The sequence below is a fragment of the Ruegeria sp. BG6 genome (assembly GCF_056538465.1).
In genome coordinates, this window is sequence record NZ_JBQFTB010000009.1 from 114,623 (window position 1) to 172,293 (window position 57,671).

General features: G+C 56.0%; 53 protein-coding genes and 1 pseudogene (2 of these 54 running past the window's edge). 21 read left to right on the plus strand and 33 right to left on the minus strand.

Annotated elements, in window-relative coordinates; genetic code table 11:
• The 11 genes from ACR0JW_RS16165 to ACR0JW_RS16215 all read right to left on the minus strand — a co-directional run.
• A protein-coding gene (locus ACR0JW_RS16165; RefSeq protein ID WP_480714187.1) for a universal stress protein crosses the window boundary here: on the minus strand, positions 1-150 show its start. Its footprint begins 696 nt before the window's first position; only the first 150 of its 846 coding nucleotides appear in the window; the start codon lies at positions 148-150; its stop codon lies beyond the left edge, outside the window.
• Positions 151-243: 93 nt separating this feature from the next.
• The gene (locus ACR0JW_RS16170) at positions 244-714 is read right to left on the minus strand and encodes a SnoaL-like domain-containing protein (RefSeq protein ID WP_480714188.1); all 471 of its coding nucleotides are present in this window, start codon (positions 712-714) and stop codon (positions 244-246) included.
• Between the two features lie 275 nt (positions 715-989).
• Entirely contained in the window at positions 990-2,264 is a 1,275-nt protein-coding gene (locus tag ACR0JW_RS16175) for an amidohydrolase family protein (RefSeq protein WP_480714189.1), read from the minus strand.
• Positions 2,264-3,208 (minus strand): ABC transporter permease, encoded by a 945-nt coding sequence (locus ACR0JW_RS16180; RefSeq protein ID WP_170680496.1) that lies wholly within the window; start codon positions 3,206-3,208, stop codon positions 2,264-2,266. Before ACR0JW_RS16180 ends, ACR0JW_RS16175 begins: the two co-directional genes overlap by 1 nt.
• The gene (locus ACR0JW_RS16185; protein WP_170680498.1) at positions 3,208-4,257 is read right to left on the minus strand and encodes an ABC transporter permease; all 1,050 of its coding nucleotides are present in this window, start codon (positions 4,255-4,257) and stop codon (positions 3,208-3,210) included. The genes ACR0JW_RS16180 and ACR0JW_RS16185 overlap by 1 nt, the downstream gene beginning before the upstream one ends.
• On the minus strand, positions 4,247-5,785 hold the full coding sequence (locus tag ACR0JW_RS16190) for an ABC transporter ATP-binding protein (protein WP_170680501.1): 1,539 nt from the start codon (positions 5,783-5,785) through the stop codon (positions 4,247-4,249). Before ACR0JW_RS16190 ends, ACR0JW_RS16185 begins: the two co-directional genes overlap by 11 nt.
• On the minus strand, positions 5,785-6,807 hold the full coding sequence (locus ACR0JW_RS16195) for a BMP family protein (protein WP_170680503.1): 1,023 nt from the start codon (positions 6,805-6,807) through the stop codon (positions 5,785-5,787). The genes ACR0JW_RS16190 and ACR0JW_RS16195 overlap by 1 nt, the downstream gene beginning before the upstream one ends.
• A 201-nt stretch (positions 6,808-7,008) precedes the next feature.
• Positions 7,009-7,461 carry a GNAT family N-acetyltransferase gene (locus ACR0JW_RS16200; protein WP_170680506.1) on the minus strand — a complete coding sequence of 151 codons (453 nt, stop codon included), beginning with the start codon at positions 7,459-7,461 and terminating at the stop codon, positions 7,009-7,011.
• Between the two features lie 53 nt (positions 7,462-7,514).
• On the minus strand, positions 7,515-9,581 hold the full coding sequence (locus ACR0JW_RS16205) for an oxidoreductase (RefSeq protein ID WP_170680507.1): 2,067 nt from the start codon (positions 9,579-9,581) through the stop codon (positions 7,515-7,517).
• Positions 9,582-9,656: 75 nt separating this feature from the next.
• Positions 9,657-10,325 carry a TetR family transcriptional regulator C-terminal domain-containing protein gene (locus ACR0JW_RS16210; protein WP_480714190.1) on the minus strand — a complete coding sequence of 223 codons (669 nt, stop codon included), beginning with the start codon at positions 10,323-10,325 and terminating at the stop codon, positions 9,657-9,659.
• Positions 10,326-10,494: 169 nt separating this feature from the next.
• A complete protein-coding gene (locus tag ACR0JW_RS16215; protein ID WP_480714191.1) occupies positions 10,495-10,824 on the minus strand; it encodes a DUF6614 family protein in 330 nt (109 codons plus the stop codon).
• A gap of 80 nt (positions 10,825-10,904) precedes the next feature.
• Here ACR0JW_RS16215 and ACR0JW_RS16220 point away from each other — a divergent pair, with 80 nt between their 5' ends.
• Positions 10,905-12,197 carry an NAD(P)/FAD-dependent oxidoreductase gene (locus ACR0JW_RS16220; protein WP_480714192.1) on the plus strand — a complete coding sequence of 431 codons (1,293 nt, stop codon included), beginning with the start codon at positions 10,905-10,907 and terminating at the stop codon, positions 12,195-12,197.
• An 18-nt stretch (positions 12,198-12,215) separates the two neighbouring features.
• Here the strand turns inward: ACR0JW_RS16220 and ACR0JW_RS16225 are convergent, their stop codons facing one another.
• Positions 12,216-13,517 carry an MATE family efflux transporter gene (locus ACR0JW_RS16225; RefSeq protein ID WP_480714193.1) on the minus strand — a complete coding sequence of 434 codons (1,302 nt, stop codon included), beginning with the start codon at positions 13,515-13,517 and terminating at the stop codon, positions 12,216-12,218.
• A gap of 79 nt (positions 13,518-13,596) precedes the next feature.
• Positions 13,597-14,235: a TetR family transcriptional regulator C-terminal domain-containing protein gene (locus ACR0JW_RS16230; protein WP_170614546.1), complete on the minus strand. Its 639-nt coding sequence runs from the start codon at positions 14,233-14,235 to the stop codon at positions 13,597-13,599.
• Between the two features lie 129 nt (positions 14,236-14,364).
• On the opposite strand from ACR0JW_RS16230, the gene ACR0JW_RS16235 reads away from it, so the two are divergent.
• Genes ACR0JW_RS16235 through ACR0JW_RS16250 form a run of 4 tightly spaced genes read left to right on the plus strand, consistent with a single transcriptional unit; the run spans position 14,365 to position 20,105 of the window.
• On the plus strand, positions 14,365-16,011 hold the full coding sequence (locus ACR0JW_RS16235) for a phytoene desaturase family protein (protein WP_480714194.1): 1,647 nt from the start codon (positions 14,365-14,367) through the stop codon (positions 16,009-16,011).
• Complete coding sequence (locus ACR0JW_RS16240; RefSeq protein WP_170680523.1) at positions 16,008-17,540, plus strand: phytoene desaturase family protein; 1,533 nt, start codon at positions 16,008-16,010, stop codon at positions 17,538-17,540. The genes ACR0JW_RS16235 and ACR0JW_RS16240 overlap by 4 nt, the downstream gene beginning before the upstream one ends.
• Positions 17,537-18,712 carry an aminomethyl transferase family protein gene (locus tag ACR0JW_RS16245; RefSeq protein ID WP_480714195.1) on the plus strand — a complete coding sequence of 392 codons (1,176 nt, stop codon included), beginning with the start codon at positions 17,537-17,539 and terminating at the stop codon, positions 18,710-18,712. Before ACR0JW_RS16240 ends, ACR0JW_RS16245 begins: the two co-directional genes overlap by 4 nt.
• 13 nt (positions 18,713-18,725) lie before the next feature.
• Positions 18,726-20,105: an aminotransferase gene (locus ACR0JW_RS16250; protein WP_170680529.1), complete on the plus strand. Its 1,380-nt coding sequence runs from the start codon at positions 18,726-18,728 to the stop codon at positions 20,103-20,105.
• 33 nt (positions 20,106-20,138) lie between these two features.
• Here the strand turns inward: ACR0JW_RS16250 and ACR0JW_RS16255 are convergent, their stop codons facing one another.
• Positions 20,139-20,918 (minus strand): methyltransferase domain-containing protein, encoded by a 780-nt coding sequence (locus ACR0JW_RS16255; RefSeq protein ID WP_170680531.1) that lies wholly within the window; start codon positions 20,916-20,918, stop codon positions 20,139-20,141.
• A gap of 188 nt (positions 20,919-21,106) precedes the next feature.
• Between ACR0JW_RS16255 and ACR0JW_RS16260 the strand changes: the two genes are divergently transcribed.
• Positions 21,107-23,566 carry a GcvT family protein gene (locus ACR0JW_RS16260; protein ID WP_480714196.1) on the plus strand — a complete coding sequence of 820 codons (2,460 nt, stop codon included), beginning with the start codon at positions 21,107-21,109 and terminating at the stop codon, positions 23,564-23,566.
• A gap of 24 nt (positions 23,567-23,590) precedes the next feature.
• Here ACR0JW_RS16260 and ACR0JW_RS16265 read toward each other — a convergent pair whose 3' ends face one another.
• The 5 genes from ACR0JW_RS16265 to ACR0JW_RS16285 form a co-directional block, all read right to left on the minus strand.
• Entirely contained in the window at positions 23,591-24,154 is a 564-nt protein-coding gene (locus tag ACR0JW_RS16265; protein WP_480714197.1) for a TetR/AcrR family transcriptional regulator, read from the minus strand.
• A 70-nt stretch (positions 24,155-24,224) separates the two neighbouring features.
• The gene (locus tag ACR0JW_RS16270) at positions 24,225-25,067 is read right to left on the minus strand and encodes an ABC transporter permease subunit (protein ID WP_170614538.1); all 843 of its coding nucleotides are present in this window, start codon (positions 25,065-25,067) and stop codon (positions 24,225-24,227) included.
• Complete coding sequence (locus ACR0JW_RS16275) at positions 25,068-25,976, minus strand: ABC transporter permease subunit (RefSeq protein WP_480489611.1); 909 nt, start codon at positions 25,974-25,976, stop codon at positions 25,068-25,070.
• A 50-nt stretch (positions 25,977-26,026) separates the two neighbouring features.
• On the minus strand, positions 26,027-27,109 hold the full coding sequence (locus ACR0JW_RS16280) for an ABC transporter ATP-binding protein (RefSeq protein WP_480714198.1): 1,083 nt from the start codon (positions 27,107-27,109) through the stop codon (positions 26,027-26,029).
• Between the two features lie 146 nt (positions 27,110-27,255).
• Complete coding sequence (locus ACR0JW_RS16285; RefSeq protein WP_480714199.1) at positions 27,256-28,473, minus strand: extracellular solute-binding protein; 1,218 nt, start codon at positions 28,471-28,473, stop codon at positions 27,256-27,258.
• 268 nt (positions 28,474-28,741) lie between these two features.
• On the opposite strand from ACR0JW_RS16285, the gene ACR0JW_RS16290 reads away from it, so the two are divergent.
• From ACR0JW_RS16290 to ACR0JW_RS16300, 3 genes are all read left to right on the plus strand, one after another.
• Positions 28,742-30,043: an aromatic ring-hydroxylating oxygenase subunit alpha gene (locus ACR0JW_RS16290; RefSeq protein ID WP_480714200.1), complete on the plus strand. Its 1,302-nt coding sequence runs from the start codon at positions 28,742-28,744 to the stop codon at positions 30,041-30,043.
• Positions 30,044-30,058: 15 nt separating this feature from the next.
• Positions 30,059-30,301: a hypothetical protein gene (locus ACR0JW_RS16295; protein WP_170680544.1), complete on the plus strand. Its 243-nt coding sequence runs from the start codon at positions 30,059-30,061 to the stop codon at positions 30,299-30,301.
• Between the two features lie 127 nt (positions 30,302-30,428).
• Complete coding sequence (locus ACR0JW_RS16300; RefSeq protein WP_170680547.1) at positions 30,429-31,694, plus strand: NAD(P)/FAD-dependent oxidoreductase; 1,266 nt, start codon at positions 30,429-30,431, stop codon at positions 31,692-31,694.
• A 108-nt stretch (positions 31,695-31,802) separates the two neighbouring features.
• Here the strand turns inward: ACR0JW_RS16300 and ACR0JW_RS16305 are convergent, their stop codons facing one another.
• On the minus strand, positions 31,803-32,597 hold the full coding sequence (locus ACR0JW_RS16305) for a helix-turn-helix transcriptional regulator (protein ID WP_170680549.1): 795 nt from the start codon (positions 32,595-32,597) through the stop codon (positions 31,803-31,805).
• A 117-nt stretch (positions 32,598-32,714) separates the two neighbouring features.
• Between ACR0JW_RS16305 and ACR0JW_RS16310 the strand changes: the two genes are divergently transcribed.
• Genes ACR0JW_RS16310 through ACR0JW_RS16335 form a run of 6 tightly spaced genes read left to right on the plus strand, consistent with a single transcriptional unit; the run spans position 32,715 to position 38,331 of the window.
• Positions 32,715-33,845: an ABC transporter ATP-binding protein gene (locus tag ACR0JW_RS16310; protein WP_170680551.1), complete on the plus strand. Its 1,131-nt coding sequence runs from the start codon at positions 32,715-32,717 to the stop codon at positions 33,843-33,845.
• 31 nt (positions 33,846-33,876) lie between these two features.
• Positions 33,877-35,040 (plus strand): extracellular solute-binding protein, encoded by a 1,164-nt coding sequence (locus ACR0JW_RS16315; protein ID WP_170680554.1) that lies wholly within the window; start codon positions 33,877-33,879, stop codon positions 35,038-35,040.
• Positions 35,041-35,067: 27 nt separating this feature from the next.
• Positions 35,068-35,919: an ABC transporter permease gene (locus ACR0JW_RS16320; protein WP_170680556.1), complete on the plus strand. Its 852-nt coding sequence runs from the start codon at positions 35,068-35,070 to the stop codon at positions 35,917-35,919.
• Positions 35,920-35,928: 9 nt separating this feature from the next.
• Positions 35,929-36,744, plus strand: coding sequence for an ABC transporter permease (locus ACR0JW_RS16325; RefSeq protein WP_170614528.1), 816 nt, complete (start codon positions 35,929-35,931; stop codon positions 36,742-36,744).
• 35 nt (positions 36,745-36,779) lie between these two features.
• Complete coding sequence (locus tag ACR0JW_RS16330) at positions 36,780-37,538, plus strand: SDR family NAD(P)-dependent oxidoreductase (RefSeq protein WP_480714209.1); 759 nt, start codon at positions 36,780-36,782, stop codon at positions 37,536-37,538.
• 16 nt (positions 37,539-37,554) lie between these two features.
• Positions 37,555-38,331, plus strand: coding sequence for an SDR family oxidoreductase (locus tag ACR0JW_RS16335; protein ID WP_170680558.1), 777 nt, complete (start codon positions 37,555-37,557; stop codon positions 38,329-38,331).
• Positions 38,332-38,550: 219 nt separating this feature from the next.
• Here the strand turns inward: ACR0JW_RS16335 and ACR0JW_RS16340 are convergent, their stop codons facing one another.
• The 7 genes from ACR0JW_RS16340 to ACR0JW_RS16370 all read right to left on the minus strand — a co-directional run bounded on the left by ACR0JW_RS16340 (position 38,551) and on the right by ACR0JW_RS16370 (position 46,784).
• Positions 38,551-39,771 (minus strand): aminopeptidase P family protein, encoded by a 1,221-nt coding sequence (locus ACR0JW_RS16340; RefSeq protein ID WP_170614526.1) that lies wholly within the window; start codon positions 39,769-39,771, stop codon positions 38,551-38,553.
• A gap of 162 nt (positions 39,772-39,933) precedes the next feature.
• Entirely contained in the window at positions 39,934-41,145 is a 1,212-nt protein-coding gene (locus tag ACR0JW_RS16345; RefSeq protein WP_170614525.1) for an ABC transporter permease, read from the minus strand.
• A 5-nt stretch (positions 41,146-41,150) separates the two neighbouring features.
• Positions 41,151-42,425 carry an ABC transporter permease gene (locus ACR0JW_RS16350; protein ID WP_480714201.1) on the minus strand — a complete coding sequence of 425 codons (1,275 nt, stop codon included), beginning with the start codon at positions 42,423-42,425 and terminating at the stop codon, positions 41,151-41,153.
• Between the two features lie 74 nt (positions 42,426-42,499).
• On the minus strand, positions 42,500-43,591 hold the full coding sequence (locus ACR0JW_RS16355) for an extracellular solute-binding protein (RefSeq protein ID WP_170680562.1): 1,092 nt from the start codon (positions 43,589-43,591) through the stop codon (positions 42,500-42,502).
• Positions 43,592-43,694: 103 nt separating this feature from the next.
• A complete protein-coding gene (locus tag ACR0JW_RS16360) occupies positions 43,695-44,783 on the minus strand; it encodes an ABC transporter ATP-binding protein (protein WP_170680565.1) in 1,089 nt (362 codons plus the stop codon).
• A gap of 148 nt (positions 44,784-44,931) precedes the next feature.
• Positions 44,932-45,642: an aspartate racemase/maleate isomerase family protein gene (locus ACR0JW_RS16365; RefSeq protein ID WP_170680568.1), complete on the minus strand. Its 711-nt coding sequence runs from the start codon at positions 45,640-45,642 to the stop codon at positions 44,932-44,934.
• A complete protein-coding gene (locus tag ACR0JW_RS16370) occupies positions 45,639-46,784 on the minus strand; it encodes a M24 family metallopeptidase (protein ID WP_170680569.1) in 1,146 nt (381 codons plus the stop codon). The genes ACR0JW_RS16365 and ACR0JW_RS16370 overlap by 4 nt, the downstream gene beginning before the upstream one ends.
• A 192-nt stretch (positions 46,785-46,976) precedes the next feature.
• On the opposite strand from ACR0JW_RS16370, the gene ACR0JW_RS16375 reads away from it, so the two are divergent.
• Positions 46,977-48,161: a M24 family metallopeptidase gene (locus tag ACR0JW_RS16375; protein WP_170680571.1), complete on the plus strand. Its 1,185-nt coding sequence runs from the start codon at positions 46,977-46,979 to the stop codon at positions 48,159-48,161.
• Between the two features lie 33 nt (positions 48,162-48,194).
• On the opposite strand, the gene ACR0JW_RS16380 is transcribed toward ACR0JW_RS16375, so the two are convergent.
• The gene (locus ACR0JW_RS16380; protein ID WP_170680573.1) at positions 48,195-49,037 is read right to left on the minus strand and encodes a LysR family transcriptional regulator; all 843 of its coding nucleotides are present in this window, start codon (positions 49,035-49,037) and stop codon (positions 48,195-48,197) included.
• A gap of 106 nt (positions 49,038-49,143) precedes the next feature.
• Between ACR0JW_RS16380 and ACR0JW_RS16385 the strand changes: the two genes are divergently transcribed.
• Genes ACR0JW_RS16385 through ACR0JW_RS16405 form a run of 5 tightly spaced genes read left to right on the plus strand, consistent with a single transcriptional unit; the run spans position 49,144 to position 53,943 of the window.
• Positions 49,144-49,743, plus strand: coding sequence for an amino acid synthesis family protein (locus tag ACR0JW_RS16385; protein WP_170614517.1), 600 nt, complete (start codon positions 49,144-49,146; stop codon positions 49,741-49,743).
• Positions 49,715-50,503, plus strand: coding sequence for an alpha/beta fold hydrolase (locus ACR0JW_RS16390; RefSeq protein WP_170680574.1), 789 nt, complete (start codon positions 49,715-49,717; stop codon positions 50,501-50,503). The genes ACR0JW_RS16385 and ACR0JW_RS16390 overlap by 29 nt, the downstream gene beginning before the upstream one ends.
• Positions 50,500-51,417 (plus strand): flavin reductase family protein, encoded by a 918-nt coding sequence (locus ACR0JW_RS16395; protein ID WP_170680576.1) that lies wholly within the window; start codon positions 50,500-50,502, stop codon positions 51,415-51,417. The genes ACR0JW_RS16390 and ACR0JW_RS16395 overlap by 4 nt, the downstream gene beginning before the upstream one ends.
• Positions 51,418-51,420: 3 nt before the next feature.
• Positions 51,421-52,455: an LLM class flavin-dependent oxidoreductase gene (locus ACR0JW_RS16400; RefSeq protein ID WP_170680768.1), complete on the plus strand. Its 1,035-nt coding sequence runs from the start codon at positions 51,421-51,423 to the stop codon at positions 52,453-52,455.
• A 9-nt stretch (positions 52,456-52,464) separates the two neighbouring features.
• Positions 52,465-53,943 (plus strand): aldehyde dehydrogenase, encoded by a 1,479-nt coding sequence (locus ACR0JW_RS16405; RefSeq protein WP_170680578.1) that lies wholly within the window; start codon positions 52,465-52,467, stop codon positions 53,941-53,943.
• A 310-nt stretch (positions 53,944-54,253) separates the two neighbouring features.
• On the opposite strand, the pseudogene ACR0JW_RS16410 reads toward ACR0JW_RS16405, so the two are convergent.
• The 5 genes and pseudogenes from ACR0JW_RS16410 to ACR0JW_RS16430 all read right to left on the minus strand — a co-directional run.
• Positions 54,254-54,960: pseudogene (locus ACR0JW_RS16410) on the minus strand (IS6 family transposase).
• A 94-nt stretch (positions 54,961-55,054) separates the two neighbouring features.
• Entirely contained in the window at positions 55,055-56,062 is a 1,008-nt protein-coding gene (locus tag ACR0JW_RS16415; protein WP_170680580.1) for a LacI family DNA-binding transcriptional regulator, read from the minus strand.
• A 5-nt stretch (positions 56,063-56,067) separates the two neighbouring features.
• Positions 56,068-57,237, minus strand: a complete 1,170-nt coding sequence (locus ACR0JW_RS16420) for a dihydrodipicolinate synthase family protein (RefSeq protein WP_480714202.1) — start codon at positions 57,235-57,237, stop codon at positions 56,068-56,070.
• 4 nt (positions 57,238-57,241) lie between these two features.
• A complete protein-coding gene (locus tag ACR0JW_RS16425; RefSeq protein ID WP_170680582.1) occupies positions 57,242-57,550 on the minus strand; it encodes a Dabb family protein in 309 nt (102 codons plus the stop codon).
• A gap of 2 nt (positions 57,551-57,552) precedes the next feature.
• Positions 57,553-57,671, minus strand: partial view of a GMC family oxidoreductase N-terminal domain-containing protein gene (locus ACR0JW_RS16430; protein ID WP_170824825.1) — the end only. It continues 1,468 nt past the right edge of the window; only the last 119 of its 1,587 coding nucleotides appear in the window; its start codon lies off the right edge, out of view; its stop codon occupies positions 57,553-57,555.

Consider the following 57,671-nt stretch of genomic DNA (forward strand, 5'->3'; position numbering starts at 1 on the left):
TCCGTACTTCAAGTAAGGCAGGTTCGGTAGCGCCGCGATCAGAAGGCAAGTCAAATTGCCGCGCTGACGTTGGGCAGCATCGGCGCATTCAAGTATCGATACATCGCTAGTATCCGCGCCAATGAAATACGTCGAAGTTCTGCGTTGCATACCGGATCTCCCTCCAAGATGTCACTGCGGGCAGGAAACTCGCCGAGCGCACAAACCCAACAAAAGCAGCCACTTAGATGATGTTTGTTCTTCCTACTTCGGCAACATGAAGAACTCTTCCAGTACGATCTTGCCTTCTGCCACCGAATAGACGGCGATCTCGCTCAGGGTCATACGTTTTCCTGTGGCCTTCTGCGTTACTTCGGCACTAAATCGCACTGCAAAGCGGTTGGGTGGATGCACATAGGGTCCGTCTAAATCGAGTTCGTGGAACTCATGCGCTGCCAGCCAATCCTCTCTCTTTCCCTTGATGGCGTCCCGACCCTTTGTGATGCGAAACTGCCGAACCGGCGGCACAACCGCCTCAATCGACTGGGCGTTTTCGGCGTACATTTCGTCAACACTAATAAGCCCCCTGCGATCACGCATGGCCTGAACGAATGCTCTTCCAATTTGGACTAAGTCTTCCATGGGAACCCCCTTTGTTATCGCCGATTGTATCACTTCTGACACTTGCCAATATTGACAAAGATCAATGAGGTCAGAGACCCGGTTCGCCAGCATTTCCTGCGGTCCGCCTTGGTAAACGGGTCAAGGCACACCCAGCTATTTCATGATTTTCAGCTGCGGTTCATCAATCCAGATAGTGGTTTCAAACTGGATTCATGCAAATACCGCGTTTCCATTTTTTTATTTTATTGACAGGAGCTTGTACGCAAAACAGAACGCAGACTAGACCGGGCCAAAGTTCGTCCAGGCCAATTGTAAAATCATTGAGTGAGGCTACGAAAGACCCCGACCCTTCAAAGAAAAATCATGACGAGACCGTCACAGAAACCCTAGTGCCGCCTACGCACGCATTTCGGCCGATCAGGAAGGGCGAGACGGCTATCGTTACGCTGCTTTCTGGAAACCACATTTCCCTTTGAGATCACCGCCAAGCGATCAGGTCTCAGGCGGACAGCTTCAATGGGGTCCCCGGCGTCCAGAACCAACAGCGAGGCCATGGCGCCCTCGTAAAGGCCATAGTCTTCAAGTCCGAGGATTGCAGCATTTTCAACCGTGACCATGTCAAAACACCGCCTCATATCTTCTGGAGACGACATCTGAGCGACGTGCAACCCCATGAAAGCAACGTCAAGCATGTCTGCGGTTCCCAGCGAATACCAGGGGTCGCGCACACAATCCTGCCCCCAGCCAACTCGGATACCTTCAGCCTGCATTTCCTTCACCCGGGTCAGCCCGCGCCGTTTCGGGAAAGTGTCATGCCGACCCTGAAGCATAATGTTGATCAGTGGGTTCGGAATGGCGCTGATTTCGGCCTCGGCGATCAGAGGAAGCAGCTTTGAGACATAGTAGTTGTCCATGGAATGCATTGAGGTCAGGTGAGACCCTGCCACCCGCCCCTGCAATCCCAGTCGCGTCGTTTCATAGGCCAATGTTTCGATATGCCGAGAATGAGGATCGTCGGTTTCGTCACAATGCATGTCGACCGGCAGGCCCCGTTCAGCGGCGATTTCGCACAAGATGCGGACCGAGGCAGCACCATCCGCCATGGTCCTCTCAAAATGTGGGATACCGCCGACGACATCGACCCCCATGTCGAGCGCCCGCATTGTATTGGCATGGGCTGTGGGGTCACGCAGCAGACCGTCTTGCGGAAAGGCGACAAGCTGAAGGTCCAGGTAAGGCCGAACGACTTCGCGCACATGCAACATCGCCTCGACGCCCTTCAGGCCGTCATCGCAGGTGTCCACATGGCTCCGGATCGCAAGCAGGCCCATAGAGACCGCCCAGTCGCAGTATGAAAGCGCACGGTCGACCATTTCATCGACCGTTGTCACCTGCTTGAGTTCGCCCCAAAGGCCGATCCCCTCCAGCAGCGTACCCGATGCGTTTATCCGAGGGATGCCATAGCTAAGCGTTGCATCCAAATGAAAATGGGGGTCGACAAAAGGCGGCGAGACCAGGTCGCCGGTCGCGTCGATGATTGCACCAGCCTCGGCGCCGTCCAACTGCCCCATTGCCGTGATACGGTCGCCTGTGATTCCGATATCGGCGACGTTTCCGTCGGGCAGCCGCCCGCCCTTCACAAGAATATCGAAGCTTGCCATCAGCGTTCTCCGCGGTTGTAGGGTATCATCAGCGCCGCTGGCACTTCGGCACGACGCGACATCAGGATCAATGCAAGGATCGAAAGGATGTAAGGGATCATCAAGAAGATCTGGTAGGGAACGAGGGCCCCCAGCCCCGTCTGCTGCAGGCGGATTTGCAGGGCATCGAAGGCAGCGAAAAGTAGCGCACCCAACAATGCCTTGCCTGGCCGCCAAGCACCGAAAACCACCAATGCGATACAGATCCAGCCGCGCCCGTTGACCATCTCAAAGAAAAAGCTGTCAAAGGCCGACATGGTGAGGAACGCGCCCCCGACAGCCATCAGACCAGACCCCATGATGACCGCCCCCATTCTAAGCGCGGTTACAGACAGACCCTGAGCCTCAACTGCTGACGGGTTTTCTCCGGCTGCCCTAAGGGCCAGTCCCAGCGGCGTCCGGTACAGTACGAATGCAGTTACGCCAACGATCACAAAGGCCAGATAGGTTAACGGGGTTTGGTTGAACAACGCCTGCCCCAGAACGGGTATCTTCGACAGTACCGGAACCTCAAGTGGTTGAAAGGGTTTGATCCGCGGGGGGCTTGAGACTTCTGGCAGGGCCAGGCGATACGCATAATAGGCGGCTGATGTCGCCAGAAGCGTAATCCCAAGCCCCACGACATGCTGCGACAACCCAAACGGCACTGTGAGCGTTGCATGCAGAAGCCCGAAAAGCATACCTGCCAGCATAGCAATGAAAACACCGGCCCACAGTCCGGTACCGGCATAGACCGCCATCCAACCGGCAAAAGCGCCGGCCACCATGATCCCTTCGATCCCGAGGTTCAGAACCCCCGCGCGTTCGCAGATCAACTCTCCCATCGTCGCAAAGATCAACGGAGAAGCAATGCGCACAGCGGCTGCCCAAAAACTGGCAGAGAGGAGGATTTCGAAGATCTCCATCAGCCCCTCACGATCCTGAACCGCGTCAGCAAGATGGCGAGGACCATGAACAAAAGTGCGGTCGCCAATAGAAGGTCTGCGATATAGGTGGGAACGCTCGCGGCGCGGCTCATACCGTCGGCACCGACGAACACGCCGGCTACGAAAATCGCCGAAAGCACGACGCCAAGAGGGTGAAGTAGCGCAAGCATGGCGACGATAATGCCCGTGTAGCCAAAGCCCGGACTCAGATCCAGCGTAAGGGACCCCTTGAGCCCCGCGACTTCCGAAAAACCGGCCAGAGCCGCAAGCCCGCCCGAAAGAAACGCGGTTTTCAAGAGCACAAGATTCACAGGGATACCCGCAAAACGGGCAGCCGTCGGGTTCTGACCCACAGCCCGGATTTCGTAGCCAAGCGTGGTGCGGGTCTCAATCACCCAGACGACCACAGCACAGATCAGTGCCAGCGCAAAGCCCCAGTGCAGACGTAGCCCTTCAACAATCCGAGGAAGGCGCGCTTCTGCATCCAACCTGGGCGATTTCGGCCACCCCATCCCCATGGGATCCTTGAGCGGTCCCTCCAGCAGAAGCGAGATGAAAAGAAGCACGATGAAGTTGAGCAGCAATGTCGTCACCACTTCATCAACGCCGAAGCGCGTCTTGAGAATGACCGGGCCCAGCAGCATCAGCGCCCCTCCCAGCATCGAGGCGAGACCGACCAGTATCAGTGGTTGCGGCCCCGGCAGGCCCAACGCCGACGTCCCGAAGAGGACTGTCACAAGCGCGCCAATGTAAAGCTGTGCTTCCGCCCCGATGTTCCACAACTTTGCGCGAAAGGCGACGGCTACCGCCAGACCTGTAAAGATCAAAGGTGTCGCCCGGTTCAGGGTCTCAAGCGCGGCAAACTTCGAACCTGCGGCTCCTTTCAGTATCAGTCCCAACGTGGCGAAAGGATTGGCCCCTGCAAGTAGAACGAGAAACGATACCACAACGATCGAAAGCCCCAGTGCCACCGCTGGAAATCCCACGGATCGGGCGAGGGACGGGTTGGAAATCGGTTCAAGCCGCACGTTCAAACCCCTCCCCGGCCATCCACCGCCCAAGCTCGGCGGGGGTTATCGTTCCACGGGGGAACTCAGGCGAGAGCCGGCCGTCGGACATCACCCGGATCACATCCGCAAGCCCCATGATTTCGTCCAAGTCTTCCGAGATCAGCAGGATCGCCGCGCCCGCATCTCTGGCTGCTATCAGACGCTCCTGAACGTAGGTTACGGCCCCGATATCAAGCCCTCTCACGGGCTGGTTGGCGAGGATGATTTCCGGATCGGATTCAAGAACCCGCCCGAGGATGAGTTTCTGCATATTGCCGCCCGAAAGCAGACGAATTCGCGTATCCGGACCGGGACAACGCACATCGTATCGCGCGATCACCTTCTTGGCGAAGGCTTGCGCGGCAGCCCAGCGCATCCAACCTGCTCGGCTGATCCCCGGGTTCCTGTAGCTTTCAAGGATGGCATTTTCGGTCAACGAGAAATCTGCAATGCTGCCAGTGCTGTGGCGGTCCTCTGGAATACGCCCGATCCGGGCCGCAAGGGACGCGCGAGGAGACCAGGGTGGCGCCTTTTCCTGACCAAGCCACATCTCTCCGCTCTCTGGCCTGGCTTCGCCCGATAGCAAATCGGCCAGTGCGCCCTGCCCGTTTCCGGACACACCGGCAAGGCCCATTATCTGGCCTGCACGCAGATCCAGATCGATGTTTCGAAGGCCGGTTCGGTGCCCAGGCGGATGCGCAGAGACACCGCGCAAGCTTAGGAGAACGGCACCGGGCTTGGCCTCGGATGGAACGGGTTGGGTAATCTCTTCCCCGACCATAAGCTCAGCAAGGGCATGAGGCGTCGTTTCATCTGTGCGCGTTTCCCCGACCAGCTTGCCATGGCGCAGCACAAGAACCCGGTCCGAGATTGCCATAACCTCGTGCAGCTTATGGGAAATAAAGATGACGGAAAGGCCCTGATCGACAGCCCGGCGCAGCGTCTCGAACAGAGCGTCAGCTTCCTGTGGTGTCAGCACCGCTGTCGGCTCATCCAAAATCAAGATGCGGGCATCGCGATACAGTGCCTTCAGGATTTCCACGCGCTGCCGCTCGCCGACCGACAACTGCCCTGTCTTGGCCGATGGGTCGACGGCCAGCCCGAATTCTTCGGCCAGTTTCATCACGCGAGACTGCGCCTTCTGGCGGCCACGGCCCAACGACCAAAGGGAAGAAGTGCCCAGAAGGATATTTTCGAGAACAGTAAGGTTATTGGCAAGCGTGAAATGCTGGTGAACCATGCCGACACCGGCCCGCAGCGCTGCACCGGTTGCACCGGCAGGCAGGACTTGACCAAACACCTCCACGGTTCCTTCGTCCGCAGTATAGTGCCCGAACAGGATGTTCATAAGCGTTGTCTTGCCAGCGCCGTTCTCACCAAGAAGCGCGATGACCTCGCCCCGGTGAAGCGTCACGTCAACCGAGTCATTGGCCGTTAAATTGCCAAATCGCTTGGTGATGCCATTGAGGCGCAGGACAACCTCCTGCGCCGAACTATCGTTGGGCATCAGGAGGACACAGGCTCTGAATCGTCCACTTCCACAACATAAGTACCCGCCCGAATTGCAGCCTCTCGTTCAGCAACAAGCGCCATCGCATCGGCAGGCACCTTGCCTTCGAATGTGCCCAGAGGCGCGAGCGAGCAGCCGCCTTCCTTCATGTAGGAATAAAGCCCGTAATTGGCCGCCGTAAAGCTGCCGTCGGCGACCGCCGCGAGAGCCGCTTGCATCGTAGGCTCAAAATGCCAGAGCGCCGAGGCAACCACCGTATCCGGATAGTCCGCCTGAGTGTCGATGACATTGCCGATTGCCAGAACACCGCGCTCCTGCGCCGCATCGGAAACGCCGAAGCGTTCGGCATACATAACGTCTGCACCGTTTTCGATCATCGCAAAAGCCGTCTCTTTCGCTTTGGGCGGATCGAACCACGAGCCGATGAACGAAACCTGGAAGGTCGCGTCGGGTTTCATTTCGCGCACGCCAGCCATGAACGCGTGCATGAGCCGATTGACCTCTGGTATCGGGAAACCGCCAACCATTCCGATATTGCCCGACTCGCTCATGGCGCCGGCGATGATACCGGTAAGATAGGCAGCGTCCTGAATATAGTTGTCAAAAACGGCCAGATTGGGATGGGCCGGATCGTCAAGGAAAGACGACCCCAACAGGAACGCGGTATCGGGGTAATCCAGAACCACCTCCCGTGCTTCTGCCTCGACCCCGAAAATCTCGCCCACGATCAGCTTGGCGCCGCCTTCGGCGTATTCCCGCATGACCCGGGTATAGTCGGTATTGGCCGTGTTCTCGGTAAAGGCATAAGTTATCTGGCCCGCATCTTTCGCCGCTTCCGCCGCAATATGGATGCGGCTGACCCATTGCTGTTCAACTGGAACGGTGTAAATGCCCGCAACGCTCAAAGGCTCTTGCGCAATGAGGCGTTTGGGAAATGTCGCGAGGCTGGCTGCGGCGCTCGCGCCCAAAAGCAGGCTCCGACGATCAATTCCAGAGTAAAGCAGTTCGGCGCGTTTCATGACATATTCCCCCTATCGACTTTGTTGTCAGCCGACAGTAGCAAGAACGCCGTGTAACGCAAAGAAAACGTGCCGAATATTGGGCGGACGAACTCGGCACTGGTCTTGAATCAAGCAAATGCGCTGGGTTTGATCATGAATAGAAGCTTTGAAAGGCACCCGCCCTCCTCAGCCCAAGGCCTTCAGAAAAGACGCTGCTGATTATTCGTCTTTTTCGTAGAGAATGAATGGCGTTCGTTTTGCCACTTTGTCGTATAGCATTCGGCCCTTGTAGTTGAACTCCTGAGTGGTCCAGTAAGTTGTTGGAACACCATGCTGCTTTGCGGTTTGAAAAACAGCCTCGATCAGAGCGCGGCCGACACCCTTTCCACGGACGTCGGGTTCAGCAAACAGATCCATCAGATAGCAGGTATCCTCGACCGACCACATAAACCTGTGAAACAGGTAATGTGCCAATCCAACCGGTTGTCCGTCCAGTTCAGCAATGAGGCAGTTGTATTCACCTGTATCTGTCGACAACAGCCTGCTGAAAGAAATCTCGTAGACTTCTTCCGGGACGGTGGTCTCGTAGAACTCCAGATAGGCAGTCCACAAGCGGCGCCACTCTTCCTTGTCTTTCGACTCAAGCGGGCGGATAACCAAACCATCTGGCATGACAGATTTCTCCTGCATTTTAAGGTGTTTATCGAGGTGACCGCACCGAGCGGTCAAATGAGTTGTTGCCCGACATCGACACGATCGTGTTTGAGCGGGACGTCCACATCCACGGAACTATCCAATTCCTGGGCGTATCTATGCCCGGCATAGACTGCCGCCGCGATAATCGCTGGTGCATCGCAATCGCCAATGCGGCAGAGGCTGAATGGCAATTCTGCAGTTTCTGTCCGACTGCTCAATTCCCGATACAAGCCGTCATTTGGTTTCCGGGCTGTCACCATCACAATGTTGGCAACGGGCAAGGTCTTACCTGATCCGCCGTAGAGACAATCCAAATGCGCCATTTCGCCATCGAATTGTCTCAGCGTCTTTGACGGCATGATCTCGATCCCCAGGCGAAGCAAATGTGTTCGGATGCGCCAACGCTCGGACGTTTTTCCTGCCCAATCAGCCACACTGTCGGACGGTGTGACAAACGTTACGGCGTGACCTTGCTCCTTTATTTTTTCGGCAATGACGCTGGCCATGTAATAGCCATCACTGTCAAAAACGAGAGTTGGCCCATCAGGAATCCTTCCATCCATGATGTCATCGGGGGTGTAAACGCGGTTCAAGGCGGCTCCTTCCGCGACCGGGTCGAAACGTTCCTCATCATGGTAATCATTTCGCCAGGTCGCGCCCGTGGCGATTGCAACGTGGTCAGCTTCAACCGAGAAGATATCGTCAACTGTCAGCGGGCTTTCCCGGTAGATTTCAACATTAGGCATTTCGATCAATTGCTGCTCGCGATAGTCCCTGACGCGAATGTACTCGCTCATGCCCGGAAGTGCCGCTTCGCGCACAACCCGACCGCCTATTTCACGAGAAGCCTCTGCCAGCAGGACATCATACCCACGCGCCCCAAGCGCCCGCGCGGCTTCAAGACCAGCAGCCCCTGCCCCGACAATCAGAGCGCGTGCATCGGAAGCTTTCTTTCGAATGATTTCGGGATGCCAGTCCTTGCGCCATTCCTCTCCCATTGTCGGGTTTTGCGTGCAACGAATGGGCACGCCAATCGTGTCGCTGGCATAGCAGACATTGCACCCGATGCATTCGCGGATCGCAGACAGGCGTCCTTCTTCGATTTTCTTGGGAAGGTAAGGATCAGCGATTGACGGGCGCGCGGCACCGATAAAATCCGAAATTCCGCGCCTGACTTGCGACACCATTGTATCGGGTGACGTGAAGCGACCCACAGTCACGACGGGCTTATCCGTCACGGACTTGACCCAATGCATGTAGGGTTCAAGAGCTGCCTCTTTGGTAAAACGGGAAACGCCCATCTCGACCGAGTAATCTGCGATGTTAATATCCCACAAATCCGGAAGATCAGCGAGCATCTCGAACATCTCGCGACGCTCACCATAGATGGGCTTGCCATCCTCGCCGATCTCTTCGTCTGCCGAGAAACGGACCGCCACGGCGCACCGGTCCCCAACGGCGTCCTTGGTTTCCTGGATCAGTTCACGGGTCAGGCGAACCCTGTTTTCCAGGCTGCCGCCATACTCGTCACTGCGCGTGTTCACGTGCGGATGCAGAAAGTTCGAGATAAGGTATCCGTGCGTCGCGTAGACATAGACAATGTCAAAGCCCGCGTCTCGGGCCCGCAAGGCGGCCTTGCGGTGCCACCGACGCAAATCGCGGATGTCCTGCTTGTCCATCGCGCGGGTTTGATAGGGATGCCCTTTAACGTTGGGTCGGCTGTCGACGTCCATGCTCGGTAATCGGGAAAACAGGTTGTTCGAGTTGGCACCTCCATACCATAGCTCAGCACCCGCAAGGCTGCCATATTCGTGCACCGCGTCCGTCATCAAAGCGTGCGCCCGAACATCGCTGTCATCCCAAAGGGACGCGTAAGGATGCGGCAGGTCGTCAGATGATGGATGGATCGAGTTGTATTCCGTACATATGACCCCCCATCCACCTTGCGCTTTCACCTTGCGCATTGCTGCAAGGGTACGCGGGTATTGCCAGCCCATGCCTGTGCAGTGCGGAACCTGATAGAACCGGTTTGGCGCAGTGACTGGTCCGATTTGTATTGGTTCGAAAAGGATGTCGTAGCGAGGATCCCTGCTCATTCGTTTGCCTTTTGTTTGCTGCGCTGTGCGCAGGCCCGTCTTATCTGTAAAGCCGGAGATTTGACCCGCACTGTCTCAACTGCCGCTCTTGAACTCTGGCATTCGAAAATGATCCGGGTAGACCTTGGACAGGAAGGCGACGATGTGATCCCGGGCTTCGGTACGTCGAAAGTTCTCCGGGTAGGTCAAAAGCTCCAGCCAGATTCCGTCGTACAGAGCCTCCAGGATATTGGCGACTTGCCTTGGCGGCATGTCGTCATACCCGCCATCCTCAGCAATTTCGGAGCACAGGCGCAGCGCGATGCTGTAACGCTCCAGATCAATGTCGTTGATCAGTTTGCGATAAACTTTGCGCCGCCCTGCCTCTCCAAAAAACGCAAACCAGACGGCCAGTTTCTTTGGCGAGCAAATCCGCGGGTGAAAATGCGCATCAACGATGGCCAACAGCTTTTCAGGCGCCGACAAACCTGCATTGTCAAAAGCGTCCAACCACTGTTCATGGTGTTCCTTTGCAAGAAACAACAGCGTTTCTTCCAGCAAGTTCTGTTTGCTTTTGAAGTGGAAGTTGACGATGCCCAGCGACAAACCGGCTATCTCGGTCACGGTGGACATGGTCGTTCCACCAATTCCGTTTTGCGCGATCGAGTCGATTGTGGCGTTGATCAGCTGTTGGCGCCGCACCTCCTTGGACTCGGTACGCCGGCGCCCTGTCGGTTTTGTGTTATCGCTTGGCGTCTGACTCACTCGCACACCTCCCATCTTCACAAGTACTTCAATCCTGCCCGCGCTCACTCCCAAGCCGTGCCGGCGAGAGGCTGATTGACATTCGCAAAGTTTATGCCATTGATTGAATAATCATTCAATAATGAAGATAAATGATGTGAAAACAATACGAATGTTCGCAATCATGGATCTAGAGCTCCGACCAAAAGGTGAAAACCGGGTCGTGCACCATAGAAATGACATTGCAATGCAATGCTCCCAGAGGCTCAATGCGATCCTCGATGGCGGACCAAGCCGCGTCGGCCTGCATTTGATCCCTGAACTCGATCACAGCCATAAGCGAATGGTCACGTTGTTGGTCAGTATCGTAACCGCTTGCTGGAATGCGTTTACACAAAGGCGTTCCGTTCGTTGCCAGACCCGCCGCGACCAAATGTCCGACAAACGCGTTCCAGGCCTGTTCGAACGCATCGAGGTCGGCGGCCGGTTTCAGTTCGAATTGGTTCAAAAGTCTTGGCATTCTTCACATACTGTCCGGAAAGGCGTCACCAGCCAAACCTATGCAATTCCCCCCGCAAGGCAAGCGCGCGAGGCCAATAGATGATCCGCAACGAAAACCCCGTTATTGCAAACAGCCTGTGGTCAGCAACGGCAGGTTATTCAACCGATTACCCGCAACTCGCTACCGAGCAACAATCAGACGTAACGGTGATTGGCACCGGGTTCACTGGCCTTTCGGCAGCCCTTCACCTGGCCGAGGAAGGCATCAAAGTTGTTCTGATCGACGCCCAACACCCGGGCTGGGGCGCGTCTGGGCGCAACGGTGGGCAGATCAATGTAGGCCTAAAGGACGGGCCAACCGGCATCAAGGCCAAGTTTGGAGATTTCTGGGGAAACAGAATGATCCGAATGGCCGGTGACGCGGCCGATCTTGTTTTCGATTTGATCGCTCGGCACGACATTAGGTGCGATGCAAACCGCCTGGGATGGCTGCGCGCGGCGCATACGACCAAAACACTCAACGAATTGCACAAACTTGCTGAGGATTGGGACAATCACGGCGGCGGCATGGTTCAGCTTGATCAAGGCGGAATGCAGCGTCTGACCGGGACAGAAGCCTATCTGGGTGGAGTTCTGGACCGACGCAGCGGAGTTTTGCACCCACTGAACTATGCACTTGGACTGGCCGAAGCAGCCCGTCGCATTGGCGTGGAAATCTTCGGAGAAACGCCCGCCAACCGGCTCTCGTCAGAGGGCAGTCGCTTTCGGGTTGAGACACCTAACGGAGCTGTCTTTTCGGACAAGGTCCTGATTTGCACGAACGCCTATTCTGGTGATCTGCATCCGCGCCTGGCGCAATCCGTCCTGCCCGTTCGGTCAGTTCAGGTGGCGACGGCGCCATTGTCCGACAATATCCGCCAAACAATTCTGCCAGAAGGCAACGCCTTGTCCGACGCAAGACGCCTTCTTTTGTACTTCAGGCAAGATGCAGACGGCCGGTTCCTGATGGGCGGTCGCGGCACCTACTATGACAATTCCACCATCAAACAAATTGAGCGACTGAAACGCATTTCCGTTGAACTTTTCCCCCAATTGTCCGGAGTTCAGTGGGAATATGAGTGGGGCGGGTATGTGGCGCTGACGAGGGATCACTATCCCCACCTGCATGAACTCACCCCGGGCGTAATGACAGGTCTGGGCTACAACGGTCGCGGCGTTGCCATCGCCACCGCAATGGGGCGGGTCCTGGCCCGGTGGGCGGCCGGGATCAAAGTCGATGAGCTTGAGTTTCCGGTTACCCCCCTCAAACCTCTACCTTTTTCGTTTGCCCGAGAGACCCTTGTCGAAGCAGAAATCCTGCGCCTGAAACTCCTGGACAAGTTGGGTCTTTGAGACAGAAAACCGCGCTGGTTAACGGTTTTTGGAGAAGAAGCGATAGGTCAATGCGATCGCGGCCAGTGAGAGGCCCGTGCCGTACCCAATCCAAACACCGTTGGGTCCGAACCCGAGCCAAAAGCCCAATCCATATCCAAGCGGCAAAGCAACGATCCAATAGGCAATCAGGGTAATGGCAACCGGAACATGATTGTCCATTATGCCCCGAAATGCGCCCAGCATTGTCCCCTGAACGCCATCTGCGATCTGCATTGCGGCGATCACAAGGAACATCGAAATCGCGAGAGAAACGACATTCGGATCATCTGACAAGCTGTTCGCCAGAGGAATACGGCCAACCAAAATACCCAGGATAACGACTGTCATCCAACTCACAACGACCAGAAGCGACGCTAATACAATTGGCTTCAGCCTGTCCTTATCACCGGCACCGATTGCCTGAGCCACGCGTATTGAGATTGCAATCGAAACGCCCAACGGCACCATGTAAATAACGTCGCTGACCGCAGAAACGATTTGATGTGCTGCAAGCGCGGCGGCGCTGAACCACCCAAGCATCAGGCCTGCTACGGCGTAAGCGGCCCCCTCCCCCAGGTAACCGACGGAGATGACGATCCCTTCTTTGATCTGCGCCTTGAACTCAGACCAGTCAAAACCTTCGGTCCTCAGAAGGTCCCATTTCCGTTTCCTTGCGCCCAAAATCACAAATGCCGCAATCAAAGGCACCGTCTGAGACAACAGACTTGCGATCCCTGCCCCAACAAGACCCAGACCAGGCCAGCCAGCAACACCGTGGATCAACACATAATTCGAAGGAATGTTGAAACCGACCGCAAGAAACGCAAGCCCAACGCCAATCCAAGGTTGGTTCATGGCGTCAAACAGAGCTTTTAACGCGTAGAAAACAGTGAATGGAACCAAAAGAAGGCTCATCGCGTTCCAGTAGCCGCCAAGCAAGCCTACGACTTCCGGGGGCTGTCCGATCCAGGAAAGAGCCGGTTTCAGGCAGATCATTACGCTCGCACCGACAACCCCGACGAGCAGAGAAACCAAAAGCCCGGCAGTTGTGGCCGAAGCAAGCCCTTCCTCGCTGGACTTGCCGAAGGCTTCCGCCATTCGCACGCCAATTGCGGACACAAAGCCATAAAGCGCAGAGTAAAAGATGATCAGCACCGAGGCCGTTATCGACACTGCTGCCAGAGGAAGCGTTCCCAATGGGGCCACCATCACGGTATCCACAACGCCAATCAAAGCAGCGGCAGCAAGGGAAATGACTATTGGCAGGGCAAGTCGCGCAACATCACGCGCTTCCTGCACTATCGCAGCCCTGGGCGGCAGCGGCTGTTGTGAGATCCGCACTCGCGTCATGACATCGGGGCCTCTCAGCCGAAAGTGGCTATGGCGTTTCAGTCAGCAGGCCCGGCACCAGGCGCACGAGGCATCCCCATGCAGCTTGTTCCGCCTCTTCTCGGCTCAGGTTTTCCGGCGCAAGATGCAGGCGCTGCCAATAACCATCCGTCAACGTCTCCATCCATTCCGTCATTTGATCCGGAGAGGCAACATCATCCTCGGCCAGCAATTCTTGCCAGATCGCATACAAAGTTTCGCGCCGCCGCGCTTCAAAGTGTTCCGCAACCTCATCATAGTGCTGCTGGAATCTGAGTTCCCCCCAAAACGCATACCACAAAGGCAGGACGTTCGGACCACATGCATCAGGGTGGAAGTCCGCATTGATGAGTGCCCTTATCTTTTCCGCTGGCTTATCCCCTGCCTGTTCCAGAGAGGTCGTCCAGTGCTCCTCATAGCGTCGGTACAAGTCGCGAAGCGTTTCGGTGAGAAGGCCACCCTTTGATTTGAAATAAAAGGCTGCAACGCCCTGAGACAGCTCGGCTTCGGACGCGACCGTCGCAAGTGTCGTTTTCGCCAATCCATGCGCCAGTATGGAACGGCACGCCGCGTCCAGCAGCTGCCGGCGGCGGCGATCTGCGTTTTCCTTCCGCTCTTTGCGGGGGCGTTTCCGCTCTGCGTCGACCAATTGCCGCTCCTCCTAGAATTACCGCCATCTACAGTGCGCGAAAAACACGCGTCAATGGTCTAAAATTTATTTGAGCGCTCAAATAAACTTTACGGAATCATGTCCGGTCTGTAAACGGAGAGGAAAGGGATGAAAAATTTGACGACTGAGAACAGATACGACGTGATTGTGGCCGGTGCCGGTCATAACGGATTGACAGCCGCCGCTTATTTGTCCCGTGCGGGCATGCGTGTTTTGGTCGTCGAAAAGAATGACTGGATTGGTGGCGCAGCAGTCAGCCGTTCGCTGCACGAAGGCTGGACTTACTCGAACTGCTCTTATGTCTGCTCTCTTTTGCGGCGCGAAATCGCCAGAGACCTCGAACTCCCGAAATACGGGCTTCAGGTTATCCCCTACGAAGGTGGTGCGAGCTTCACACGCGACGGAGATTACTTCGCCTATTACTCCGATCACAACGCTCTCAAGCGCGAGATGGCGCGCCATTCTGCACGTGATGCAGACGCCTATCGCGGCTATTCACAAGCCATCATGCGGCAATGCCGTTTTATCCGCCCGTTTCTGCTTCGAGACGCACCGGACCCTGCTTCGCTCCGCCCACGTGACCTCGGTGAAATGGCGTACCTGGTCAAGAAGGCCCACAGACTGGGACGTCGCGAACTTGGAGAAACGCTGAAATTCTGGACGATGTCCATTGGCGACTTTCTGGATGAGCATTTCGAGAACGACCTGATCAAGGCGCATTTGGCTGGATCGGGTATTATCGGCACTGGTCTTGGGGTGTATTCGCCCGGAACCGCCTATGTTTTGCTGCACCACTACATGGGCGATATCGATGGTGGCATCGGAGCCTGGGGTTTCGCCCGCGGCGGCATGGGCGCGATTTCCAATGCTATTGCGGCGTCTTTCAAAGATCACGGCGGTACGATCCATACGGGTGCAGGGGTCGAGAGAATCCTGAGCAAAGATGGACGCGTGGAAGGCGTGGCGCTGGAAGACGGCAAGGTTTTCCATGCCCCAGTCGTCGCATCCAACATGGATATCAAGCGCACCATTTTACACCACGTTGATACCGCCGATCTGCCGGATGACTTCACCAAAGCGGTGCGGAACTTCAAAATTCGCGGGTCTTCGGCGAAACTCAACATCGCCCTTGACCGCTTTCCAAACTTTCCTGCCGCACCAGAGCACACCAGTTTCCTGAGGGGCGATCTGCATGTGTCGCAAAGCCTCTTTGAACTGGAAAAGGCTTATGATGACTGGAAGCTGGGGCGCTGGTCGGAAAAGCCGTACATCGACATGCTGATCCCCAGCCAGATCGACCCAACGATGGCTCCGACAGGTGCGCATATGATGACGGTGTTTGTTCAGTACGCCCCATATGATCTGGAAGTCGGCGGCGTCCGGTCGGCAGACAACTGGGACGACCAACAGCGCAGGGAAATGTCTGAAACTGTACTGGACCAGATGGCTGTGGCTTGCCCTGACATTCGCGAGCGCGTTGTGCACATGGAAGTCCGTTCACCGCTGGAAATCGAACGCGAGGTCGGTCTGACCGAAGGCAACATTTTCCAAGGCGAACTGACCTTTGACCAGCTTTTCTTCAATCGCCCGGTCCCGGGGTGGTCGCAGTACAGCCTGCCAATCAAGGGGCTGTATCTGTGCGGTTCGTCCGCACATCCGGGCGGCGGAGTTATGGGGGCACCCGGCGCCAACGCTGCCCGCGCAATCCTGAGGAACGAAACACGGCATGGCCGAATGAAGGGATATGCCGCATGAACCATTTTGATGCAATAGTCGTGGGTGGCGGTGTCAACGGGTTGATTGCCGGAACGCTTCTCGGTCGGCGCGGCAAGAATGTCTGCATCGTTGAAAAATCTGACAGTTTTGGTGGAATGGCGTCCTATTCCGGGGACGGGGGGCCAACACTGGCCCACTCGCTTTACAACCTCAGCCCACGCGCCCTGAGTGACATCGGTTTGGACCTGCAACACCCTGTTTTGGCCGGGAAACCGACCTCCACGGTCTCATTGGCTGAAGATGGTCGGCACATTGTCTTCAGTGACGAAGGCGTCTGCTGGAGTGACGGGACAGCGCACCCGGACTCCAAAGCCTGGTCCGATCTGACGCAACAGTTGATTACGTATGGCGGCTTGTTACGCCAACTCGCCGAAGCCCCACCACCCGGCGGCCACAAAGCTGTGCTTTCGCGGGGCGGAATGGCTGAGGTTCTGCGCCTGGCAAAACTGGGCATCGGACTGAAAAGGCTGGGTAAATTGGAAATGCGGCGTTTCCTGCAGGTCGTTCTGTCCAATGTCTCTGACATTGTCCTTGATGACTTGCCGGACGGACCGGTGGCTGGGATGCTTGCAGCTGATGCAATCTGGGGGGCAGCCGCCGGTCCAAGATCTCCGGGAACCGTGTTCAACCTGACCTACCGGATGGGTCACGGGGGCACCATCACCCAACCTGCGGGCGGAATGTCTGCGCTGACAGATTTGATGGTGGAAGCAGCGCAAAAGGCGGGGTGCGTATTGATGTCGAGAACCGAGGTTTCCGGCGTTCTCGTGGACAAGGATGCCGTCTCTGGCGTCATAACCACTGGTGGGCAAACTTTGACCGCACCTCTCGTGCTGAGCAACCTCGCACCTAAACCAACAAGCCGTATGACCGGGCCAACTGTTTTCGACATCGAAACGATGCGGCGCATTCGGAATATCCGGGCACGAGGAACAACAGCCAAGGTCAACCTACGGCTAAAGGATGGCTCACCCCTGCCCGGCCTGCCAGACGAATTGGCACACGAACGTCTGATCTATGCGCCCTCTGTGGAGTACGTCGAAGCGGCGTTCAACCCGACTAAGTATAGTCAAATGTCCAAAGCACCAGTTATGGAAGCCTTCAAAGTGCAAACAGCCGACGGGGCAAGCTGGCTGTCAACCATAGTGCAATACGCGCCATCCGACCTAGAAGGCGGCTGGACTGAAGCCGCGAAAGATCAACTTGCGCAAATCACCGTAGATACACTGGGCCGCGCCCTGCCCGGCCTGAAGGATCACATCGCACGCAGACAAGTCATAACACCGGATCAAATCGAAAGCGCAACCGGGGCGCCCGGCGGGCACTGGCACCACGCGGAAATGTCTCTGGACCAGCTCCTGACACTTCGGCCCGCAAACGGGATGTGCCGCTATTCCATGGGTCCCAAGGGGCTGTACCTGTGCGGCGCTGGAACTCACCCCGGCGGCGATGTCATGGGCCTCGCCGGTCGCAATGCGGCCCTCGCGGCGCTGGAGGAGCAGCCATGAGCCTCTTCACAGACCCGAAACTTGGCTTAATCCCCGCCGCCTTTCACAAGAAGCTCGAAGAGCAGAATCGCGCACAAAACTGGTATGATTGGGCTGGTTACGCTGCCCCCGGAGTTCTCGACAGTGTCGAGTTCGAGTATTTCGCGCTGCGCAATCAGGCCTCTGTGTTCGATATCTCACCGATGCACAAATACAGGGTGACAGGTCCTGACACGACGGCAATGCTCAATCGCCTGGTCACGCGTGACGTCCGCAAGATCGCAGCGGGCCGCGTTGGATACGCAATCTGGTGCGATGAAGAGGGTATGGTCATTGACGACGGGACTCTTTTCCATCTCGGCGACAACGATTGGCGCTTGTGCTGTCAGGAACCGATGCTGACGTGGTTGCTGGACGCGGCATGGGGTTTCGATGTTGCGGTTCGGGATGAAACTCACAGCGTTGCCGGCCTTTCGTTGCAAGGTCCGACGTCCTATGCGGTGTTGGAAGCTGCAGGATTAGATGTTGGCGCGCTTAAACCATTCGATCTGGTCCAGATCGAACCTGACCTCATGATTTCAAGGACGGGCTTTACCGGTGACCTCGGCTATGAGCTTTGGTGCGACTGGGACAAGGCAGAAGATCTCTGGGACAGAATTTGGAAAGGTGGCTTGCATCAGGGACTGCGCGCCATTGGGTACGAAGCTGTCAATATCGCACGCATCGAGGCGGGATTTCTGACCGCAGGGGTGGACTTTCAACCCGTTCATGCGACCGAGCGGTTGCACCGGGGCCAAACGCCATTCGAACTCGGCCTGAGTCGGTTGGTCGACTTCGAGAAAGACCACTTCAATGGTCGCCGTGCGTTGCTGTCGAAACGCGATGCTCCCAGAAGCCTCCTCATGCGTTTCGATGTCGAAGGCTTCAAACCCTCGGAAGGGTCATTGATCTACAACCGGCGCAAAAAAGAAGTTGGGCACGTGACCTCCGGAATTTGGTCCCCCACCGCCAAACGTAACATCGCACTGGCACATGTTCGTATGCCGGATGCAAGCCGCTCATCCAGTTTGATGGCGGAAATCTACACACTGCAGGAAGGCAAATGGGATACCAGAATGGCGCGTCTCACGCCCGTCACCAAAGCCTTTTTCGCACCGCCGCGCGCACGTGCGACACCGCCCGCCCGCACCTAAAGGAGAAGAAGACGTGAACACACTTGGCAACACTCCAACCGATGGCGATCTTGTCACCTGGGATCGCGACCATCACCTACACCCCTGGGCAGGGACCGAAGGCTTTGGGTCCGATGAGTACATGCGGGTCAACACAGCGGATGGTATCTACCTTTGGGATGCTGCCGGAAAGCGCTATATCGATGGCCCGGGCGGTATGTGGTGCACACAGATCGGTTACGGCCGCCGCGAGATGGCCGACGCCATTTCGCAGCAGGTCATGACGATGCCCTACGCGTCGCCCTGGTCATTTACGACCGAACCCGCAGCCGTTTTGGCCCGCATGATCGCCGAGCGCACTCCAGGCGACCTGAATACAGTGCACTTTACAACCGGCGGGTCCACGGCTGTCGATACCGCGCTCAGAACCGCGCTTTTCATGAACAAGCGGCTTGGCCGACCAGAAAAGAAAATCGTGATCGGCCGGGAGAAAGGCTATCACGGATCGACTTTTCTGGCTGCAACGGTCACCGGGAAAGAACGCTTCGAAACAAGCTTTGAAAAAGCGCAGGATTTGGTGCGTTTCCTACCCGACGTGAACCCTTACCACCGGCCCGAGGGAATGAGTGTCGATGCCTGGTGCGACGCCAAGGTCGCGGACCTTGAAAACCTGATTGCCGAGGTCGGTGCTGACCGTATTGCCGCCTTTATCGCCGAACCGATCCTCTGTTCTGGCGGCGTGATTGTCCCGCCTCCGGGCTACCACAAGCGCACACTCGAAATTTGCCGTGCAAACGACATTCTGTACATCTCGGATGAGGTCGTAACCGGCTTTGGCAGGCTCGGTCATTGGTTCGCATCAGAAGACGTTTTTGGCATCATTCCAGACATAATAACCTGCGCAAAAGGCCTGACCTCCGGGTATCTGCCACTTGGCGCTTGCATCATCTCGGACGCAGTAATGCAACGCATCTCTGACGCTCCGGGCGGCGATGTCTTCTACAATGGCTATACCTATTCAGGGCACCCGGTGAGCTGTGTTGCAGCAATCAAAAACATCGAGATCATGGAACGCGAAGATATTCTTGGACACGTTCAACGCGTAACACCGCAATTTCAAGAACGCCTGCGCCGGATCAAGGAAAAGTTCCCGATCGTCGGGGACGTGCGCGGCGACGGTCTACTGGGGTGTATCGAATGCCGCCCCGGGCTGAAGGTCGAAAGCTATGAAGCACACGTCAAGTTTGGGCAGAAACTGGACGACGCGTGCGAAGAGTTGGGTTTGCTATTGCGACCATTCGGAAACATGGCCGTGTTCTCTCCTCCTCTGATCATCACCCCTTCCCAGATCGACGACATGTTCGACATCATGGAGGCAGGAATGGTGCAGGTCAGCAAGGACTACTGCGAATAGCGGCCACGTCGCCAGGACTTGGCGCCGGCCAAGTCATGCTGGCTTTCGACCTCGGATGTGATGCGGGCAGTGCTCTCCGGATTTCAGCACAGGCTGCATCGCGTCCCAGATCTCGATTTGGTGTTCGATAAACTCGGCACCATGCCGGGCTTCCCAGTCAGCGCGGTTCGGCCCGGTCAAATCCGCAAGTTCCCCAGCAGAAACTTCCGCATACCAGGGATTGCGGTTGACCAATTCCACGTCTTCAAAGCCAGCCAACTCCATCGCGGCGCGATACTTGGAAGGTGACGCCATTTGAAACTCCAAAGCTTCCATCTTCACATAATGCGCCATCTCAGGTGACATGTCCCCATCATGATTGGTCAGCCAGTCAGAAGCGGCAAACTGCCCACCTGGCTTCAGCACACGAAAGGCCTCGGCAGCCATCGCGACCTTGTCGGGAATGTGGATGATCGAGTCTTTTGAGAACACGACGTCAAAAGTATCATCTTCGAAAGGCATTGGGCCCGGAGTGACCTCAAGGATTTCCACCTTTTCCTCCAAACCGGCCCGCTTCACTCGCTCTCTCGCCGCCGCGCAAACGGGAGCCTCCACATCTATGCCTGTCACTTTCCCCGCGCCGAACTCCTGCGCCATCAGCACTGCAATTGCCCCTGAACCACATCCAATATCAAGGATATGCTTGCCTTTGAGATCGATACCCTCAACAACCCGAGCGACTTCCTCAGGGCCTCCTGGCGAAAGGAACCCCTCCCCCCAAAGCTCTTCCAGGAAGTTGATCACCTGACGGTCGTAAAGGATATCGTCTGACATAAGCTTCCCCCGCATCTGATTGCCAGTTCACCGCCACAGTGAAGCCTGATCGCGCTGCCCTGACAAGCCTTTTTCCAGATAGGAAGGCGATGCTCAAAATCAACTATTGAATGATCATTCAGTCAGTAGACATTGAACGCCATGACTGATATGCGAGGAAATGAACGCCCAGAAAGGACATTCTCGCCATGGCTGACACCCTGCCGACGCACGCCCGGACCGTCATCATCGGGGGAGGTTCCATTGGCGCGAATACGGCCTATCACCTGACCAAGCTTGGCCATACCGATGTTGTGGTTCTTGAGCAGGGGCAACTGACATCCGGAACGACTTGGCACGCCGCGGGCCTTATCGTGGCCGGCCTGCTCAAGTCGGAAGCGGAATGCGCAATCTACACGCATGGACGCGATCTATACGCCAACCTTGAGAAAGAAACCGGTATTTCCACTGGTTTTCGGGACGTTGGATATCTGCAGATTGCGACCAACAAAGAACGCCTGCATGAAATGCGCCGTGTCGCAGCCTTCATGCGCCGTTTCGGGATAAACAATCACGAAGTTTCAGTAAAAGAAGCGCAGGATTTGTTCCCTATTGGTGACCTGTCGGACGTCGTTGGTGCGTTCCTGATACCCGAGGACGGGCGCGCCAACCCGGTGGACGTGACAATGTCGCTGGCAAAGGGGGCCAGAAGCAGAGGCGCCCGCTTCTTCGAAGGTGTTCGGGTCGACGAGATTTTGGTCAAGAACGGCACCGCGATTGGAATCCGCACTGCGAACGGTCACGCCATCACGGCTGAAAACGTTGTGATATGCGGTGGCATGTGGTCCCGCCAGTTGGGCGCCAAGCACGGCGTCAACCTGCCCCTTCAAGCGGCTGAGCACTACTACCTGATTACCGAGAGCATCCCGGGCCTGCCCCGCGATCTGCCCGTTCTCGAAGACCCTTCCACGTACACATATTACCGCGAAGAAGTTGGGGGGATGATGTTGGGTCTTTTCGAACCAGGTGCTGCGGCTTGGAAGCTCGATGGTATCCCGGACGAATGGCAATTCGGAGAGATCGAGCCGGACTGGGAACGTGTTGGGCCCGACCTTGAAAAAGCCTATTCGCGCGTGCCGGACACCATGAATTACGGCGTCAAGAAACTGTTCTGCGGGCCGGAAAGCTTTACGCCGGATCTTGCACCGCTTGTTGGTCCGACACCGGAACTTCGCAACCTCTGGGTGGCATGCGGGATGAACTCTTTGGGCATCCTCAATGGCGCCGGTACCGGTATGGTTCTGGCCCATTGGATTGTGGATGGCTTGCCCCCGATCGATGTCACGGGCATCAACGTCAATCGCTTTTCGCGTGAAATGGCCACGCCGGCGTTCCGGCGCGACAGAACGCCGGAGCTGCTGGGCAAGCTCTTTGGCCAGCATTACCACAATGAGAATTACAAGACGGCCAGAAATGTAAAGCGTTCCGTGCTGTATGACCGCCTGAAGGATGCAGGGGCGTTTTTCGGCGAAGGAAGTGGTTGGGAACAACCTGATTGGTTTGCCCCGACACCGGAACAGGCCAAGGTCGAGAAATACAGTTGGTATCGCCAAAACTGGTTTGAATGGCACGCCGAAGAACACAAGGCAGCGCGCGAGGAAGTCATCGTCATGGACATGACATCAATGGCGTGTTTCAGCGTCGAAGGTCCAGATGCATGCGCCCTTCTCTCGCGCCTTTCCTGCAATGAGGTTGATGTTGAACCCGGCCACGTGGTCTACACTGCCTGGGTGAATGAACAAGGTGGGTTTGAGGCCGACCTTACGGTTACTCGACTGTCCGAGCGGAAGTACTGGGTTATTGTCGGCGAAAACTCGGCAGGTCATACCGAAATGCGCATGCGGCGGCACATTCTGGACGATGAGAATGTGGTCATTACAGACGTCACTGCTGCGCGCTGCCAAATCAACGTTCACGGCCCAAAGTCACGCGAGCTTCTGAGCAGAATATCCGGCGCTGATTTGTCGGACCAAGGTTTCCCATTCATGACGGCCCGAGAGATTGACATCGGGTATGCCGTTGTTCTGGCCTATCGCGTGACCTTTATCGGGGAACTGGGCTGGGAGCTTCATGTGCCTGCCACTCAGGCCGTTCAAACATATGATCTGATAATGGAAACTGGTCGTGACTTGGGGGTTCGAAACGCGGGCATGCAAACCCTAAACTCCCTGCGACTCGAAAAGGCCTATCGTGATTTCGGAATTGATGTGGACAACACGGACAACCCCATTGAGGCCGGGCTTGGTTTTGCCATCAAACTGGACAAACCCGGAGGCTTCATCGGCAGGGAAGCGCTGGCTGCGATAAAAGCAAAAGGCACACCCAAAAACCGAATGCTGCAGTTTCTGCTGAAAGACGCTGAGCCCCTGATGTATGGCAACGAGATGATTTATCTGAACGGCAAGGAAGTCGGGTACATTCAGGTTGGCGTGTATGGACACACGCTTGGCGCGGCTGTCGGGATTGGTTTTGCCGAGACTGAAGAACCGCTGACGGCAGACATCGTCGCAAAGGGACACTGGCAGATCGAAATTGCCGACGAGAAATTCGACGCCACTGCTTCGCTAAAGCCGCTCTACGACTCCGGGATGAAGAAGATAAAGTGCTGAAGCACAATTACACGGTATTGCGGCTTAAACCGGAAAGTGTTTTGGAAAGAACCGCGACAGCGAAAGCAGGCAAACATCCCTGAACTCTCGCCGGTCAGCCACCTTGGGATACAACATCAGGCTGAGCCAAGCGCCGTCGGACATCGCCTCAACAGCTCGGGCAGTTTTTTCGGCCTCAAGATCGTCGTAATCGCCGTCGGCGATCAACTCTCCACATAGATGCAGAATTCGATCGTATCTCTCGTTGTCAAATTTATTGTGAATCTTCAAGTAATTAGGACGGTACTGTGCTTGCCCCCAGAACGCAAACCAGACCGCTAGACGCTTGTGCGTGCAGATGCTTTTGTCAAAATCCGCACGGATAATGGCCGCAAGCCGATGTGCGGCCGTAGGTTCCGCGTCGTCATAATACCTTAGCCAGTTTTCGTAGTGCTCTTGTGCCAGAAAACCCAGCGCAGCGTCATACAATGCTTCCTTGCTGTCGAAATGGTAATTCACAACCCCATGGGACAGATTGGCAGCTTCGGTCACGTGTTTCAGCGTTGTGTCAGAAAACCCGCGCCTCGAAATCGAGTCTATGGCCGCCATTATCAACTGCAGGCGACGAACTTCCGGAGGTTCAGTGCGTCGTTTTTTCTGAAGCTCGTGCGACTCCAATTTATCCTTCCTCTCGTTCAGCCATTTGTCTGTCCAGCAGATCCGCCCTTTGTTGCCGGAACATAACGATAGCTGCGATAGCGACGCAAATGGCGATCACGAGGATCATTATAGTCGCAAGCGCATTGATATCCGGCCTGAGGCCCAGTCGAATGCGCGAAAAGATCAGGATTGGCAAGGTATTTGCACCCGGACCTGTAACAAAACTGGCTATGACCAGGTCATCGAGAGACAAAGTAAACGCCAGCAGCCAACCTGAAATAAGGGCCGGTGTCAGCTGAGGAATGGTGATTGCAGTCAAGACTTTAAAAGGCTTGGCACCGAGATCGGCGGCAGCTTCTTCCAGAGTTTGCCCCACGCCGGTCAATCGTGCCTGAATTGTCACAGCGACATAGGCCATCGAAAAGGTAATATGCGCGATCGTAATCGTCGCGAACCCGCGCTCGGCGGGCCATCCGATTAGCTGGTTCAGGGAAATAAAGAAAACCAGCAAGGACAATCCGGTTATCACCTCGGGCATCACCAACGGCGCGACCAACATGCCACCAAACAAAGTCCGACCTTTGAACCGGCCAAATCGCACCATCGCAAGACCTGCAAGCGTACCAAGCGCTGTGGCAAAGGTTGCATTTACAACGGCGATCTGAAGGCTAAGGGAAACCGCGCTCCAGACTTCTGCAGATTGAAATAGCTCCTTGTACCATCGTAAGGACCATCCCCCCCAGACCGGAACCAGCTTGGAGTAGTTGAAAGAATAAATGATCAGCAAAATCATCGGGATATAGAAGAATGCCAAACCCAGTGTCAGCATGATCGTCAGGAAGCGGGAGCGTTTGCTGTACATCTATTGCTCCTCCGACGCTTTGCCCTGGTAGTGCTGGAACACCATGATGGGCAGCACCAGAATAACCAGCAGAACAATTGCAACCGCAGCAGCAACCGGCCAATCACTGTTTCTGGAGAACTCGTTATAGAGAACCCGGCCAATCATTTGCACGTTTCCACCCCCTAAAAGATCGGGAATAACGTATTCCCCAGTCGCAGGAATGAAGACCAGCAATGAGCCCGCGATGATGCCGGGCATCGTCAAGGGTAACGTGATTTTGAAGAACGTGTTCGTTGGCCGGGATCCGAGATCCGCTGCAGCTTCATTCAGGCTGTCATCCAGCTTTTCCATGTTCGCGTAGAGCGGCAGGATCATGAAGGGCATGTAGGTGTAGACGATACCAATATAGACAGCGAATTCGGTGTATAGCATCCGGATCGGTTCGTCGATTATACCAATTGCGATCAACAGGTTATTGATCGTACCTTGATCTGCAAGCAATCCCATCCACGCGTAGACGCGCAGCAGGAAGGACGTCCAGAACGGCAGGATTATTGCGAAAAGCAATAGCGGCTTGGCGACAGGGCCTGATCGAACGATTGCATAGGCTATGGGGTAGCCAAACAACAGGCACAGGAAGGTCGATGTCACCGAAATCTTGAGCGAGTTGACGTAGGTGTCAAAATAAAGGCTGTCTTCCCAGATGTAGATAAAATTGTCGAACACCAGACGGATCGTCATGATCCCGCTGTCCGACCACTCGATCAAACTGGTGAACGGAGGGCTTGCAATGGCAAGTTCAGCCAAGCTGATTTTGGCGACAATAAAGAACGGTGCCAGGAAGAAAACCAGAAGCCAGAAGAACGGTATGACGGTAACGATCTGTCGCCACTTGCTTTGCAAGCGCCGCATAAAAAGACCGAGCATCGGCTGTCGTTCAACCTGTAACGGTTCAGACCTATCTCCCGTGAAATCCGTCATGAGTGGAGCAACATGGCACTGGACGGATCCCAGCTGATATTCACCTTGTCCTCCCACGTAATGCGCTGAGTGGCATGCGTTGGGCGTGACTGGTTGGGCCTGGTCACATCGAATATTTCCCCATTGGGAAGCCTCACCTTGTAAATCGACGTCTCGCCCAAATAGCCAACGTCGTCGATGACCGCCGATGTTTGGTTGGGACCCTGAGCAACTTCATCGGACTTCGAAAGTCGGATTTTTTCGGGCCTCAAAGCCACCCAGATCTTACTGCCAACTTTCACAGAGTGACCGTGATCTATGAAAACCTCGCAGAATTCAGTCTCGACCCGAACATGATCTGCACCTTCCTCGGTTACCCTGCCCTCAAAAATATTCGCTGACCCGATGAAGTCGGCGACAAAGCGAGACGCGGGAAACTCGTATATTTCTGTCGGCGTTCCAATTTGCTTGAACCGCCCGGCGTCCATGACCGCCATACGCGACGACAACGTCATCGCTTCTTCCTGATCGTGGGTCACCACAATAAACGTGACACCGACCTTGTCCTGAATATTGGCAAGCTCAAACTGCGTTTGCTTGCGCAGCTTCTTGTCAAGCGCAGCCAAAGGCTCATCCAAAAGCAGCAGCTTTGGGCGTTTGACCAACGCACGAGCCAGCGCAACGCGCTGGCGTTGCCCGCCTGACAATTGCTTGGGTTTTCTCTTTTTGAAGTCTTCCAGTTCAACAAGCTTGAGGATGTCGTGCACCCTGTCGGCTATGTCAAATTTTGGGACATGGTCTTGTTCCAACCCGAAAGACACGTTCTTTTCGACAGACATATGCGGAAACAGCGCATAGCTTTGGAACATCATATTGGTTGGGCGTTCGTAGGCAGGAACGTCAGCCATATCGACGCCATCAATGATGATCGAGCCGGCGTTCAAATCCTCAAAGCCCGCGAGCATTCGAAGCAGAGTGGACTTTCCGCACCCTGATCCGCCCAGCAGACAGAACAACTCACCCTTGTAGATATCCAGATCGACGTTATCGACGGCCGTTACTTCACCGTACTTCTTTGTCACACCTCTGATCTGAACCAATGGTTGTTGTTCTGTTTTGTCTAGCCAAGGTGCTGCGCTGACAGCTTTTGAAACGGTCAATTTGGGCCTCGCAGTCTGCCTGTATGGATCCGAAGTGCAGTAGCGATCCGAATAGGTTCGCTACTGCACTTGCCGGTGTGAGTGGATTAGTTACCGGCTTTGAAGTCAGTCCAGGTACGGGTCTGCAAACGCTCGACCTTGGGAGGAAGAACCGCAGTTGTGTACATCTTGGCAACCTGATCAGACGTCGGGAATGCGGCCGGGCTGGATGTGACGGCTTCGTCAACCATTGGCTTTGCTGACAGGTTGGCAGTCGCATACCAGGTGAAGTTACTGTCATTGGCCGCAACTTCAGGGCGCATCATATAGTTCAAGAAAAGATGCGCGTCTTCCTTGTTAGCTGCGTCTTCCGGGATAAGCCAACCGTCGATCCACAACTGCGCGGTGCGTTCGCCTTCAGGCAAGAAGAAGTCCAGCACAACCCCGGTGTCGGCTTCGGCTGCCCCGGACATCGCAAGAAGGCCATCCGGCCCCCAAGTCGTAGAGACGCAGAACTCTTTCTGAGGCATTCTTTGGTACGCGTAGTTGTCGAAGGTTTTGATATACGGGCGGACTGCGGCCAGCATTTCTCCGACCTTTTCGTAGTCTTCCGCGTTCGTGGAATTCGGATCCAACCCCATGTGCGCCAAAGCCATCGGTATGATGTCGCCCGGAGAATCCAGGAAAGAAACACCGCACTTGGACAGCTCTTTCATGTGCACGGGATCGAACACCATGTCCATCGAACCGATGGGCGCGTCCGGATACGTCTCTTTCACCAATTCTTCGTTATAAGTGACCCCGTGCGTTCCCCACATATACGGAATGAAATGCTTGTTGCCCGGATCCCACTCACTGGCCAGTTGCTCCATGATAGCCGGATCAATGTGCTGAACGTTGTCCAGCTTCGATAAATCAAGCTCAGCGACGATGCCGGCCTTAATCAGCCGCGCCGTATCACTGCCTGCATGGCTGACCACATCATAGCCGCTGTTTCCTGCCAGCAGCTTGGCATCGATTGCTTCAGCCGAGTCGTACGGATCGTAAATTACCTTGATGCCGTACTCTTTCTCGAAGTTCTCGATCGTGTCTTCAGCGATGTATTCCCCCCAATTTGTGACTTTCAAAACGCGCTCTTGCGCAAGTACCGATCCGGAAATTGCAGTAGCCGTTACTGCGAGAACGGTAACCCCGGCGACTTTCCTGATTGAGTTCATAATTTCGCTTCCTCTCCCTGAGTGGTGGCTGCAGCAATTTTGCTTACTTTGTCTGCTGAACACTGTTTGTATGAGCACCCCCTTTTGACAGGTTTGCTCATCTTGCACCCCATTCCCCTCCAATCATCATGAATTTATCTGACTGGCCATTCAAAACGGTAGTCTGATGAAATCGCCGCTGTCAAGCAAAGCTGATCCAATTTTGATCAAAAGCCGACAACTCGCTTAATTGGCAGAAAACTTTCTAACTTTCCGCGCGCGCATCAACCTCAATTGGGTCGCAGGGAACCATTTGGGATCTACTTTTGAATGACTATTCAGTCAGAAATGATTGACGAGCAGCCCAAATTGGGCAAAATCTACAATCAATCGAACGATGGCTGATCCAACTGAAATCCAAGATCGCAGGCTGGGATTGGCCGAACCGACCAAAACACTGACTGATCAAGTCAAAACTGCGCGGATTGAACAGATGCATGACGAACCCCGGAACATCGAAGTTCCAGCCAATTGGGACAGACGTGGACTGCCGGGCTGGTGCTATCACAGCACCGCTCTTCTGGACCTTGAAAAGAGCAATCTGTTCAAAACACATTGGCAAATAGCATGTCACGTTTCGGATGTTCCGGAACCCGGCAGCTTCCTTTGTTTCGACATGTGCGGCGAGCGTGCGCTGATCGTACGAGACAACAACTCGGACATTCGAGCGTTTCTCAATGTTTGCCGTCATCGCGGATCACGGCTCGTGCCCAAAGATCAAGGAAAGTGTGAAAACGCCTTGGTTTGCCCGTTTCATGGCTGGGTTTACAATCTTAATGGAACGCTGCGTGGTGCCGCCCGGCCAGAGTCCTTTCCGGACCTGGACAAGCACAAGTTCGGCCTGAAAGAACTTGAAATGGAGATCTGGCACGGCCTTGTGTTTATCCGCTTCAAACCGGGCCCCCAGCCATCTGTGGCGGAACTTCTGGCCCCGATTGAACAGGAAATCTCAGCCTATAAAATGGCCGATCACGTTCCGACTGACGGGATCTGGACAGAAGAGACGCCCGTCAATTGGAAATCAATCAGAGACGTGGACAACGAAGGGTACCACGTACCGCTTGCGCACCCTGCCCTGCAGGATTTGTACGGTTCAACCTATTCAGACGAACCTTATGTCGATGGTGTCTCACGTTCTGATGCAAGTTTCACACCGACGAAAGGGCGTAGATGGGCTGTTCGCAACTACAAGAAGTTCACAAAGCCCCAACCCCACCTGCCCGAACACTTGCACAAAACCTGGCTTTACTATGGCATCTTCCCTAACGCGGTGATTGCTGTGACTCCCGAGACAATGTTGTTTTATCAGGAGTTTCCAATCACGACGAAAAAGTCCGTGCTGCGGAGCGCAACATATCGAAACCCGCACGAAGATCGCCAACAAAGGGCAGCCCGGTATCTCGCCGCCCGGATTGATCGCGAAACCGTGGAGGAAGATATTCAACTGACGATCTGGTCGAACGAATCCATGGCTTCGGAATCGTTCGAGGGTTTCTACCTTTCGGACCTCGAATATGGTGTCCGGTCACATCACGACCACCTCCGCAAGATACTGCCAGTCTACAATTCAGAAACCGCGCCAGGTGAAGATGAGGTTGTGTCGCTCAATACCGCCATGTCGGCTGCGCCCAAGACGTGAACAAGGGCGCGTTCTATGTCGGAAGCAGAGCTTCAAAAGCAACTTCTTGTGACGGAAGTCGGAATCAAAGGTTCCGGCGCCACAAGGTATGCGGCCGCAATGTACTTCTATCAGAACGGCAGAATCTCTGCCGAGATGCTGGAAATTTACCGGAGTTGCAGCAAATTTGACGCCGAAGACCCGCTTGATCTGGCCCGTTACGAGGGGGTTTCAGTGCCAGAATTGGTTGGTTTTTCAAATGAATGCACAGAGGCATGATAACGCCTGCGATTAAGATCACACCTCAGAAAGCTTCTGATGATTGGTGGGCGTCGCGACGGCGAGCAATCGAAGTGCAATCTTTGAATTCACCCTACAAGCCACTCAATGCGCCGGAGGAAACAAAGTGAACGCGTATGACTATGACGTCGTTGTTGTGGGTGCTGGCGCAGCGGGAATCGCGGCGACCCGGGCTCTTATGTCGGCAGGTTTGTCAGTTGTCTGTGTCGAGGCATCGAACCGCGTCGGGGGGCGCACCCACACGGATACGGAAATCTTTGGCGTCCCTTTCGACGTGGGGGCGCATTGGATGCACGCTGAACATGCCAACGCTCTGAAAGCGCCGGGTCTTGCGCTTGGCCTTGACCTTTACGCGGCCCCGGATAACGCAATGACATACGGTCTTAAAAATGATGCCGTTCTTTGGAACGAAGTAGAGGACATCCACAAAGACATAGCTGAAGCGGCGCGCCTCGATGCTGAAATTGAAACAAGCACCGGAGTTCCAACCGACCGGTCTTTGGCTGACATCTGGGAAGACAAGGGACCTTGGTCATTTACGGCAGCCATGACATTTGCGCTGTCGCTTGCCAGGGATTTGCCGGACACTTCCCTGCGAGACATCATTGCCTGGGAGGGGGGCGACGACTGGTTTTGCCGTGAAGGTTTCGGGCACCTCATCGCGTGCACGGCGCAGGGTCTTCCAATCAAACTGTCCAGTCCGGTCACAGAAATCGAAGCCCTGAGTGACGGTGTGCAGGTAACCATGGCGACTGGCAAAACCAAAGCGCGCACCGTGGTCGTAACAGTATCCGTCGGGGTGCTGGCCGAAGACGTCATCCGTTTTGATCCTCCCCTTGAATCCGACCGGCGCGCCGCGCTCGAACTCATTACAATGGGAGACTACAATCACGCAGGCCTTCTTTTTCACCCCGGTGCATTACCCGTGCAACCCGACACATGGCTGACCTACCACTTGAAACCCGACGCGTCCGGAGTGGCCCGCGGCGGAGGATTTCTATGCAACATCTCAAGCACCGGCCTCACCAGCTTTGAAAGTTCCGGAAGCCTTTCCAAAGACTTGCAGAACGCGGGACCTGAAAGCGCCATCGAACATGCACTTGAAACGCTGGTTGGTTTCTTCGGCTCGGCCATCAGAGAAAAATTCATCAAGGGACACGCAACCGCCTGGCGACATGAACCATACGTGCTTGGGTCTTACGCAGGATCCCAGCCGGGGGGCTATGGCCAACGTGCCGTTTTGCGACAACCCCATGCGGAATGGGTTCACTTTGCTGGCGAAGCGACACATCCCAACCAACAATGCTCTGTCAGTGGCGCCCACCTGGAAGGTTTGCGAGCGGCGGAAGATGTGGTGGCTCAGTTGCTTTGACAAACCGGGAACCATTCCGGCCCAGCAAGCGCAATAGTTATGCCTGCCAAACATCCCACCGTTTGGAACAGTTACTGGAAAGCGCCAAACGACACGTCACTGAAGGCTTCACTTTTCCTCCGGCCCCAACAGCGCGTCGATGAACCGCGAAAACAACTCTCCCTGAGACCGGATTCTAAGCTTGGAGTATATGTTCCGGCGGTGAATACGAACAGTTCCCGGAGAAATACCCAGTATTCGGCCAACGGCGTCAGCGGAATGGCCTTTGAGGGTAAACTCGACAACCTCCTTTTCGCGAGGCGTCAGAAGGCCCTCGTCAAACTTTTCAAATGCCTCGTCCACATTCAGCACCCGCCCCCTTCGCCGCGTATTTGCCGGCTTCTGCCCAAACTCTCCGGCCAATCCGTTCCAGTGATGCCTGCAGGTTTCACTGACCACCGGCCAGGCCTTCCCCAGTTCCCGAAAGTCCTTGGCGCTAAATGCCTTTTCTGCCCGCATCAACGAAACACAAACGGTTGCCTCGTCAGGCAGGTCAACTACATAGCAAATCTCTTCGGCCAAACCGGTCTGAACATAGTAATTTCGAAAGTACTCACCCTGATAAAACCGATCTGGTGCCAGATCACGTAACCGGTACAGACCTGGATCAATGGAATTTGCGCTGGCCAGGTAAAACGGATCCAGAAGATATGGACCCTCCTGATAATCCTCAACCATGATCTTCCGCTTCGATTTTGGGAAATCGTCAAACAGGTCGATCGGGCGCGCTGATCCGAGATACCCAAATATAACAGTATAGTCGAACCCACTGATTTCCTGCAGAGATTTCGAAAGCGTCTGGGAGAAATCGTCTGTTCCGATAGCAGCTATTACTGCGCCTGCTTCGGTCAACCAATCTGTCACGGCCGCCTCCTACTCAAATTTGAATACCACATTCGTGATATATACAAGAATCGACAAATTTTTTAACGTTTACCTGAAACAAGTGGTATTTCAAAAATGAGGATATGTCCCGAAAAAATGCCAAACGGTGAATATACCCAACAATCGGACAGATCGACAGGAAGCACTATCGCCGAGCTTCGCGGCGTGTCCAAAAGATTTGGGGACGTGTTGGCGGCCAATGATCTAAACCTTAAAATCGCAGAAGGAGAGTTTCTGTCGTTTCTAGGTCCGTCCGGGTGCGGCAAGACAACGGCTCTTAGAATGCTGGCAGGTTTTGAAAGCCCGTCGGAAGGCGATGTTTTGCTGGACGGAGAGGTGGTGAACTCGCTGGATGCCCATCTGCGTCCGGTCAACATGGTGTTTCAGCATTACGCACTGTTCCCGCACCTGACCGTTGCACAGAATATTGGATACGGTCTGAAACAGCGGCGCCCGAAGCTGCCCAAAGCGACGATCGCGCAAAAGGTCAGCAAGGCATTGGAAATTGTTCGGCTCGAAGGGTACGAAGCGCGCCGAATTTGGGAAATGTCCGGTGGACAGCAACAACGCGTAGCACTTGCCCGAGCTATCGTGAACGAACCCAAGCTGCTGCTGCTTGATGAACCGCTGGCGGCGCTGGACAGAAAATTGCGCAAGGAAATGCAGATCGAGCTGCAAAACATCCAGCGCCGTCTGGGCATTACCTTTGTCCTAGTAACCCACGATCAGGAAGAAGCGCTGTCGATGAGTGACAGGATCTGCATCATGCGCGACGGCCGGATCGAGCAGGTCGGCAGCCCACAGGACCTGTATGACCGGCCAGCAAACCGATATGTGGCTGGTTTTGTTGGCACGACCAACATTTTCAACGGTTCGATCACTGAAACAAGTAACCAAAATGCCGATGTGCAGCTGGTTACCGGGCAAACCGTCACGGGACAGAACCCGTTCAATCTGAATGTGGGAGAAGCCGTCGGCCTGAGCGTTCGGCCTGAACAAATCCATCTCAGCAGGACATCAAAGGCAGAAACCGACCTTGGGGTCACAGTCCTCAATCGCATCTTTCTGGGGGAACATACCGAATACCTGGTCAGGCATGACACACTGGGAGAGTTCCTGGTGTTGTCGCCACGCCAGTCAGAATTGAACGAGGGATCGTTCAAAGTGGATGAGCCGCTCTTTGCGTCCTGGAACGCCAGCGGAGCGCTCATCCTTTCCGGAGACTAACCTAACGGATCCAGCCAACAGGGGAAAACTCATGACAAAAACACCGGATCACATCTCGAAGCAGAAATTCATGGAAGAGCTGTACCGCTACAAGCGCGGTTCGGTCACACGCCGGCACTTTCTCGGTGTGACGGGTCTGGGGGCGGCGACGGCTGTGCTTGGCTCGGCCGTGCCGGGTCTTCGGCCAGGTCCCGCATGGGCATCCGGCGATATTGGGGATCGCGTGGTTCTCGCCACCTGGCCGAACTACCACGACACCGCCAATTTTGACGCCTTTGCCGAAGCGACCGGTGCCAATGTTCAGGTCAACGTCTTTGGGTCGAACGAAGAGATGTTGGCCAAGCTTCAGGCCGGGGCAACCGGCTGGGACGTGTACGTCCCGACCAATTACACCATCACCACCTATGTCAGTGAAGACCTGATCGAACCGCTTGATACATCGCGGCTGCCGAACTACGACGCGTCCGCCTATGACCCGCGTTATGCCGAGGCCGGCTCGGTCGATGGCAAGCTCTACGCCGTTCCCAAAAACTGGGGCTCGACCGGTTTTGTCGCCAATACCAGCCAACTCAACGGTGCGCCCACGCCGTCGAGCTGGAAAGAATTCTTTGATTTGACGATGGGAGATCTGTCTGGCGGTACAATCGTACATGACTATCAGCTGACAACGATCGGGAACGCGCTCAAGTACTTTGGCTATTCCTTCAACTCGGTCGACGAGAAGGAACTGGCCGACGCCGAGAAGCTGCTCATTGAAGCAAAGCCGTACCTGTTTGCAATTTCATCGGACATCCAGCCGTCCATGCGCAGCGGAGACGCGACACTGGCGATGGCCTGGTCTGGCGACGGCAAACAGCTGAACACCGATATGCCCGAGATCATGTACATCCTCGGCAAGGAAGGCGGCGAGTTGTGGAGCGATTACTACGCCATCCCGAAAGGGGCGCCCCACATGGATGCAGCCTATGCGCTGATCAACTACCTGCTGGATCCCGCCGTGAACGTCAAAGAGGTGCTGGCGCACGGCTACCCGACAGCAGATGCGAAATCGATCGCGATGTTGCCGGAGGAGTTGCAGAACGACCCGATCCTGTATCCGGCGCAGGAACTTCTGGACGCGCTTGAATTCGGTGCGGCGGTAACGCTGACCGATCCGAACCGCGCTGAACTTATGGCCCGGTTCAAATCTGCCTAAAGTCCCCAAACCGGAGATGAGAACGACATGAATGCGAGAACACGCAACTGGCTCTTGCTGGCCCCTGCCGGGACCTGGTTCCTGGTGATGCTTGTGCTGCCGCTGACGGTCGTTCTTATCTTCAGCTTTGGGGAACGCGGCCCGGCTGGCGGCTATGTGCCGGCTTTCACGCTGGAGCAATACGCCAACCTTCCGGCACGGTGGACCGCGTTCAAAAACACGATGGTGCTGGCCCCGGTCGGCACCATTGCCGCCTTGTTCATAGCCTATCCATTGGCGTATTTCCTGGCCGTCAAGGCTGATCCGAAATGGAAGACGGTTCTGCTGGTTCTGGTGATCGTTCCGTTCTGGACCTCGATCCTGATCCGCAGCTATGCGTGGATATTCCTGCTGGGCGGTCGCGGAATTCCAGAACTGATCGACTTTATAGGATTTGCAAAGCCACGTCTTATCAATACACCTTTCGCGGTCCTGATTGGCATCATCTACGGCTACCTTCCGCTGATGGTGTTTCCGATCTTCGTCAGCCTTGATCGGCTGGACAAGCGTCTGCTCGAAGCCTCTTCAGACCTTGGTGCCACACCTGTGCGGACCTTCCTGCAAGTGACTTTGCCACTGTCGGTACCCGGCGTCGCCACGGGCTGTCTGCTCGTGTTTATCCTCCTGATGGGGGAATTCCTGATCCCGGCGCTGCTGGGCGGAGGCAAAGTGTTCTTTGTTGGCAACGCGCTGGTCGATCTGTTCCTGCAATCGCGCAACTGGGCTTATGGGTCGGCGGTGGCGGCAACGCTGGTGTTCATCATGCTGATCTCGGTCACGATCTACATGCGCCTGATCTCGCGACTGGGGACCCAGCGCGAAGACGTATCGTTGATGTAGGGGGATAAGATGCGACTGTATGCTCTGTGCGTTTATTTGTTTCTCTATATCCCAATCGGGGTCATAGCGCTGTTCAGTTTTAATGCCGGACGCCATGCCAGCCAGCTGCAGGGTTTGTCCACGCAATGGTACGGCAAGGCGCTGAACAACCCGTTCGTCATGGATGCGTTGGAAACCAGCCTTATCGTGGCACTTGTATCGGCCACTCTGGCCTCTTTGTTCGGAACAATGGCGGCTGTGGGTTTGCAGGGTATCCGCGGGCCGATGCGCACGGCCTTCGACGGTTTGATCTACGTGGCTATCATGATCCCCGGCATCGTCATCGGAATTGCGACCCTGATCGCACTTGTCACTGTGTTCAACTTCGTGAACCCGGGCATTGCAGCGCTCTGGCCCGAAGGGGCTGAACCCCCAAAGCTCAACATGGGTATGGGCTCTCTCATTGCGGCGCACACCATGTTCACGATGGCCCTTGTCGTGATCATTGTTCGCGCAAGACTTTCCGGCATGGACGCCACCCTGACCGAGGCGTCGTCGGACCTCTATGCGACGCCATTTGGCACCTTCAGACAGGTCACCTTGCCATTGATCTTTCCAGCGATACTGGCCGGGTTTCTATTAAGCTTCACCTTCAGCTTTGACGATTTCATCATCGCATTCTTTGTCGCAGGGTCCGAGACAACGCTTCCAATCTACGTGTTTTCGTCAATCCGCCGCGGTGTCACGCCAGAGATCAACGCCATAGGCACAATGGTTCTGGCCGCGTCATTGGTCCTATTGATCACAGCCCAGGTCCTTCTGCGGAGGGGAGACAAGAAGAAATGACAGCTGTTAAGCTCATGAAAACACGTTCTGAAAAGATCTCTCTCGACGGTCGCATTGCCTTTGTGACCGGGGCTGGGTCCGGTATCGGAAGGGCCAGTGCCATCTCGATGGCTGAGTGCGGGGCCCACGTTGTCGTAACCGATCTTGTCGGCGAACTGGCCGAAGCGACGGCCCAAGAAATCATGGAAAATGGCGGCAGTGCCGAGAGCATAACGCTGGACATGACGGATGACAGCGCCGTTGTTGGCGCACTCCGGACGACAATCGAAAAACTAGGCCGACTGGACATACTGCATTCGCACGCAGGTATTCAGGTCGAGGGCACGTTGGAACAGGTCAGCCCCGAAGGCATGGATGAAAGCTGGCGGTTGAACGTACGGGCGCATTTCGTTGCGGCTCGGGCGGTGGTCGGGCAGATGCGTGCTCAGGGCGGCGGCAGCGTCATCATCACTTCGTCCAATTCTGGCGTTCAGTACGACCGCGAAATGATTGCCTATGCGACCACGAAGCACGCAGTTGTGGCGATGGTGCGCCAGATGGCTGCGGACTATGCCAAGGACAATATCAGGTTCAATGCGCTGTGCCCCGGTTGGGTCGACACACCATTCAACGCTGGCTTTGAAACCCAGATGGGCGGGCGGGCGGCTCTGGAAAGTTATATCGCGAACAGCATCCCCATGGGGCGTTGGGCGCAGGCCGATGAAATCGCCGATGCGGTCGTGTTTTTGGCCTCTGGCATGTCCACCTTCATGACGGGCCACGCGTTGGTGATCGACGGGGGTGAGTGTATCTGAAAAACGGGAGGGATTGATGGCACACCGGGCAAGACTGGAAGGAAAGACGGCTGTCATCGCCGGCGGAGCAACAGGGATGGGGCGTGCAACAGCCCTGTTGTTCGCGCAGGAAGGCGCAACTGTTTCGATCTTCGATATCAACGATGACGAGGGTCAGAAAACAGCTCAGATGATCCGTGATCAGGGTGGCAAAGCTAAGTTCTTTCACTGCGACGTCACCAGCGCCCGTGATATCGACACCGCATTTGATGCCAGCGTCGCCGAGTTCGGGGCATACAATGTGCTGTTCAATCATGCAGGCTCGATCATCGTAAAATCCCTGCATGAGACGTCGGAAGAAGAATATGATTGGCTGATGGACCTGAACGTGAAATCTGCTTTTCTTGTTTGCAGACGCGCGGTGAAAGAGATGGCCGACAACGGCGGTGGTTCGATCGTCATCACCTCGTCGATCGCTGCCGAGTTGGGGTACGCGCTGGAGTCCGTCTACTGCATGTCCAAGGCCGCCGTCCTGCAACTGTCCCGCACGATCTCGACCGAGTATCGGGACGCCGGAATACGCTGCAATGCGGTCTGTCCCGGATTTGTTGAAACAGCACATGGGCTGAAGGAAATTGCTGAACTGGACGCCGCCGGCCAGGAATGGGAGGACAGCGGCATGGCCGCAACGCAAGGGCGCATCTGCTACCCTGAAGAAGTGGCCAGAACCGTGGTCTTCCTTGCGTCGGATGACGCGAGTTTCATTAATGGAACAGCCACCTATGTCGACAACGGCTGGCACGCGAAGGGTTGAAGACTGGAGAGCGGGTGGAAACTGATTTCCGAAGGCTTGGCATTCCTAGAAGGACGGCCGCCCTGCCCGCGTCTGGCTGACTAAGTCTACATTTCGTGGGAATTTCGACTTTCGGGAAATCTCCATACGTCGAAAACCGGAACACTATTATTGCCGAAGTTTGCCTGCTCGGCGCGCATCCCAAAAAAGGGTGGAGCCAAAGCTCCACCCCATTGATCATCAGGCACCGATAATGTTGTGACCCGGTCCGTATGGGAAACCGGTGATGTTTTCGGCCCCGTCTTCACCCACCACCAGAATATCGTGTTCCCGGTAACCGCCCGCACCGGGTTGGCCTTCGGGAATCCACAGCATTGGCTCAATCGAAACGACCATGCCGGGTTCCAGCACGGTGTCGATGTCCTCACGCAATTCCAGACCGGCCTCACGACCATAGTAATGGCTCAGAACGCCGAACGAGTGGCCGTAGCCGAAAGAACGATACTGAAGCAGGCCTTCGTCGGCGAAGAACCGGTTGATCTCGGCAGTGATGCCGGAACAGGTGGCGCCTGGCTTGATCAGGCTGAGGCCAAGTTCGTGCGCTGCCACGTTTGCCTTCCATAGGCGCAGGCTGTCGGCATCCGGCTCGCCCAGAAACAGGGTCCGTTCCAGTGCGGTATAATAGCCCGAGATCATCGGGAAGGTGTTCAGGGACAGGATATCGCCCTTTTGCAGCGCGCGTTTTGTCACCGGGTTATGTGCGCCATCGGTGTTCAGACCGGACTGGAACCAAACCCAGGTGTCGCGGTATTCGGCATCCGGATAGGCACGCGCGATTTCCTCTTCCATCGCGTCTCGACCCGCCATTGCAACTTCGATCTCGGTTACGCCTTCGCGGATGGCCGCGTGAATGGCCGCACCGCCAACATCCGCAGTGCGCGCGCCGCCCTTGATCAGTTCAATTTCCTCTGCGGATTTGACCATACGAGCCGCCATCGTATCGGGCGCGACATCGACCAACTCGGGGGCACCCAGCATGCGCAGGGCAGTTTCACGCGCCGCAATGGTCATGTGGTCACTTTCGATCCCAACCCGCTTGGCGTTTCCGATCAGACTTGCAACGGCACGCCAGTAGTTGTCGCGCTTCCAGTCGGTGTAGATCACGTTGTCTTCAACTGACCGGCGCCACGGTTGCCCCGCATCGATATTAGCGGACACGGTGGTGCAGTTGTCTTGGGTCACAACGCAGCCATACGGGCGACCGAACGAACAATACAGAAAGCCCGAGTAGTAGGCGATGTTCTGCATGGACGTCAGCAGCACGACGGGGATATCCCGCTTGGCCATGATCGCGCGCAGCTTGCCAAGACGGCGGTCATACTCGGCCTTGCTGAACGGCAGCGGGGCCTTGTCACCATTGTGGCAGGTGAAGAACTCGGGGCGGTTTGAAATGTCAGTCATCTTTGGTCTCTCATCCTTGCCGGGTGTGCAATCCCCGGCCACATGTCCCGGCGTTCAGGACAGGCGGTCTCGGGGTCCGAGAGCCGATCACCTCCTTAGACGCCGCGACGCCATCGCGGCGGAGATGAACAGGTGAATCGATAGATCAGACTGTTTGCTACGTCAAGCGGGCGAAAGTCCCCGCAACCGTTCGGAACGGCGCCGCAACAGTTCGACCGTGGTCAACAGGGCAATCGACAAGACCACCAGGATTGTCGCAACCGCCAGAATGGTCGGGCTGATCTGCTCACGCAGGCCGGTGAACATCTGCCACGGCAAGGTCTTCTGGCTGGCGGAACCGACAAACAGTACCACGACCACTTCGTCGAATGACGTGATGAAGGCAAACAGACCACCCGAGATGACGCCAGGCAGGATCAGCGGCATCTGGATCTTGAAGAAGGTCCGCACCGGCCCCGCGCCCATATTGGCCGCAGCCCGGGTCAGGGACCGGTCAAAACCGACCAGAGTCGCCGTCACGGTGATGATCACAAAGGGAATACCCAGCACGGCGTGCGCCAAAATCACTTTCAGATAGCCCACGAAGTTCTTGTTCATGCCCAACGTGCCTTCAAGGAACCGTCCGATATCGCTGTAGAAAAAGAACATGCCCGTCGCCGAGATGATCAGCGGGACAATCATCGGAGAAATCAGAATACCCATGATCGCGCGGCGCCCGGGAACGTGGGACTGGCTAAGACCAATGGCGGCCAGAGTTCCCAGCGATACCGAAATAACCGTCGCAATCGGCGCAATGATGAGCGAGTTCTTGAAGCTGCGCTGCCATTCATTGTTGGTGAAGAAGTCCCGATAGTGCTTGAGGGAATAGCCTTCCGGGTCCAGCCGCAGCATCTCGGGCGTAAAGGTGAAGAAGTCCTGCGCGTTGAACGACAGTGGCAGCACCACAAGGATCGGCGTGATCAGGAAGACGAAGATCGCACCACAGATCACGCGAAACAGATAGTGGTAAAACACCTGTTGCGCTGTCAGGTACGGCAACAGCTTGCGCCGATAGCGCCCCTCATACAGCCAGTAGATAAACCAGACGAAAAACCAGCCGCCGAGTAAACCCAACACGCCGCCCATCAGGCCGGCCACCAAAAACCCTATGACGCCGAATCCGACGATGTTGATCCACCGTGCCAGTTTTTCATTCTTAACAAGATTTATGTAGACCCAGGCCAGCCCCGTAATCAGGACAGCTCCGCCCAGAATTCCAAGAAAAACCGAGCCATTTCCTGCGCCGACAAAGATGCCGGCAAAAGCCCCTGCCAGTGCGACACTGGGCAGAACCATGGACATGGGTTTGCGGGATATCGGTGTCAGTGCAGCCATCTTGATTATCCCAACTTCACGTTATCGATGCCCACGATCTTGTCGTAGACCCAGTAGAGCAGCAGCACGACCCCCAGAAGGATCGTACCCAAGGCCGCGGCAAGCCCCCAGTTCAATGAGGACGAGATGTGATAGGCGATCCGGTTCGAAATAAAGACGCCTTTGGTTCCGCCCACGATCTCGGGCGTGATGTAGTAACCGATCGCCAGAATGAAGACGAGGATCGACCCGGCGCCGATCCCCGGAATGGATTGCGGGAAGTAGATACGCCAGAAAGTGGTCCAGTTCGTCGCACCCATGGATTTGGCGGCGCGTGTGTAAGTGGCCGGAATGGTTTGCATCACTGAATACATTGGCAGGATCATGAACGGCAGCAGGATATGCGTCATCGCGACGATTGTGCCGATCTGGTTGTTGATGATGATCAGTCGAGCGTCGTCCGCTACCAGCCCCAACCAAACAAGCGTATCGTTTATGACCCCCTGTTGTTGCAACATGACTTTCCAGGCCGATGTCCGAACCAGAAGTGATGTCCAGAATGGCAACAGCACCAAGATCATCAACAGGTTCGACACCCGCATCGGAAGCGTCGCCAACAGATAGCTGACAGGGTACGCGAGCAAGATACAGGCACCTGTAATGACGAGCGACATGAACAGCGTGCGTCCGAAAAGCTTGATGAGGATCTGCTTGTCTTCCGGTTGAGCCTGAGCCCCTTCCGGCGTTCTGCGCATATCGACGGCATTCAGGAAGTACCCGTTTGTGATCGTCGGTGAATGGGTTTTCATCACCCGCCAGGTTTGCGGATCCCCCCAGCCGTCGTGAATCTCGATCAACTTCTCCTTGAACGGCCCGTCCGTTTCGGGATCCAGTTTTTTGATCTGACGCCCGGATTTGCGGAACATCGAGGACATACCAGTCTCTTCGTAGTTCAAACGCGAGCCGAGCCTTGTATGCTCTTTGTTGTCAATCGCAACAAGCATGTCACGCACAAATGCGTCATACACACCCTCGCCCGGCAACTCTCCTGATTGTTCGTCCCAGTTGTTCAGGGCCTCAACGGTCAAAGGAAGAGTGTCGGACACGATGGTGTTTTCCACTGACCGGAACAGCATCGATGCAATGGGAACAAGGAATGAAAACAGGACAAACAGAAGAAGAGGCGCAACCAACATCAACGCCCGGAGCTTTTGCCGTCGTAGCGAACGCGCCAGCGACTGCTTAAGCGGTGTTCCATCAGCGGCCAGCATGGGGCCCGCGTTTTGGGTTGCGTCAGTCATTGTTGTCCCTTGGCTTTTTCTGGGTCAGGGGCAGTGAAACCCGCCCCTGACAGTGTCACCAATCCAATGGCAGCTTATTGCGCCAGCCACGCCTGGAATTTGGCGTCGATATCGTCGCGGTAGTCAGCCCAGAACTCGTAGTTGTAAAGGAACGTGTTCTTGGCGTTCTCCGGATCGGTCGGCATGTGCGGTGCCATATCGATACCCAGTTCGGCGTGCTGACCAACCAGCGGAGCCGACGAAGCGCGTGCCGGGCCGTACGAGATGTACTTGGCCTGATCCGCCAGACGCTGCGTATCGGTCGCGAACATAATGTAGTCTAGCGCACGCTGCTGACGCTCTTCGCTCAGGCCGGCCGGGATGATCCATCCGTCCAGATCGAACACCTGTGCGTCCCAAAGCATGGCAACCGGCTGCTTCTGCTCTTCGATCACGCTGAACAAACGGCCGTTATAGGTCGAACCCATCACAACCTCGCCATCGGCCAGCAGCTGTGGTGTGTCCGCCCCGGCAGACCACCAGACAACGCTGTCCTTGATGGTATCCAGCTTGGCCAGCGCCTGGTCCTGACCCTCGGCTGTGGCCAAGACGTCATAGACGTCATCCTTGGCCACGCCATCACAAAGCAGCGCCCATTCCATATTGTTGATCGGGCGTTTTTCCAGCGAACGCTTGCCGGGATAGGTTTCCAGATCGAACACGGCACAGATATCGGTCGGTGGCGTATCGCCTACCAGATCGGTGCGGTAACCGAAGGTGGTGGAGTAGACGATCTGCGGGATAAAGCAGTCGCTGACCAGCAGGTCGCCGAAATCCTCGGAGGCCGATGTGCCATCGGGGGCCGGAGCCAGCTGAGTGTCAAAGTCGATTTCAAGCGCAAGCCCTTCATCGCACAGACGAATTGCATCCGCAGCGACCACATCAACCACATCCCATGTGATGTTGCCCGCTTCGTTCATCGCACGCAGTTTCGCAACCGCTTCAGCCGAGCTGTCATCGTTCAGGATGGTCACCCCGGTCTTCTCGGAATAGGGCTCGTGATAGGCCTTCAGCTGCGACTTGGAATAGGCCCCACCCCAGGAAACGATGGTCATTTCCTGTGCGAAGGCACCGCCAGCAACCGCCCCGAGTGCCGCTGCTGTCAACAATGTTTTGGTTGTTTTCATGTATAACTCCCAGTTCTTCCCGTTTATGTGTGTGGTCGGCTGATGCACGGGTATTCACCAGCCAGTCCCTCAGTGAGGTCGCGCTTGTTCCGCGCGACTTGGTCTATGCGTCGAGCGCACGACAATCCTGAGCCAGCCAACCAATCTCGATCTCCTGCCCCGGGGACAGGCGGATTGCGTCTGGTGCGTTCCGGGTTTTGACGATGAAGTCATCGTTCCCTGCGACGGACATCCGGAACCGGAAAACGTCGCCCATATAAATGAACTCTTCGACGGTTGCCTTCAGAGTATGCGCATCCGCGTGCAGGCGATTCTTGTTGAATTCTACCCGCTCAGGCCGGATCGACACCTTGGTCCGTTCACCCGGTTTGTGAACATTGATCGGAACCGCGTCGATTTCAGAGCCATCATCCAGTTGGACAACACATGTGCCACCACCAATCGATTTAACGACACCTTCCAAGGTGTTGTTTTCCCCGATGAATTGCGCAACAAAGCTGTTTTCCGGTTCTTCGTACAGCTGATCAGGCGGCGCAAGCTGCTGAATGCGGCCATCGTCAAACACGGCAACACGATCTGACATGGTCAGGGCCTCGGTCTGGTCGTGGGTAACGTAGACCGTGGTGATTCCCAGTTCATGCGCAAGGCGCGTGATTTCGAACTGCATATGCTCACGCAGCTGTTTGTCCAATGCGCCCAGGGGTTCGTCCATCAAAACCAGTTCGGGTTCGAAAACCAGGGCACGCGCCAACGCGATCCGCTGTTGTTGGCCACCGGACAACTGAGCCGGACGTCGGCCTCCAAATTGGCCCATCTGAACCATGTCCAAAGCGCGCTGAACCTTTTCCTCCCGCTCGGACTTGCCCAGCTTGCGGACCTCCAACGGGAACGACAGGTTTTCGGCCACTGTCATGTGCGGAAACAGAGCATAGTTCTGGAAAACCATACCGATTCCGCGCTTGTGCGGTGGAATATTGTTGATGGGCTTGCCATCAAGCAGGATTTCACCGTGGGTGGCGGTTTCAAACCCTGCGAGCATCATAAGACATGTCGTCTTACCCGAACCTGACGGCCCGAGCATTGTCAGAAACTCACCCTTGGGCATCGCAAGATTTAGATCTTTAACGACGAGGTTCTCGCCATCATAAGACTTCTGAACGCGTTGGAATTCGACAAACGCGGCGTCGTTCATTGTACCGGTCACAAGACCCCCTGTTTCGTCAAATGATTATCCGAGAGTTTCGGATTTCATTGATCTGTAAGCAGCAGTTAAGACCATGCAGTAGGCACTTGGCAACAATATATAGCGCATTTCCGCATTTTGAATTTAACTTTACCGCTCAGTGAACACCGTTGAGGCGACGCATATGCCATGCAAGGCTTTGATTACTCGAAAGAACCGGCTTGCCGATCCGCTCACGAATCTCGGGGATAGCTTCAAGGGTGCGAAGGTTCGTGCAGCTAAGGAAGACGGCTTCAACCGACGGATCAGATCCCAGTTCAGTTGCGGCTTCAACCACGGATTGGACCGAAATCCGCGCAACCTTTGCCTCTTCGGCCTGCCCGAAGGTTCCAAATACATCCATGGTTATTCCGTTTTCCGAGAACGCGTTTCGCAGCGGTGCGTTGACCTCCTCGATGTAAGGGGAAAGCAGCGCGAACTTCGAAACACCCAGGTCCGCTGCGCAGGCCGTGGCGGCACGCAATGGGTTTGTCACTTCGTCGGTATTGCACGCCTGCTTTACAAGCTCTGCCACACGCTCTGATCCAATGACCGAACTGGCCGACGTGCAGCCATATCCAACCACCCGAAAAGGCCGCGCGCCTGGCAACAACCTCGCCGCCGCCGGCAGGGCTTTCTCCATTTCCGCGAGGCTTTCGGTTGTTACCTCGATTCCACTGGGTATTCGCGTTATGTAAAGCGGGTTCTTCCGGTCTGAGAAATACGCACTGAATTCCGGCTCAATCGTTTCGTCGACTTGCAGAACAATCAACCCAAGCGGCGAAGCCTGCGGGTCGTCTTCGTCAAGTGTGTAGGGAACGTGGGTCATAGTTCGATCATCTCCGGCCCGATGCGCGGGCTGATAAACCGCGGGGCGTCGGCTGTTACAACGATGTTTTCTTCGTGAACCAAAATTTTGTCACCAACCGCAATACCCGGCTCCAACGTCAGCACCATACCAGGTTCAAGAACGGTTTGGTCCATCGGGATAAGAGACGGCCATTCGGTCAGCGACATCCCCAACCCGTGCCCCAGTCGCCCTGCATCCGTGCCTTCAGAGCCCTTGGTCAGCACCGTATTCATGGCATGAAACAAGTCCGCCGCGGTCGCACCGGGTCGCGCGATTTCGAACGCGGCGTCCGACGCTTCAATCAACCTGGCGTAGGCAGATTTCACATCCGGACTTGCAGGGCCCACAGACCAGTTGCGGTCGAAGTCGCTGAAATACCCGTCCCAGACCAGGCCGGTGTCAAGCATCAGTACATCGCCAATCGCCAAAGGCGACGAAGAGGCAGGCGAAATCACGTCGGAGTAACCGCCCTGCTCTGCCCCACCAGCGAGATACGGCACCCAGTCGGCACCTTCCTCCAGACAGAGTATCTGGAAACGACGAAAAACCTCATCCAAAGGCACGCCGACCCGGGCAATCTCGGGAACTCGAGCGAATGCCCGACCGGCTATGCCGCATGCGGTTTCGATTTTGGTGATCTCTGCCTCGGATTTGACCGTGCGCAGTTGGCGTAAAATACCGTGGTCTCCTGTGACACTGCGCGAGCCAAGACTGATACGCAGACGTTCAATATCCGACATGGGCATACGCGCGTGGGTCTCGTGACCATCGGGCATTCCGATACGACCGTCCGCTGGCGTCAACTCCATCAGGGCATCGGCCAGAAGCGAGACGCCGTCGTCCTGCAGATCCGGTGAACTCCACGTTCGGATATCATCAATCCAGGTCTGCCCCATCAGCGAAGCGCCGATGGAGGGGATAACGGCGACAGGTTTACCGGCCGAAGGCAAGATCAGGAACCAGGGGCGGGTCGGGCTTTCCCAGAACCTGGTCAGGTATCCGGTAAAGTACCGCACGTCAGTTTCCGTGGTAAGCAAAAGCGCGGACAAGCCTGCGTCATCCATCAACGCCTGCGCGCGTTTGGTACGATTCGCGAATTCCGTTGGCTCGAACCCCCTCATTCGGCGACCACAGCGCTGGTGCCCCACGTGCAGGCCGAAACGTTGGAACGATACGGCACAGATGGCGCAGTTCTTCGGTCCAATCGGTGTGGATTGATATCGGTCTTCATGCCCCCCCCAATTTTGGTTCGTTGACGTGAGCCGATCGGTAGGGTTCTGTCAACCAAAGTCTGTTGCTAACTGGAGACGCCTATGACCCATTCCGATCCAGCCTTCAGTCAGGCCGAGTATGATCGCCGTCTTGCCAAGACCCGAGAGGCGATGGTTGCAAAGGGAATAGATTGCCTGTTTGTCGAAGACCCATCGAACATCGGGTGGCTCACCGGGTACGAGGGTTGGTCTTTTTACGTTCACCAAGGCGCCCTGATCTTTCTTGATGCGGACCCGATCTGGTGGGGACGCCGTCAGGACACAAACGGCGCGCTGCGCACAGTGTGGATGGGGGACGATCGGGTTTTCGGATACGCGGATCATTTCGTGCAATCGACCACACGGCATCCGATGGAGGATCTGGCGCAACTGATTGTCAGATGCGGGCACGGCGCTAGCCGAATTGGGGTGGAACTGGACAACTACTACTATTCGGCCAAAGCCCATATTGCGCTGACGTCTGAATTGCCTGAGGCAACAGTGATTGATGCAACGGCTTTGGTAAACTGGCAACGAGCCGTGAAATCCGACGAAGAAATCACCCTGATGCGCAAGGCGGCCCGAATATCGGAGTTTGTTACTGACGGCGTCCTTGAACGCGTTGAACCCGGGTTGCGCAAGAATGAACTGGTCGCGCAGATATATCATGATGCGATTACCGGCGTCGGTGATGATTGGGGGGACTACGCCGCCATCGTGCCACTTCTGCCGTCGGGATCTGACGCCGCCGCGCCGCATCTGACCTGGAATGGTGATGTTTTCAAGTCGGGTGAATGCACGTTCTTTGAGCTTTCAGGGTGCTATCGCCGCTATCACGCGCCTTTCTGTCGATCGGTATTTCTGGGTCAGCCACCTGATCACCTCAAAAGAGCCGAGGAAGCTTTGGTTGAAGGACTGGAGGCGGGTCTGGAGGCCGCAAGACCCGGCAATCGCGCGAGTGACATCGCCAAGGCGCTGGCGGCACCGCTCGAACGCGCCGGTATCGAACGCGGTGCTCGCTGCGGCTATCCCATCGGCCTCAGCTATCCTCCGGATTGGGGCGAACGCACGATTTCGCTGCGGGACGAAGACAATACGATCCTCGAAGCTGGCATGACGTTTCATTTTATGCCGGGACTTTGGATGGATGATTGGGGTCTTGCGATTACCGAGTCGATCCTGATCAGGGAAAGCGGACCAGCCGAGTGTTTGTGCCAACGACCACGAAAAATGTTCGTGAAACCCTAAGAACGGCACGGACTATTAAGTGTCGATGCCTGATCAATCGCTAATCTGTTCAAGCAACCAGTCATGAAACAACACGGCTGCGGGATTGGAGGTATCGGCGGAAAGGTAATATCCTTCGTTGCATTCGACAGAGCAGCTATGCGCGCGTTCGACCAAACCGGACGCAATCGCGTGTTTCGCCAGCAATTCGCTGACCAGAGCGACCCCGCTGCCATGAACGGCCAGTTGAAGCGCCATGCCGAATGTATCGACAAAAACGGTTGGCTGACGCCGCACGTCCTGCTTTTCGAACCATATATTCCAACCGCTTGACGTACCGACTGCCTCAATCAGGGGAAGGTCAAACGGGTCTCCGGCAAGTGTCGGCGCCTTGAACGCGACCAGGCCGTCCGGCCTTAAGCGCTCGGACCCCTGCCCCACTTGTTTTTCTGACCCAAACCGGACCTGAACGTCAGCCTGGGACGTGTGAAAATCGTCAGGCCAGATTGCACTTAACAGCCGCACGCTAATTTCGGGATGGCGCGTGGCGAAGTCCGAAAGATGTGGGGCGATGACCCATTGTGCGATACTGACAGATGTCGCCACCGTCAAAACATCGCCCGGTGCGCTGGCATCGGCCCTTCCGGCGGCAGCGGCCAGGATTTCAAGCGCGCTGCCAACTTCGGGCAACAGTTTTCGCCCGGCATCTGTCAGGGCCAGACTGCGCGGATGCCGGACAAAAAGTGCGGTCCCCAATCGCATCTCAAGAGATTTCACCTGCTGACTAACTGCCGATTGCGTCAGCCCGATTTCTTCTGCAGCCGCCGTAAAGCTCAGGGTGCGAGCCGCGGCCTCAAAGGATCGGAACCAGGTCAGAGGTGGAAGTGATTTTCCCATTGGTCAAGCTGGCCATTAGTCTTTTTAATGTGAAAGCACATAATTCAATCATTTGTCAAAATCCACGGCCGTTTCTAACCTCTGCCAGCGCGACAGGAGGGGAAATATGCAGCCAGAGATACGCAAGATTGTAACCTACGACGAGGAGGTTCTTGTCGAAGGGTTTCGCCCCGTGGAAACCCCGTGGCGCATGTTTGCCGTGGCTGCAATAGTCACCAATCCATGGGCCGGTCGGTACGTCGAAGACCTCAAACCTGAAATCCAGGCCTATGGCCCCGTTCTTGGCAAGATGATGACAGACCGCATGATTGCTTTGGCCGGGAGTGGTGACGCAATCGAAGCCTATGGCAAGGCAGCCGTCGTCGGGCTGAATGGCGAGGTCGAGCATGCTTCGGGCCTTATTCATACTCTGCGGTTCGGCAATCATTACCGGCAGGCGGTTGCCGCCAAATCCTATCTGGCGTTTACAAACACACGTGGCCCGGCGAATGCGCCGATCATGGTGCCATTGATGGACAAGAACGATGCCGGTCGGCGCTCTCACTACCTGACCATTCAATTCTCGATCCCGGACGCGCCGCGCGACGACGAGATTGTCGTTGTACTGGGCGCGGCAACCTCGGGCAGACCGCATCACCGCATCGGCGACCGTTATCAGGACCTTAAGGACTTGGGCCATGACGTGGACAACCCGGCCGCGGTCTGAGGTCGGCGGGCTGGCCGCAATTCAAGCTGGCTCAGGACCGGACGTTCTGTTGCTGCATGGCGTTGGCCTGCGGGCTGAAGCCTGGGGCGCTCAGTTGGACGCACTGGCCTCAGCGAACCGCCTGACCGCTCCGGATATGCCCGGTCACGGAGAAAGCCCACTTGGTGATTCAGGCGGCGGGCTGTCGGACTACATCAATGCGGCATTGAATGTTCTGGGTTGTCTGAAAGGGCCGGTCGTTTTAGTGGGCCACTCGATGGGCGCCATGATCGCGCTGGAACTTGCCGCCAAAGCACCGGATCAGGTCCGTGGTGTCGTGGCTTTGAACGCCATTTTTGAACGCAGTGCAAAAGCAGCGCAGGCGGTACACGATCGGGCCTCGGAACTGGACGGCGAGACACGTGCCGATTCGACGGGCACGTTGCGCCGGTGGTTCGGCGATGGCGCCTCACCTGAACGCGATGCCTGTCGTGAGTGGCTGATGGCCATGGATCCAGCAGCCTACAAGTTGGCCTATACGGTTTTTGCCCAAAGCCAAAGTCCGCGGCGCGACGAGTTGGAGAATCTCGCTTGCCCCGCGCTTTTTCTGACCGGCAGTCTGGAGCCGAACTCCACTCCCGAAATGTCCCGCAACATGGCAGATGCCACTCCGAACGGGCGGGCGCAGGTCATTGACGGGGCGGCACATATGATGCCGATGACACATGCAATTCAGGTCAACGCCGCCATTTCCAGCTTTCAGAGCGAGGTGCGACCATGACCAAACCCGACCCCCGTGACCTCCGGCGCGCTTTTGGCAGCTTCATGACCGGCGTGACAGTCGTTACCACACGAAATGCGTCTGGCGCTGCCGTGGGCTTTACGGCAAATTCCTTCACATCGGTTTCGCTTGACCCGCCGCTAATCTTGGTCTGCCCCGGCAAAAGCCTGTCTTCATACAACGAGTTCTCAGCCTGCGACCATTTTGCAGTGAACATTCTGGCCGAGGGGCAAGAAGAAGTGTCCAACACATTCGCCGGCTTCAAAGGTGATCGATTTGCCAAAGCTGGCCACACCCTCGACACGCGCGGCATTCCACTGATCGACGGCGCGGTCGCGACGTTCTCCTGCCGGACCCATCAGGTGGTCGAGGCAGGCGACCACTGCGTTTTGATCGGGCAGGTCGAGGCGTATTCCCACAACGAAACCCCAGCGCTTGGCTTTGCGAACGGACGGTATTTCAGTCTCGGTCTGGAACGCGGTGCGCTTGAACCCACAGGGCGAAATGTCGTCTGCGGCGCAATCATCGAACATGAAGGGCATGTGTTGCTGGAGAAAAACGATGCTGGTTTCAGACCGCCCCAGGTCACGCTTTCAGACCGGAGCCAATTGCGAGACGGCCTTCGGCAAGACCTGCACAATCGTGGAATAGACGCGCGTCTGGGCGTTGCATACTCGGTCTATGACGATGCCACGACGCACCATGTCTACATACTTGCCAATGCGGCGGAACTTCCACGGCACGGCAATCTCGAGGCGGTCGCAATCAAGGATTTGGCGCCCCTTTCTTACGCGACGCCTCCAATCGCCACCATGATGTCTCGTTATGCACTGGAAAGCCGAACCCGCGACTTCTCGCTTTATCTGGGCAACGCGCAGCAGGGCGACACGCACAGCCTCTCGGAAAGGACCTGAATGATGGAGTTTTCTCTATTTGCACACATGGAGCGGCTGAGCCCCGATCAGCCCCATGAGAAGCTGTATGAAGAGTTCATTGAGCTGTGCAAGATGGCCGATGAGGCCGGAATGCGCGCTGTCTGGACTGGCGAGCACCATGGCATGGACTTCACCATCGCGCCCAACCCGCTGATGTCACTGGTGGATATTGCACATCACACCAAAAACGTGCGGCTTGGCACCGGCACAGTGATTGCGCCATTCTGGCATCCGATCAAGCTGGCAGGCGAAGCGGCAGCGGCCGACCTTATGACGGGCGGCCGAATTGAGCTGGGCATCGCGCGCGGCGCCTATTCCTACGAGTATGAACGGATGATGCCCGGCATGGATGCGTGGGACGCCGGTCAGCGTATGCGCGAAATCGCCCCACTGCTGCCCAAGCTTTGGGACGGTGACTGCGCGCATGACGGAGAGTTCTTTCAATTTCCTGCCACCACCTCGGCCCCCAAGCCCGTACAACCCTGCGGACCGCCCATCTGGATCGCGGCGCGGGATCCGAACAGCCATGAATTCGGCGTACAGAATGGCTTTAATATCCAGGTTACGCCGCTGTGGCAGGGCATGGAGGAAATAGAAACGCTGATGGGTCGCTTTGAAGACGCCTGCACAAATTACGAAGGCCCGCGCCCCAAGATCATGCTGCTGCACCACACCTATGTCGGCCGCGACGATGCTGACCTGGGCCGGGCCGCAAAGGATTTGTCCCGCTTCTACAATTACTTCGGGGCCTGGTTCCAAAACAAGCGGCCAGTCCAACAGGGCTTGATCCAGGAATTGACGGACGAAGAGATGGCGGCCAACGCTATGATGGCCCCGGAAAACCTGGCTCGTGATCTGACCGTCGGTACCGCGGATGGGGTCACGGATCGTCTGAAACGCTATGAAGACCTTGGCTATGATGAGTATTCGTACTGGATCGACAGCGGCATGAGCTTCGATCGCAAGCGCGCATCGCTGGCGCGTTTCATTGACGACGTAATGCCAAAGTTTCAGTGAGGCTCGATCATGAACCAGAAACCACACTTTCAACTCTATATTGACGGCGAATGGACCGAAGGATCGCGCGGACAGGTGATGAGTTCGCAAAACCCCGCAACGGGTGAGGGATGGTCCAGTTTCGCCTGCGCTTCTAAAGATGACGTGGACCGCGCCATTTCTGCGGCGCGCCGGTCCCTTGATGACCCAGCGTGGCGCGACATGACGCAAACCGGACGCGGCAAACTCCTGTACAGGCTTGCGGACCTGATCGAACAGAACGCCAAACTCCTGGGCGAGCTCGAGACAAAGGACAGCGGAAAGCTACTGGCCGAAACCGCAAGCCAGACAGCCTATGTCGGTGATTATTATCGATACTATGCAGGGCTCGCAGACAAGATCGAAGGTGCGGTCCTGCCGATCGACAAACCGGATATGCATGTCTTTACCAGGCGCGAACCCATTGGCGTAGTGGTCGCGATCGTGCCTTGGAATGCACAGATGTTCCTGACCGCAACCAAGCTTGGACCGGCTCTTGCGGCAGGGTGTTCGGTCGTTCTGAAAGCATCAGAAATTGCGCCTGCTCCGATGCTGGAGTTTGCGCGGCTGATCGATGAAGCGAGTTTTCCGCCCGGTGTTGTTTCCGTCATTACAGGCGACGCCGAGAATTGTTCGATCCCCCTCACCCGGCATCCCGAGGTCGACCGGATCGCGTTCACTGGCGGACCGCAGACAGCACGCCACGTGGTGCGCAACTCGGCTGAAAACTTTGCGGTAACCACGTTGGAGTTGGGCGGCAAGTCTCCAATCATAGTTTTTGATGATGCCAACCTGGATGGCGCGGCAAACGGCCTGATTGCAGGAAACTTTGGTGCCTCAGGCCAAAGCTGCGTGGCTGGGTCACGCGGGCTGATACATCGTCCGGTGCTGGATGCCCTGGCCGAAAAGATCGAAGAGAAGATGACGGGCGTCGTTATCGGGGATCCTTTGGAACAAGCCACCCATATCGGCCCGCTTTGTACCGACGCCCAGATTGCCAGAATTCAGGCGACTTTGGCAAAGGCCACAGAACAAGGCGCGCGCATCCGTTTTGGTGGTACGCCACTGGACCGGCCAGGAAACTACATGGCCCCGACGCTGGTTGAATGCACAAGTGCCGAGACAGAGACCCTGAAGGTCGAAATGTTCGGTCCTGTGATGTCCCTGTTGGCTTTCGAAACGGAAGATGAAGCCATCGCATTGGCCAACGACTCGCAGTTTGGGCTTGGGTCTGGCGTTTTCACCGAAAATGTCGCCCGTGCCCATCGTGTGTCATCGCGATTGAAATCGGGAATCTGCTGGATCAACACCTACCGAGCCGTGTCCCCAATCGCGCCCTTCGGTGGCTATAATCAATCCGGTTATGGCAGGGAGGCGGGCGTCGAGGCTATTCACGACTATACCCGGACCAAAACTGTCTGGCTGAATACGTCAGACCAGCCAATGTCGAACCCATTCGTGATGCGCTGACCAGACCCTGCTTCACGTTTTGGTCGAAGGGATTGGTCTTTGGCTTTTCCTTCGCACCGAGTTCTCTGAGCGTGGCACAATTCGACACGAAGCCAAAAAACCTCGTGACACGTATTGAAGTATTTGAATGGCGGCCATTAAGTATTGGGTCGTGGTCACGAAATTCCCTTGCTTCGGAGAAGGCAAAACAACCAGAGGGAATTGCGGCACAATTCCGGGTCAGAAAACACAATTGAAGTGAGACAGGCATAAGTGGCGGAGCTGTCAGACGAATTCGAACGCGACTCTGATAAGCCGGTGACACTGTCTTTTATCTCGCGCCAATTTCGCGCCACTCGGCCAGAGCGGCGGCGCGCGTCAGCATGAAGGTGTCACGGCTGGCTAGCGATTTTTCCGGGTTGAAGTGGTTATAGATGCAGGAGTGGACGGAGGCGCATTTCTGTAAGCTTCGCATGCGCCTGAAACGTTGCATGGCGCGTTCGCGTCGTTGAAACGGGAGAAGTGATTTCTCGACGCAGTTGTTGGGCCACCTGCCCGTCCTTTGTTTTTGAGAGCACCCAATTGTCTGAGCGCAGCCTAATAGGGTGCAAAACAGTCGGTCACGATCTCATCGACACAACTATGGCGCTTCAATAACTTCTTGAGGAATATCAATGCTGCAGCTTTGTTTCGGCGTTTGGTGAAAGCGGCTTCCAGCACCTTGCCTTCGTGATAAACGGCCCGCCAAAGGTTGTGTCTCTTGCCATTCACCTTCACAAAGACCTCATCCACGTGCTGCTTCTGTTTCGAGAATGCGAGCAGTTGCTGGGCTCGCTCTTGCCTGGTCTCGGAGGCAAACATCGGGCCGAACTTGTTCCACTAAAATCGGACGGTTTCGTGGCTCACCTCAATTCCCTGTACACGCACTAGATCTTTCACGTTTTGAAGCGGCAATGGGAACCGAACGTATAGCATTACAGCCAAACGAATGACCTCTGGACTGGTCTTGAAGTAATTGAATGGCGACTGTTTAATCATGCGCGAAAGCTACGAGAGCACCCTACCCACCACAACCCAAGTTATTCTGACAAGACGCTAGGAGCTTCTCGACAAGGGCCGGTATAACCTTCTGCTATACTGTGTCTTTCGTGGTTTGCCGCAAAACCAAGCGCGTTGAAGTGCGCGTGTGCCGCGCTGGCGCGACTCCATCCTGCAGCCACAGCAAAACAGTGTCCGCGACTTTTTCTCCAAACTCGGATACGCCGCAACGTACTGTAGATAAAGCTGGCCAGCATTCTGATGCTTCCTTGATGTCGTCGAAACCGACAATCTGAAACTCCGTGCCAATCTTCACCTGAGCTTCATGGCAGGCATTAATCATCCCAAAAGCAACAAGATCATTGAAACAAACTGCGGCATCGCACGCCGGTTGCTCCTTGAAGAGGCTGACTGTTGCCTTATGTCCAAATGATCGGCTGGATTCCCCTGTTTTAACAACAGGCTGCAAGTGGTTGTCTTTCATTGCTCTGATATAGCCGGACAGTCTTTCCTGAGTGACTTCGGCGCCATCCAGACCACCGATGAAGGCGATGTTCCGCGCGCCCGATTCGATCAGGTACTGTGTTGCCGCGCGCCCACCCTCTGCGTAATCAGGGGCGATAAAGGGAAATCTGCCCGTTTCGCTTTCAACCTGTCGCAAGACCTGCATCAAAGGGATGCCAGCTCGCTCGACCGCGGAAAGGGTGTTTGAGACATCGCCGTAAGCAGGCGATAGGATCAAGGCGGAAACCCCATGCTCCAGCATCGCGCCCACCACCTGATCCTGAAGCTCGGGGTCTTCGTTTGTATTAGCCACAACAACCGCATAGCCTCGGGACCCCAGTGCCATCTGCAAGGAAGTCGCAAACTCAGTAAAAAATGGGTTGTTCAGGTCGTTGATAACCAAGCCTATGAGCGCCGTTCCCGTGGATCGCAGATTTGCCGCCGACCGGTTGTAGACATACCCAATCTCTTTCATGGCGGCATGAACCAGCTTGCGTGTCTCTGGCTTCACCTGCGGACTGCCCTGCAAAACAAGGCTGACCGTCGACTTGGAAACGCCCGCCGAGTTGGCGACATCTATGATCGTGGGTCTGCGCATTTAGGCTATTGTTCAACTCCATGCAGGTTGAGAAGCGTGGTCATCCGTGCTTTAGCCAGTTCCGGATCCGAGAGCAAACCGGCCTGATCCGCCAGCCTGAAGACCTGCGCGTAGTGGCAGATGTCGCGGCTGGATTGGAAGCCACCCGGCATGATGAAATGGGACTGCGACCCGTTCAGCCACGCCAAGTACGTAATACCGGCCTTGTAGAACCGGGTTGGTGCGCGGAAAATCTCACGGCTGAGTGGCACCGTCGGCGCGAACAGAGCACTGTAGCGATCCATGTCATTCATCGCAAGCGCCTCAAGCGCTTGGCTGGCGGCTGGAGCGATAGCAGCGAAAATCCCAAGAAGAGCATGGGAAAAATGTGTTCCATCCCCGACAATTAGGTCCGCATAGTTAAAATCGTCCCCGGTATAAAGGCGTACACCTTCCGGCAGCCGAGCGCGGAAGGCTTCTTCGTGCGCTTGGTCCAGCAAAGAGATCTTGATTCCGTCAACTTTGGCAGGGTTTTCCTTGATCAAGGACAGCACAAAATCACTGGCCGTATCAACATCCGCACTGCCCCAATAGCCCTTGAGCGCAGGATCGAACATGTCCCCCAACCAATGGAGAATTATGGGTACCGCAGCCCCATCGATCAGCGTGCGATAAACATCATGGTAGGTGTCCGGACCCGCATCGATAGCTGGGAAGGCGCGTGACGCCATAAGGATCAATTGCCCTCCGACGGCTTCAATCGCCTCGGCCTGATGCTCGTAGGCTGACAGGATGTCACCCGCTGTGTTCAACGCGCTCAGCGGCAAGTGATCGGTCCCTGCCCCACAAGCCACCCGAGGCGACAACGGGTGTGCCTGCGCAGCCTTCATCGTGCGTTGGATCAATTCCAACGCGGTCTCCCAATCGACCCCCATACCCCGTTGCGCGGTATCCATCGCCTCGGCCAGGCCCAACCCCTGATCCCAAAGCCCCTGACGAAAACTCAAGGTCGCGTCCCAGTCAACGGCCGGGCGTCCATCCCAAGGGCTACGTTCTGCCAGCGGGTCTGAAACCACATGCGCTGCTGCAAAGGCCGTCCGCGTCAGAGGCACTTGCGGCGCACGCGGCACCAATGGCGTCCCAGTCAGCGCATAGGGTTCAAGCTTCCCTTCGGGATTTGGCAAAATCAGTTTCATTGTTTCAAACCTCCAAATCCAGAACCAGAATACCGTCGATACCGCCTACGGCGTTCTCGACAAGTTGCGCGCCCAACGCCTTGTGTGTTTCGTTGTTCTGATACGTCTCCAGCGCCGCCCAATCGTCGAAATCGATTACGAACCCATGCATGTATCCGCGTTCGATCTGCTCGGGACTTTTACTGCGCCCCCCGGTGAACCCGCTGGCGCCGGGAAGGGCCTCAGATACTGCTGCGAGGCCCTTGTAGATGACTCCGATGGTCTTTTCGGTCACGTCGGGGCGAAATTTGGTCAGTACGATGTGGCGGATCATTTTCAGAAGCCTTGATCTTTTTTGATCATGTCAGCAGCCTTTTCGCCGATCATAATTGTCGGTGCGTTGGTATTCGATGAATTGACCGTCGGCATGATCGACGCGTCCGCGACGCGCAGCC

Coding starts and splice junctions, on each gene's coding strand:
- ACR0JW_RS16335 (WP_170680558.1), top strand. CDS start 37,555: ATGGCACACCGGGCAAGACTGGAAGGAAAGACGGCTGTCATCGCCGGC.
- ACR0JW_RS16415 (WP_170680580.1), bottom strand. CDS start 56,062: ATGCGCAGACCCACGATCATAGATGTCGCCAACTCGGCGGGCGTTTCC.
- ACR0JW_RS16290 (WP_480714200.1), top strand. CDS start 28,742: ATGGCTGATCCAACTGAAATCCAAGATCGCAGGCTGGGATTGGCCGAA.
- ACR0JW_RS16380 (WP_170680573.1), bottom strand. CDS start 49,037: ATGGGAAAATCACTTCCACCTCTGACCTGGTTCCGATCCTTTGAGGCC.
- ACR0JW_RS16190 (WP_170680501.1), bottom strand. CDS start 5,785: ATGCCCAACGATAGTTCGGCGCAGGAGGTTGTCCTGCGCCTCAATGGC.
- ACR0JW_RS16425 (WP_170680582.1), bottom strand. CDS start 57,550: ATGATCCGCCACATCGTACTGACCAAATTTCGCCCCGACGTGACCGAA.
- ACR0JW_RS16310 (WP_170680551.1), top strand. CDS start 32,715: ATGCCAAACGGTGAATATACCCAACAATCGGACAGATCGACAGGAAGC.
- ACR0JW_RS16195 (WP_170680503.1), bottom strand. CDS start 6,807: ATGAAACGCGCCGAACTGCTTTACTCTGGAATTGATCGTCGGAGCCTG.
- ACR0JW_RS16270 (WP_170614538.1), bottom strand. CDS start 25,067: ATGTACAGCAAACGCTCCCGCTTCCTGACGATCATGCTGACACTGGGT.
- ACR0JW_RS16345 (WP_170614525.1), bottom strand. CDS start 41,145: ATGGCTGCACTGACACCGATATCCCGCAAACCCATGTCCATGGTTCTG.
- ACR0JW_RS16360 (WP_170680565.1), bottom strand. CDS start 44,783: ATGAACGACGCCGCGTTTGTCGAATTCCAACGCGTTCAGAAGTCTTAT.
- ACR0JW_RS16170 (WP_480714188.1), bottom strand. CDS start 714: ATGCTGGCGAACCGGGTCTCTGACCTCATTGATCTTTGTCAATATTGG.
- ACR0JW_RS16175 (WP_480714189.1), bottom strand. CDS start 2,264: ATGGCAAGCTTCGATATTCTTGTGAAGGGCGGGCGGCTGCCCGACGGA.
- ACR0JW_RS16395 (WP_170680576.1), top strand. CDS start 50,500: ATGACCAAACCCGACCCCCGTGACCTCCGGCGCGCTTTTGGCAGCTTC.
- ACR0JW_RS16355 (WP_170680562.1), bottom strand. CDS start 43,591: ATGAAAACAACCAAAACATTGTTGACAGCAGCGGCACTCGGGGCGGTT.
- ACR0JW_RS16240 (WP_170680523.1), top strand. CDS start 16,008: ATGAACCATTTTGATGCAATAGTCGTGGGTGGCGGTGTCAACGGGTTG.
- ACR0JW_RS16420 (WP_480714202.1), bottom strand. CDS start 57,237: ATGAAACTGATTTTGCCAAATCCCGAAGGGAAGCTTGAACCCTATGCG.
- ACR0JW_RS16260 (WP_480714196.1), top strand. CDS start 21,107: ATGGCTGACACCCTGCCGACGCACGCCCGGACCGTCATCATCGGGGGA.
- ACR0JW_RS16235 (WP_480714194.1), top strand. CDS start 14,365: ATGAAAAATTTGACGACTGAGAACAGATACGACGTGATTGTGGCCGGT.
- ACR0JW_RS16265 (WP_480714197.1), bottom strand. CDS start 24,154: ATGGCGGCCATAGACTCGATTTCGAGGCGCGGGTTTTCTGACACAACG.
- ACR0JW_RS16205 (WP_170680507.1), bottom strand. CDS start 9,581: ATGAGCAGGGATCCTCGCTACGACATCCTTTTCGAACCAATACAAATC.
- ACR0JW_RS16200 (WP_170680506.1), bottom strand. CDS start 7,461: ATGCCAGATGGTTTGGTTATCCGCCCGCTTGAGTCGAAAGACAAGGAA.
- ACR0JW_RS16350 (WP_480714201.1), bottom strand. CDS start 42,425: ATGACTGACGCAACCCAAAACGCGGGCCCCATGCTGGCCGCTGATGGA.
- ACR0JW_RS16370 (WP_170680569.1), bottom strand. CDS start 46,784: ATGAGGGGGTTCGAGCCAACGGAATTCGCGAATCGTACCAAACGCGCG.
- ACR0JW_RS16220 (WP_480714192.1), top strand. CDS start 10,905: ATGATCCGCAACGAAAACCCCGTTATTGCAAACAGCCTGTGGTCAGCA.
- ACR0JW_RS16275 (WP_480489611.1), bottom strand. CDS start 25,976: ATGCTCGGTCTTTTTATGCGGCGCTTGCAAAGCAAGTGGCGACAGATC.
- ACR0JW_RS16340 (WP_170614526.1), bottom strand. CDS start 39,771: ATGACTGACATTTCAAACCGCCCCGAGTTCTTCACCTGCCACAATGGT.
- ACR0JW_RS16365 (WP_170680568.1), bottom strand. CDS start 45,642: ATGACCCACGTTCCCTACACACTTGACGAAGACGACCCGCAGGCTTCG.
- ACR0JW_RS16400 (WP_170680768.1), top strand. CDS start 51,421: ATGGAGTTTTCTCTATTTGCACACATGGAGCGGCTGAGCCCCGATCAG.
- ACR0JW_RS16375 (WP_170680571.1), top strand. CDS start 46,977: ATGACCCATTCCGATCCAGCCTTCAGTCAGGCCGAGTATGATCGCCGT.
- ACR0JW_RS16390 (WP_170680574.1), top strand. CDS start 49,715: ATGACGTGGACAACCCGGCCGCGGTCTGAGGTCGGCGGGCTGGCCGCA.
- ACR0JW_RS16405 (WP_170680578.1), top strand. CDS start 52,465: ATGAACCAGAAACCACACTTTCAACTCTATATTGACGGCGAATGGACC.
- ACR0JW_RS16295 (WP_170680544.1), top strand. CDS start 30,059: ATGTCGGAAGCAGAGCTTCAAAAGCAACTTCTTGTGACGGAAGTCGGA.
- ACR0JW_RS16245 (WP_480714195.1), top strand. CDS start 17,537: ATGAGCCTCTTCACAGACCCGAAACTTGGCTTAATCCCCGCCGCCTTT.
- ACR0JW_RS16180 (WP_170680496.1), bottom strand. CDS start 3,208: ATGGAGATCTTCGAAATCCTCCTCTCTGCCAGTTTTTGGGCAGCCGCT.
- ACR0JW_RS16385 (WP_170614517.1), top strand. CDS start 49,144: ATGCAGCCAGAGATACGCAAGATTGTAACCTACGACGAGGAGGTTCTT.
- ACR0JW_RS16325 (WP_170614528.1), top strand. CDS start 35,929: ATGCGACTGTATGCTCTGTGCGTTTATTTGTTTCTCTATATCCCAATC.
- ACR0JW_RS16215 (WP_480714191.1), bottom strand. CDS start 10,824: ATGCCAAGACTTTTGAACCAATTCGAACTGAAACCGGCCGCCGACCTC.
- ACR0JW_RS16255 (WP_170680531.1), bottom strand. CDS start 20,918: ATGTCAGACGATATCCTTTACGACCGTCAGGTGATCAACTTCCTGGAA.
- ACR0JW_RS16320 (WP_170680556.1), top strand. CDS start 35,068: ATGAATGCGAGAACACGCAACTGGCTCTTGCTGGCCCCTGCCGGGACC.
- ACR0JW_RS16315 (WP_170680554.1), top strand. CDS start 33,877: ATGACAAAAACACCGGATCACATCTCGAAGCAGAAATTCATGGAAGAG.